We start from the raw sequence: 55,071 nt of genomic DNA on the forward strand, positions 1-55,071 counted from the left end.
GAGGAGCAAGACGCCAGGATCGAGTTCGCGCAGTTCTTCGAGAAATGCATCGCCGGATCGAAAGCTGCGGATCAAGACGTCGCTGCGGATCGAAAGCAGCGTATGCAGCGAGGAGCGAACGGCGTCGTCGTCATCAACGATGTAGACAATCTTCATGCCTCAGCCTCCTCAACCGATGGTATCGTGAAACGGAAAGACGCTCCCCCTGCAGACCTGTTCTCGACCTTTAATTCTCCTCCATGTGCTTCGATGATACGCTTACTGATCGAGAGTCCAATACCCATTCCGCCCTGCTCGCTGTTGGTCGTGGTAAATCGAGAAAATAAACGCTTTCGAATAGATTCGGGAATTCCTGGACCTGTGTCCGCAATCTCTATTTCTACCATGTTTCCAGTTACTTTGCGGGAGCGAAGTAATATCCGGCGTGAATTGGAGCCAGCGTTTCGCAGCGCTTCTACAGAGTTGCGCAATAGATTGACTAACACCTGCTGGACTTGAATCTGGTCTGCGAGCATCAGGTCGGCAGCAGGATCGAAATCGTAATCGACTCGGATGTGGAACTGGCCGGTGCCGACCAGCACCAGCTTGACTGCACTGCGCACGGTCTGCTCGACCGATTCCGGGCAGATCTCGACTTCGCCGCTGGCCATGAAGGCGCGCAGCCGCCGGATGATCTCGCCGGCGCGCAGGGTCTGGTCGTTCGCCAAGCCGAGCAGTTCGGAGACGCGATCCACGTCTTCGCCGCGCTCGATCAGGATCCGCGCGGCGGCAAGGAAATTGGCAGTGGCGCTGAGCGGTTGGTTGAGCTCGTGCGCGAGATCCGCGGCCAGTTCGCTCATTGCGCTCAGCCGCGAGACATGGGCGAGTTCGGTGCTCAATTCGCTCAGGCGCTCCTCGGCCGCGAGCCGCTCGGAGATGTCGCGGGCAAAGATCGTCAGCAGCACCGTGCCGTCGACTCGCGCCATGCCGATGCGAAGCTCGAGCGGGAAGCGCCGCCCGCCTGCGCCTTCGCCTTCGGTCGAGATCATTTCCCCGGTCGCGCCCCGACCGCTGGCAATGAACTCGGCGAGCCTGCCCTCGCGCTCCTCGAATTGATCCTTGGGCAAAAGCAGTCGGTAATCGCGCCCGATCACCGCTGCCGAGTGATAGCCCCACATTGCCTCGGCCGCCGCGCTGAATTCGTAGATCACGCCGGCGTCGTCGATCACCACGATCGCGTCCGGCACGGTATCGAGGATCGAGCGGAGCTGCGCCTCGCGCCCGCGCAGCGCGGCTTCGCGTTCTTCCTGCTCGGTTACGTTGATCAGCACGCCGACGGTGCGAACGACCTCGCCGAATTCGCCGTAGAAGATGCGCGACGAGCCCTGGACGACGCGGGCCTGTCCGTTCTGCTCGCGAAACCGGTAGCGGTAGCTGAAGCGTTCGGCGCCCTGGGCCGCGGCCTGCGCCAGGCCCTTGACTGCGCTGTCTAGATCCTCGGGTTCAATCAGCGCCGCCCACGCATCGAAATCGGGCATTGCGCCAGGCAACAGCCCCATGCGCTCCTCGGTGCCGGGCGACCAGCTCAGCCGCCCGCTCGCCGCATCCCATTCGAACACTGCCAGCTCGGCGGAGGAGGTTGCGGTGCTTAGCCGGGTCTCGCTGGCGCGGAGGGCTTCCATCGATTCGAGCAAGGCGATCTGATCGCGCGAAACCCGCCGCACGGCCCAATAGGCGATCAGGCCCACCAGTCCGATGTTGGAAAGCATCACCGTCAGCCGCGTGCCTAGCCGCGACAGCACGTCCGTCGCTTCCAATATGGCGCCGAGCAGCGCCGGAATCAGCGGGAGCAGCAGCGCTGCCGGCAGAAGCATCTGCAGCCACCGCGATTCGGGACGTTGCGATCCCAGCAGCCGCGCCCAGCCAAAGCCCCTTTGCCACAGCACGAAAGCGGCGAGCAGGCAGAGCGTGATCGACGCCGCGGGCGCGGAGATGCGGTAAAGCTTCGAGATCGGATCGTCCGGGGCCGTGAACAGAATGACCACCGCCGCGGCCGATGCGGCGCCGAGCACGCCGCTGGCAATCACCGCGGCGGTCTCGTCGCGGCGCCAGCGGCGGCTGCTCGATATATAGGCGGCCAGGCCGAGCAGCAGGAAGATCGTGCTGGGCGTGGCATCCGGCCGGCCAGGGCGCTGGAGGTTATATTCGTCGAGCTGAGTGCCGAAGAACATCCGGTCGATGCCCAGATCCACTCCCGCGAAATTCTGAAAGAGCGCGAACCCGGCGATCAGCACCGGCACTGCCCAGAGAAGCCGCGCCGGCACGGGCTGATCGAAGATCGCCGCGACGAACCCGCACGAAAGCGCGAAAAAGCCAAGTGCAGTCAGCGGGAAGATCGGAAGGCCTGCGATCCCGAACGAGCGCAGCATCGGCAGGTGCCAGACCCAGCCGGCAAAAGCGGCCAAGCTGAACAGGCCCCCCAGGCCCGCAAATCCGGCCGCCGCCTTGCGGCTGCTCGGCCAATTGGTCCAACTTTCCATCAACGCGCTACACCTCGCAAGCGCCATGCTAATACCCAGAATGAGAAAGTCTAACCGGTTCGGCGCATCTGCCTCGAACAAATAGCGCCGATATGGCTGCACTTCGCGGGACCTTGCCAAAGCGCACGCCGGAGGCGATCACACCGCCGCGGCGCCGTGACGAGCGCCGGCATCAGGGAAGGAAGCGTCGCGTGATCCGAACGACCCTCATCTTGGGAGCAATGCTCGGGCTTTCGGCCTGTGCCAGCGATGGCGGCAAGGCGAAGACCGCCGCTGCCGATCCGGCGCCCGCCGGCCCGGGCAAGGGCAGGGGCTATAGCCACGATCCCTATCCCTCGACCTATCGCGCCTATCCCGGTGCGCCGACCCTTGTCACGCACGTCACGATCTTCGACGGCGAAGGCGGGCGGATCGATGACGGCTCGGTGCTGTTCCGCGATGGCAAGGTCGTCGCGCTCGGCAAGGATCTGGTCGCCGAGGGCGGCGTCACGGTGATCGATGGCACGGGCAAGTATCTCACGCCCGGCGTGATCGATATCCACAGCCATCTCGGCGACTATCCCTCGCCCGGCGTGCAGGCCAATTCGGACGGCAACGAAGCCACCTCGCCAGTCACCGCCGAAGTCTGGGCCGAGCACAGCGTCTGGCCGCAAGACCCGGGCTTCGGCCGCGCGCTGGCGAACGGCGGGGTGACCACGCTCCAGATCTTGCCGGGCTCGGCGAACCTGTTCGGCGGCCGCTCGGTGGTCGTGAAGAACGTCTATGCACGCACGATGCAGGCGATGAAGTTCCCGCAGGCGCCCTATGGCCTCAAGATGGCGTGCGGCGAGAACCCCAAGCGCGTCTATGGCTCGAAGGGCCGCGCACCTTCCACTCGGATGGGCAATATAGCCGTCGATCGCCAGACCTGGGCGCGCGCGCAGGAATATGACCGGCGCTGGGACAAATATGAGGAAAAGGGCGGCGAGCCCCCTTCGCGCGACATGGCGATGGACACGCTGCGCGGGGTGCTCGACGGCGAAATCCGCGTCCAGAACCATTGTTACCGCGCTGACGAAATGGCCATCGTCATGGATATGGCCAAGGAGTTCGGCTACAAGGTCACCGCGTTCCACCACGCGGTCGAGGCCTATAAGATCGCCGACCTGCTCAAGGCGAACGACACCTGCGCGGCCGTCTGGGCCGATTGGTATGGCTTCAAGATGGAAGCCTATGACGCGGTCAACGAGAACCTCGCCATCCTGGAGAAGGAAGGTGCGTGCGCGATGATCCATTCGGATGACGAGAACGGCATCCAGCGGCTCAACCAGGAAGTCGCCAAGGCGCGCGCTTCGGGGATCAAGGCCGGCTTTGCCGTCTCCGAAGAAGCGGCCTGGCGGTGGCTGGCGATCAATCCGGCCAAGGCGCTGGGGATCGATGACCGGACCGGCAGCCTCAAGCCCGGCAAGATGGCCGATGTCGTGCTGTGGAACGGCAATCCGTTCAGCGTCTACACGCGGCCTCAGATGGTTTGGGTCGACGGCGCCTTGCTCTACGACGCCAATAATCCGCGATTGCGGCCGGTATCCGATTTCGAGCTCGGCCAGCCCGGCGAAGGGGATGTGAAGTGATGAAGCGCAACCTCCTCCTCGCCGCCGCCGCCACGCTCAGCCTGACGGGACCCGCTGCTGCGCAGACCGTGGCGATCACCAACGCCAGGCTCGTCATCGGCGATGGCGGGCAGCCGGTTGACGGCGGCACCGTGGTGATCCGCGATGGCCGCGTTGTCTCTGCGGGCCCGGGCGTGGCGGTGCCTGCGGGCATGCGCGTGATCGATGCGGGCGGCAAATGGGTCACTCCCGGCATCTTCGCGGGCTTCACCCGGATGGGCATCGTCGAAGTCGATGCCGTCAACACCACCAACGATGCATCGGCGGGCAGCTCGCCCTTCCATGCCGCGCTCGATGTGTCGCCCGCAGTCAATTCCAAGACGACATCGATCGCGATCAACCGTGCCGAGGGAGTCACCCGCGCCGTCGTCGCACCCGATGGCAGCACCGGCTCGATCTTCGCGGGGCAGGGCGCAGTGATCGATCTCGGATCGGACATGGGTCCGGTCGCCCGCCCGCGCGCCTTCCAGTTCATGGAATATGGCGAGACCGGCGGGCAGCAGGCGGGGGCAGCCGTCCCGCGGCGATCGCCATGTTCCGCAACGCGCTGTTCGAGGTCCGCGACTATATCCGCGCGCCCGGCAGCTTCGCCGATCGCGGCAAGGATGCTTTGCTCACCCGCGCCGATGCCGATGCGCTGGTGCCGGTGGTGCAGGGGCGCGTGCCGCTGCTCGTCCATGTCGAGCGCGCATCGGACATTCTCGTGATGCTCGATCTCAAGCGCGAATTCCCGACGCTCAAGCTTGTGCTCGTCGGCGCAAGCGAAGGCTGGACGGTCGCGCGCGAGATCGCCGCGGCAGGCGTGCCGGTGATGGCGAGCGCGCTCAGCGACTTGCCGTCGTCCTTCGAAAAGCTCGCGGCGACCCAGTCCAATATCGGCCGGATGCAGGCGGCGGGCGTGCTCGTCGGCATCGGCACGATCGGCCAGGACGAGGCGCGTCAGGCGCGCTGGGAGAAGCAGTATGCGGGCAATCTCGTTGCTCTGAAGAAAATCCCGGGTGCAGCGGGCCTGGAATGGGGCGAGGCTTTCGCCGCGATCAGCTCGAAGCCCGCGGAAGTGATGGGGATGGGCATGGATTATGGCTCGCTCCGCCCGGGGCGCCGCGGCGATGTCGTGATATGGGATGGCGATCCGCTGGAGATCGGCACGACCGCGGTCAATGTGTTCATCGACGGTGTCGAGCAGCCGATGACGAGCCGTCAGTCGCGGCTGCGGGATCGGTATTGGGAGCCCAAGGAAGGGGCGCTGCCCAAGGCCTATCAGCACTGAGGAACGTTCCGGCCCCAGATCGATTGTTTCGCGAAAGGAGACTCCAAATGCGCAAGCTGATGATCGTGCCGGTGTTTGCCGCGCTGGCGCTTGGCGGTTGCGGCGAGCCGGCAACCAACAACGCCGTGGCCGAGAATATCGCGGCGCCGGCCGAGCCGATCAACGCCTTCGGTAACGTCACCACCAATGCGCTGGAAACGGTGCTCGCGCTTAACGACCGCCAGCGCAACGGCGTGTTCAACCGCGCGCTCACCGACGCGGGCATCACCTGCGACGGTGTGGCGTCGTCCGAGAGGCTTCCCGATCAGGATGGCAAGCCGATGTGGCGGGCCAATTGTCGCGGGCTGGGCGGCAACAGCCACATGATCACGATCACGCCGGACGGCACCGCTCAGATCGTGACGCGTACGGACCGGTAGCTAAGTTTACATTTCCTCCCTCGCGGAGCGGGGAGGGCGACCACGAAGTGATGGAGGGGCCTCTCCGCGGACGGCGGCGCTGCGGCTAAGCCCCCTCCGTCAGCCTGCCGCTGCCACCTCCCCGCTGAAGCGAGGGAGGAAAATTCAAACGCCGCTATGGCATTCGCTTATCTCCTGCGCGTAAGCCATCGCCGATGGAGAGCAAGTCCCTCGCCTCGGCCCTGCGCCTCCCCCAGGCTTGGGAAGCCGCCGCCGCTGTCGCAGTGCTGCTCGCGCTCGCCCCCCTTGCCACCATCGCCGGCGTCAAGCTCCTAACGCGCCACGAACGCGCCGAGATCGCGCGGCTGCAAACCGAACTCGCCCCGCGCCTTACCGCCGAGCAGGCCGCCCGCACCGCGCGCCGCGAAATCGCTGCGGCGGTGACCCGGCCTGCGTTGGGGACCTCGCTGGAGGCGCTGGCACGCGCACTGCCTACTGACGACACCCTGTCGCGGGCCGAGCGCACTGCGCAGGGCGCGCTCGAAGTGGATGTGACGACCAGCGATCCGGACCGTCTCCGCGCCGCGATCCGCCGTGCGCCTGAACTCGCCGGGCTGCGCGATAGTGGTCAGCGGCAGGGCGATGGCGCGATGCTCGTTTCGCTGCGGCAGGACACGCAATGAGGCTCTCGCCTATGGCGATCGGTGCAGGCCTTGGCTTGCTCGCTGCACTGGTGCTTGCGCCGGCCACGGGGGCCGCGCTGGGCAAGCTGTCGGCGACCCGCACCGAGCATGCGCGACTGGCCGCGATAGCTGCCGAGCCGCAGTCCGCCGCTCCGCTTCTTGCCCCCGGTCTGGCGATTCCCGCCGCCAATATCGCTGCCGCTCGGGCAGCAATGATGACGCGGCTTCAGGCACTCGCCAAATCGGGCGGCGTGCTCGTCGAGGAAACCAATGCGGCGCCAGCTGCCGAGGGTCTGGCGGCGCTTCGCATCCGCGTTTCGGGTGCCGAGAAAGCGGTGTTTGCGCTTGCCGATGCGCTGGAACGCGCGCAACCTTTGATGCGGCTGCGCAAGTGGCGGATCGAGCCGGTGCAGGGCGGCGGGGTCCGGCTGAGCGGCGATATAGTGGCGGCATGGCAATGACCGAGCGCGCGCCGTTGATCGCATGCGCGTTGGCCGGTGCTGCGGCGATTGCCGTGCCGCTAGTGCTGCTGATGCCGGGAAAGCCCGAACCAAAGTCCGCGCGCGAGCCCGTGTCGGTCCCGCTTTCGGCTCCGGTGGCGGCGCCACTCGCCGCAATCTACGAACGCCCTTTATTCGGCCCACCCGCAGCCGGGGAGAGCGCTCCTGCCGATGCCCCCGCATTGATCGGCATCGTCGGCCGCCTGGGCGAGGACGCCGTCGCGCTGGTCAGGACGGCGGAGGGCTCCACCCGCACGCTGCGGATCGGCGAAAGCGTCGATGGCTGGAACCTCGCCAGCCTCGCGATCGACGCGGCGTTTTTCACGCGTGGGACTGAGCGAGTGCGAGTGCCGCTGCCTGCAGGCTAGTAGATCCCGTCGATTTCGACCGTCAGCCGCGGCGTCGGCGGAGCGAGCAGCAGGCTGCCGCGCTTGGCATTGGCGATCTCCTCGGCGCGCAGCCGGGCATATTTGTCCTTCGCCGCCGCGCTGGCATCCTTGCCGTCGCGCAGGATCGTGGGCTTGAGGAAGATGAATAGCGTCCGCTTCTGACGGCTCTCGCGGCGGCTCTTGAACAGCTCACCGACGATCGGGAGGTCGCCGAGGATCGGCACCTGGCGGCGCACATCCATATAATCGTCGCTAATCAGCCCGCCTAGGACGATGGTCTCGCCATTATCGGCCAGCACCGTGGTGTTGATCGCGCGGCGATTGGTGATGAGGTCGGATGCACCGGTCACGTTCGCGGTGGCGATCGACGAGGCTTCCTGATTGACCTGAAGCCGGATGGTGTCGCCGGCATTGACCCGTGGCAGGATGCGCAGCGTGATGCCGACATCCTTGCGCTCGATAGTGGTATAGGGATTGGCAGTGCCGTTGCCGGTCAGGATCGATCCGGTGACGAACGGTACGTTCTGGCCAACGACGATCTCACCGACGACATTGTCGAGCGTGGTGATCTGCGGAGTCGAAAGCAAATTCGCCTTGCTGGAGACGCCGAGCGCCTGGACGAGCAGCGAGAAATCATTGCCGATCGAGAAGTTTGCGCTCAGCCCGTCGCCGAGCAATGCGCCTGCGGGCACGCCGAGCAAGGCGAGGATGCCATTGGCCCCGCCAAGCGACGGCCCGACCTGGCCGAACGACGTCGCGGCACCTTCGACCTGGTTGAGTGCGAGCCCACTGGTGCCGAGCTGGATCGCCAGCGCTTCGGCATCGTCGCCGGTGATCTCGGCGATCGCGGCTTCGATCAGCACCTGCGGGCGGCGCACGTCGAGATCGGTGATCAGTGGTTCGATCGAGGCGATCGCCTGGGGCTTGCCGCGCACCACGACGGCGTTTAGCTCGGGCGCTGCCTGCACGACGAGATCGGGCGTCGCGAAGCCCGCCGCACCCGTTTGCGATGCCGGTTGACCCACGGTCCCCGTTACCGGGCCGCCGCCCATATTGTTGGCGTTCTGCCCCGAAGTCAGCCCGGCCAGCGCTTCCGAAGCGTTGGTCCGCGATAGCGAGCCGACCGAATTGGGGGAAGCGAGGCTGCGGGCGATTGGATTGTCCGCGGAATCGCCCTGGCCCAAAATGCCGCGCAGCACCTCGGTGACCGACTCGGCATCTGCGTAGTTGAGACGGAACATTCGCGTGATCGGCGTTGCGCCGCCCGGCGTGTCGAGCGCGAGCGCCATCTTGCGCGCCTCCGCCACCGCCGAGGGCGTGCCGCGCACGATCACGGTGTTGCTGCGCGCGTCCGAGGCTACCCGCGCCCCGCCTTCGCCCAGCACCTGCGTCATCGATTGCGCGACATCGGGCGCGTTGCCATTGCGCAGCGCGACCGTCGCGAAGGTTGCGCCGCTGCCGCCGTCGAGCTGCCGGGCAATGCCTTCGACGCGGCTGACATTGTCGGCATAATCGGTGATCACAACGGCGTTCGGACTGGTCAGCGGCTCAACGCTGCCAAAGGTCGCGACCAGCGGGCGCACGACGCGGGCGACATCGGCCGCGGGCACGTTCTGAAGCCGCACCATCCGCGTCACCAGCGCCTGGCCGGCAACGCTGCGCCCGACAGCGCCGCCATCGCGCACTGCGTTGGCGGCCGGCACGACTCGCCATGCCCGGCCCGATCGCACCGCTGCGAAGCCATTCGCGCGCAGCACCGACTGGAACAATTCCCACACGCCGGCAGGTGACAGCGGCGTCGCGGACGTGACCGTCACCACGCCCTTCACCGCAGGATCGAGGATCAGTGTGCGCCCGGTGATCCGCGAAATCTGGTCGGCGACATCGGCAATCTCCACCCCGCGCATATTGACCACGACATCGGCAGGCGCGGCGTCCTGTGCCATCGCCACTCCATCGAGCATAGTTGCGGCGAGCGCGATGGCGGCGAGGGCGGAGCGAATCTTCACGGCGAACCTTCTAGCGCAACGGGACGGTGAGCGTGATACGCTTCCCGTCGCGGAGAATCTGGACTTGGGCGGAGCCGCTCGCCTGCGCCGCGGCAAAGGCGTCCTGGGCGGTCGCGGGGTCGCTGAGCTGCGTACCGTTGACCGACTGGATGACGTCGCCTGGCTGCATGCCCGGCGGACCATTGGTGCCAATCCGATAACCGCCCGAGACGGGGGACGCATCGAGCCGCTGGAGCGCGTCGGCGGGTGCCACGGTCGGGGCGATGGTGGGCGCATTGCCGGGGGCAGGCGCGACTCCGGGGACCAGCGCCGACGGAGCCGCGGGCGCGCCCTTGGCCGCCGCCGCTGCGCGCTCTTCGGGCGAAAGCGTCGGATCAGGGAAGGGCAGGAATTCGCTGCGGCCCGCATTGGAAAGGATCACGCGGTCGCGCAGGATCGCCGTGATCGTGCCGCCGCTCACCATTTCGCCGACGCGGAAGGGCGTCGCCGCCGCCCCGCCCACCGAGATATAGGCGACTGACAATTCCGCCGGCCGCGCCGCGAAGACGCCGCGCAGTTCGAGCGGAAGCGTCGTCGCCAGGCCCGCATCGCTCACCGCAGGCTTGCCGAACGGGGCCAGTGCGAGGGCAGGGGCAATATCGGGCGCCACTGCCGGGCCGCTCCGCCCCGATGGCACGGTCACTGCGCCGGTTCCGGCATGCCCGGCGATCCGCCAGGTCAGCCCGGCGAGCGCAACCGCCACGGAGATCACGACCAGCCCCGTCGCCAGGTCGAGCCCGGTGCGCGCCTGGCGCGGCGTGAGAATGAGGCCGGCAATCATCGCGTCCGTCCGTCCACGAAGCCGTCGAGCGATGCAAGGGCCGCGTTGTCGCGCATGGAGGTCACAGCGATCCGCACGCGCGATATGTCGGGATCGGCGGTGCCCTGCCGCGCCACCGCGATGCGCCATTGCTCGCCCATCATCTCGACGCGCTCTTGCCCGGGGATTCCCGCCTCCAGTTCGGCCAGCCGGTTTTCGGCCACCCACATTGCGGCGGTCCTTCTCTCCAGCCCGCGCGCGGAGTCGATATGCGATTCGACTGCGCGCATCAGGCCTACGCTGGCGATTGCCAGCACCGCGAGCGCAACCAGCGCCTCGATCAGCGAGAAGCCCTCGTCATTCACGCGGCCGGCGCCGGGATTGCGCGCGCCGTCAGCCCGTCGAAGGTCACCAGCCAGCGCTGCCCTTGGCTCTCGACGATGGCCGACATCGGCTGCCCGGCGCCGTCGGCGCCCAGCACCACCGGCGGCCGCACGCTCAGCGTCACCACCATGCCGGATGGCAATTGGTGAAAGCCGAGCGCGTCGTCGGTACGCGGCGTTAGCTTTCCGTCGGCGGCGAAGGTCGCGAAGCCATAGCCGTGCTTCTCGGCCGTGAAAGCGATCAGGCGATCGCCGAGCATGGCATCGTCGGCCGCCACCTGGAGCCGCGTGGCGAGCCGCCGCGCCTCGGTCTCGACCGAAGGCGCGCGAGTGACGCTGCCCATGCCGAGTGTGACTGCGCCTGCCGCGACTCCGATGATCACGAGCACGATGAGGATCTCGATCAGCGTGAATCCGTCCTCGCCGCGCCCCCGCTGCATCGCCTCAGCCCTTGCCCTCTAGATCGGCATCGATCCCTTCGCCGCCAAGCTTGGCGTCCTTGCCGAGCGACCGAATCGTGAAGGCATTGCCGTCGGATGCGTATTCGTACGGCTTGCCCCAGCCGTCCGCGGCGGGCGCGGAGAGATATCCGCCCTGCGCCCAGCTTGCGGGCACGGGGGGCGAGGTCGGGCGCTCGACCAGGGCCTTCAGACCCTGCTCGCTGGTCGGATAGGCGCCATTGTCCAGCCGGTACATCTTGAGCGCGCCCTGGATCGTCGAGATGTTGGTCTTGGTCGCGGTCGCCTTGGCCTCGTCGGGCCGGCCCATGACGTTGACCGCCACCAGTCCCGCCAGAATCGCGACGATGATCAGCACGATCATCACTTCAAGCAGCGTGAAGCCGCCTTCATTACCTGGCACCGGGCGCCGCGAAGCGCCAAAGCCGTCATTGATTTGTCTCGAAATCATGCGCATCCCCGCCTCATGCGTCCTGCCCATGAAGCAAATGTGACAGCCGGATCGAGCGCGATGGGTGCGCCGGACCTCGAAGCGCCGCGCGCCGGAGGGGTCTGGACGCTGGCGGGCGACCGCCTGATCATAAACGAGCCCGGCGGACCCGCAACCATTCTCGTCCCCACGGAGCAGGTGCGGCTGTTGGCAGTGGATCTGCCGCTTCCGAGCCGGGCCAAGCGGCTCGCCGCCTTGCCCTTCGCGATCGAGGACCAGGTCGCCGAGCCGGTCGAGAGCGTCCATATCGCACTGGGCGAGGAGATTGCGCCGAAACGCTATCTGGTCGGCGTAGTTTCGCACGAGGTGATGGCACGCTGGGTCGAGGTCGCGGCGGAGGCCGGTCTCGGCCATGCCGCGATCGTTCCCGATGCGCTCGCGCTGCCGCGACCGGGTGAAGGCAGCTGGGCAGTCGAATTAGCGGGCGATCGTGTCGTCACACGCACCGGCGACGGCACCGGCTTTGCGCTGCCCGCCGCGATGCTGCGCACTGCCTGGGCCTCGGCGGGCAATCCACCCGCCACTGCATATGGCGCGCCGCTGCCGGACGAGATGATGGCGGGGCAGGGCCTGATCGATCCTGCCGTGTTCGCCGTCCCGGCGCTCGATCTGCGCCAAGGCCCCTATGCGCGGCGAGCGACAGGCTCGAATCTGTGGCGCCGCCTCGGCTGGATCGTCGCGCTGGGGGCCGCGGCGCAAATTGTGATCGCCACGGCCGACACGCTGATGCTGCGCGCGATTGCAGACCGCCGCGCCGCCGAGACCCGCGCGCTGGTTGCCACCGCGGCGCCGGGGGTTACGGTCGGGACCGATCTGGTCGGCGAAGTGACCGATATGCTTCCCGCGCCGAGCAGCGCGCGGCCCGATGCGTTCGTCCCGCTGGTGACGCGGGTCTCGGGCGCCCTCGCCCCGGTGGCGGGCTCGCTCAGCGTACGCGCGATGAATTTCCAGGCGAACACGCTGACGATGGATATGGATGGCAGCGATCCCGGTTTGGCTGCGCGCGTGGATGCCGCGCTTAAGGCTTCCCGAGTGACCGGAACCGTCACTGCCGCGCCCGACGGCAGCGTCCGCATCACGGCGAGCGGCGCATGAGAGTGATCCTCGCCCGGCTTCCGGCGCTCGACGCCGCCCTGATTCGCTTCGATGCGTGGTGGGGCGGGCTTTCGCGCCGCGAGCGCATCCTGGTCGCGACGATGAGCACGTTGCTTGGAGCGCTTGTGTTGATCTACGGCATCGTCAAGCCGCTCCAGGCCGCCCGCGCCGATGCCATCGCCGATATCCGAACCCATGAGACGCTCAACGCGCGCATCCTCGCCGCGGGCACGCTGAGCCGCGCACCGGCGCCGCGCCGGCAGGGCGCACCGCTTCAGGTGGCGAGCGCCTCCGCTGCCGCCATCGGCCTGGCCGTTGCGCCCGAGGCGATTCCCGGAGGCGTGCGAGTCACTATCGCCGATGCAAGTTACGATAGCCTGATGGCCTGGCTCGCCGATCTCGCCGCGACGAGCGATCTGCGCGCCACGCGCGTTGCGATCCAGCGCCGCGGGGCGCCCGGCCATGTCTCGGCAGTGGTGGATCTAGGCGCATGAACGAAACGCTGATCCTGGTGCCCGATGCGCCGCCGACCTTGCCCTACAGCTTTGCGCGCAAGCACGGCGTGCTCCTGCGCCTCGGCGCCGATGGCCTCGAATGCGTCCACCGCCCCGGCGCCGCGCTCGACGCTCTGCTCGAAGTCCAGCGGATCGCGCCCGATTCGGCGTTCGTCGCCGTGGCGGACGAACTGTTCGATGCGGCGTTGGGTGCCGCCTATGGCGGGTCCGGCGCTGCTGCCGATATCGATATCGGCGACATCGACTTGGCGGCGCTCGCCGACAGCGCCGCTTCGATCGACGATTTGCTCGACACGCGCGACGATGCGCCGGTGATCCGCCTGATCAATGCCCTGCTGCTCGAAGCGGTCAAGGAAGGCGCGTCGGACGTCCATGTCGAGACGCAGGAAAAGCGCCTCGTCGTGCGCTTCCGCATCGATGGCGTGCTGCGCGACCGGATCGAGCCGCCGCGCGCCTTGGCGCCGCTGCTGGTCAGCCGCATCAAGGTGATGGCCAAGCTCGACATTGCCGAGCGTCGCGTGCCGCAGGATGGCCGCGTCACGCTGCGCATCGGCGGCCACGATGTCGACGCGCGCGTCTCGACGATCCCGACCCAGCATGGCGAGCGCGTGGTGATGCGCCTGCTCGAAAAGGGCTCGCTTCGCCTCGATCTCGAAGCGCTGGGCATGAGCGCTCGCGACCGCGAAGTCTTTAACCGGCTGCTCGAACGGCCCCATGGCATGCTACTCGTCACCGGGCCTACGGGATCGGGCAAGACGACCACGCTCTATGCCGGCCTCAACACGCTGAACGACCGCAAGCGCAATATCATGACGGTCGAAGATCCTATCGAATATGAACTTGCCGGGATCGGCCAGACCCAGGTCAATCCGCGCACCGACCTGACCTTTGCGCGTGGGCTGCGCGCGATCCTGCGCCAGGATCCGGACGTGATCATGGTCGGCGAAATCCGTGACCAGGAGACCGCCCAGGTGGCGGTGCGCTCGTCGATGACCGGCCATTTCGTGCTGTCGACGCTGCACACAAACAGCGCCGTGGGATCGGTGACGCGGTTGATCGACATGGGGGTGGAGCGCTATCTGCTCGCGCCGATGGTCGTTGGCCTCGCGGCGCAGCGACTGGTGCGCAAGCTCTGCCCCGCATGCCGGCGCGAGGATGTGGCAAGCGACGCCGATGCGCTGCTGCTTGCCGGCGGGCTTGCAGCGGGCGAGACGGTATGGCGCGCGCAGGGCTGCGCCGAATGCCATCAGGAGGGTTATCGCGGCCGCGCCGGGCTCTACGAAGTCGTCGCCGTGGACGATTCGTTTCAAAAGCTCATCCATGACGGCGCTTCGGAAGCCGAACTCGAAGCGGCTGCGCGGCGCGACAATCCGAGCCTCTTCGATGACGGCGTTGCGAAGATCCGCGCAGGCCTGACGACAGTCGAAGAAGTCGCCCGCGTCGTCCGCGACGAGATTTGAGAAAATGCTGTCCTACACTGCCTGAAATGTGATTGGGTCAGCCCGTGTCGATCGCCTTCTCCTGTCTGGAATTCGAAAGGCGCCTCCTGTTTGGGGCGCCGGGAGGACCCCCGAAGTTTATAAACTTCATCAAGATATTTCCGAATCAAATGGCTGAGCGCCGCTGATGCCTGCCTATTCCTACCGCGCTGCAGATCGTGCCGGAGTGGCCAGAAAGGGCGTGGTAGAGGCGTCCTCGCCTGCCGCCGCACGGGCGCTCCTTCGCGAGCAGGCCCTGCTGCCGCTGTCCGTCGAGGCGGCGGGCGAGCGCAAGGGCATCTCGCTGCCGGGCTTCCGCCGCGGGGTCTCGTCAAAGGCACTGGCGACGGTCACGCGCCAGATCGCCACGCTGGTCGGCTCGGACATTTCCATCGAGGAGTCGCTTCGCCTCGTCGCTACTCAGTCGGAGAATGCGGCGGTCAGCGCGTTGCTGGTCGAAGTGCGCGGCAGCATCCTCGACGGCCGCAGCTTCGCCGCCGCGCTCGCCGCGCATCCCAAGGCATTTCCCGAATTCTACCGGGCATCGGTGGCAGCGGGGGAGGCTTCGGGTAGGTTGCCCGATGTGCTCAACCACCTCGCCGAGTTCGTCGAGAACCGTCAGACCAATGGCCAGAAGCTCCAGCTCGCCCTCCTCTATCCGGCGCTGCTGGCAATCGTCTCGATCGGGATGATGGCGCTGTTGATGGTCTATGTCGTGCCCGACATCGTCCGCGTCTTCATTTCGCGTGGTGCCGATCTGCCGCTGCTTACCCGGATGCTGATTGCGATCAGCTGGTTCGTCCAGAAGTTCGGGCTCTATCTGCTGCTCGCACTCGCCGTGTTCGGCTTGCTGTTCGCGCGGTGGGCGAGGGTGTCTGCCAATCGGCTAAGGATGGACCGCTTCTTCTCCGAGCGTCGCCCGTTCCGCCGCTTCAGCCGCCAGCTGAGCGCCGCGCGCTTCGCCGGAAGTCTTGCGACCTTGGTCGGCAGCGCGGTGCCCCTGGTCGAGGCGCTGCACGCGGCGGCTGCGGTTACGCCCAATCGTTGGGTGCGCGAGAAGGCACTCGGCGTCGCTGCCCGCGTCCGCGAGGGCAGCAGCCTCCGCGCGGCAATGCAGGAGGCGGGCGTGTTCCCGACGATGCTGGTCGCGATCGTCGCCTCGGGCGAATCCTCGGGCAAGCTGGCCCCCGCGCTCGACCGCGCCTCCACCGAGCTTGAGCGCGAACTCGACGCCTTGGTCTCCGCGCTGGTCGCGCTCGCCGAGCCCTTGGTGCTGCTGGTGATGGGCGGGTTGGTGCTGATGATGGTGCTGGCGATCCTGCTGCCAATCATCAACCTGAACAATCTTGTGACCCTCTAGCTACATCTGCCCCTGGACCTTGATGCCCGCAGGGACACCGAGGAAGGGCAGCATCGCGGAGCCGTCGGGCGTGACGCTGACATCGACAAGTCCGCTTTCAGCCAGGGTGGCTTCGACCAGAACCTTGCGGCGCTGAGTCATCGGTGCGAGGCGGATGCGAGTGGTGTTGCCGATATGCTCGGCGGTGAGGATCAGCGCCGGGACCGACGAGGCTGCCCCGCCACTTTTGGCGTGGCAAGTGCCCGGATCGGTCGTCATCGTCCCATCCATCATCTGGCTGCCGCCGCCGATCGCGATCTGCTTCATCTCGACCTGCATCACCATGTCGCACGTGAAGGGCAAATTGGGCTGGAGCGCCTGGAGCAGGCTCGCATTGGCCGAGCCGCTGACATTGTCGAGCACGACGCGGCCGCCCGCATGCATCAGCATCCGGCCGCCGAGATCGGTGTCTGGCCCGCTGCCCTTGAAATCGGCTGCGAAGGCCAGGCTGGTCAGCGAGCGCAGCGGCGCCATCTGCCATTCGAGCTTGGTGCCGCCGGCTACGCCGACTTCGCCGTTCCACACCGTGCCCGCCACGCCGGTGCGCCAGGGCTGGTTCTTGACGATGACGCTTGCTGGGATCGTCGCGAGCATCGCCAGCACGTAAGCCGCTATGCCGGGCACGACGAAGACGATAATACGGCGCCGTGCCAGAGCTTCCACATCTCGAATCGGCGCTGGATCGCCGAGAGCTGCTGCGCTTGCTGCAATCGGGGCTGGCCGCATCAGTTGCGCTTCCTTCTCTCGCCATTGCCGCAGAGAAGAAGGACAAGCGCCCGATCGCCCTGCTGGTGCCGCTCACGGGGCCGCGAGCGCGGTTGGGGTCTAGCATGCGCCAAGCGGCCTTGCTCGCGGAAAACGGGCAATTCGTGCAGAGTTTCGACACGCTGGGCACGGCCGCAGGCGCCGCCGCCGCGGCCGCCAAGGCGCTCAAGGCCAAGCCTGGCTTAATCCTCGGGCCGCTGTCCGCCGAGGAAGTGCCTGCGGTCTCCTCGACCATCGCCGGCCGGGTGCCGATCATCGCGTTCAGCAACGATTCGGTGCTCCGCGCGCCGAATACGTGGATCTTCGGGATTACCGCGGGGCAAGTAACATCAGCGATCCTGCGCTATGCCCGCACCCGCGGCGTCAGGTCGGTCGCGGTGATCGACGACGGCACGCCGTGGAGCGCTGCGGCGACGCTTGCCGCGGGGCGGATGGAGAGCGAATTGGGCATCGCCGTGCGCGTGCTGCAGGTGAAGGCGGGGCAGGCGCTGCCCGATGCCGGCGAGGCGCCCGATGCCGTGCTGTTGCCCGGAAGCGGCGAGGCTGTGCTCGCGGCGGCGCGCAATCTCAAGGACAGCGGCATCCAGTTGCTCGGCACGCTGCAAGGGCTGGATCACCGCCCGCAGGCGCTGGAAGCATTGACCGGTGCCTGGATCGCCAGCCCCGATCCGGCAGCGTTCGGCACGTTCGCCGCCGAGTTCGAAGCGCGCAACGGCGGCGGTGCGGGGACGATCACGGCGCTGGCTTATGATGCGGCGGGGATCGCCAATGCGCTGCGCAAGGCTGGGAAGCTGGGTGCCCCGGGCCTGCTCGACAGCAAGGGCTTCAATTGCGTGACCGGGCCGGTCCGTTTCCGCACCGATGGCTCCGTGGCGCGGGACTTTGCGATCCTGGTGGCGCGGGCCGATGGATATGAGCCGGTGGCGGTGAGCTCCGGTTCATGAACGCGCGCCGCGGGGAGGCGGGGTTCACGCTTCTCGAACTGATGATCTCACTAGGGCTGTTCGCACTGATCGCCGTGGCCGGGCTCGCTCTGGTCGACGGGATCATCAAGGTGCAGGACCGCACCGAAGGCCGTTTCGATCGGCTTGCCGACCTGCAGCGCGCGATGTTCGTGGTGTCGGGCGATCTCGAGCAGATCGCGCGCGGGACGGTTTCGGGCGGGGCAGCCAATCTCTCGTTCAGCCGCGCGGCGCCGGCGGTGGGCGGGTCGGCAGTTCCGGTCCGCTACTCGATCGCCAACGGCAATCTGGTTCGCCAGATCGGCCCGGCGCTGCAGCCCCTGCTCGGCGGCGTGGCGACGGCGCGCTGGCGGTTCTGGGACGGCGGATGGTCCGATCGGTGGCCGATCGATGATGAAAGCCGCGAACGCTGGCCGCGCGCGATCGAGATCGAGATGCAGGTCGCGGGGCCCGGCGGGACGCCGGCCACGCTGCGCCGCGTCGTGACCCTGCCGATCCGCGCCGAGGAAGCCAAGTGAGCCGGCGCGATGAGGAGGGCATGATCCTCGTCAACGTGCTGATGTTCGTCGCCATCGCCAGCGGGCTGGTGTTACTGATGATCAACCGCGAAGAGCTGGCGCTCGACCGCGGCCTTCGCACCCGCGAAGCTGCGCGGGCACTGGCAGTGGTGCGCGGCGGCGAGCTCTCGGCGCTAGCGGCGCTGCGGCGCGATGCCGAAAATGCGCCTGGTGAAGATCATGTCGGCGAACCTTGGGCCAAGCTGTCCGAGCGCGCCGCGCCGATCGAGGGCGGCAGCTTTTCGCTCGCGATTTCGGACGCCGAGGGACGGTTCAACGTCAACTCGCTGCGCGCGGGCGAGGCTGCCTCGGTGGTGCTGTTCCAGACCATCGCCAGCCAGGTTGGCTTGCCGCCCGAGCAGGCGCTTGCCGCTGCCGAATATGTCCGCCGCGAAGGCCCGCTCGCCGATCTCCGCCCCCTCCGCCTCGCCGGCGTAGATCCCAATGTCGCCGACCGGCTCGAACGGCTGGTGACCGCGCTGCCGGGCAAGACCGCGCTCAATCTCAATGCCGCCGACCCCGAAATGCTCCAGATCCTGTTCCGCGATCCACTGGTCGCCGCGCGGCTGGCGGAAGTGCGGGCGCGGCAGGGGTTCCTAACCCTCAAGGACCTGTCCGACCAGCGCGTGGCACTGCCCTGGGGCGCGTCGTTCCGCTCCAACACCTTCTGGGTGCGTATCCGCGCGACGATCGGCGGCACCAGCCAGCAAGGCGCGACATTGATCCAGCGGCGGCTCGATGCAGAGGGCAAGATGGAAGTGGTGCCCGTCGAGCGCTGGCGCGGCGCGGCAGTCCCACCGGGTGCACCGCCATTGCCGTGACAGGCTAATTGCAACGGGTCTGGGCGCGAATGTTCCCAATCTTCGCAGTGACCATGGGGCTCCACGACACGCGATGGCGGGCAGGACAGGCGCGTTCCAATTCCAACGGTTCAAAGAGCCGCGGCTGTAGCGGCAGGCCTGCTGAAGCAAACGAAATCCTACATTGCAAGACTTCTATCAAAGCTTCTCCCAGCCCCGTCCGAGAGGGAGTGAAAGAGGCTAGAGCAAGATCCGGAATAGCGCGCCGCCACCCGGGGCGTCGGTAACGTCGATTGCGCCGCCATGGGCGACGACGATCTGGCGGGCGAGGTTGAGGCCGACGCCGGTGCCGGTCGCGCGGGTGGTGAAGAAAGGGAGGAAGACGTCCTGGCGGAGCTGGGCAGGGACGCCGGGGCCGTTGTCCTCGACTTCGATCGCGACGCCCTCAGTGGTAGTCAGCAGGCGGAGTGCCAGGCGCGGGGATTCTACTTTCGCCATCGCCTGCGCGGCATTGTGCATCAGATTGATCAGCACCTGCGCGAGCAGATCGGGATCGGCATCGAGCGCGAGGCCCGCTGGCACGATTTCGAGGGCGAGGGGGACCGCCGGGGCCTTGGCCGCGAATATGCGCGCCAGCTCGCCCGCCCATGGCTCTGCTGCAAAACGCTGGCGCTTGATCTCGGGCGTACGCGCGACTTCGCGATAAGCCTCGATGAAATTGCCGAGGCCCTGCGCGCGGCGGGCGAGGGTGGTGACTGCCGAGCGGGCATCGCCGATGCGCGGATCGGCGGCGAGATCGGGATCAGCGAGCAGATCGGCGGCGGTCGCGGCGAGCGACGTGACGGGAGTAAGCGAGTTGAGGATTTCGTGCGTCAGTACGCGGACGAGATCGGTCTGCGCGGCCATCTCGACGGCGTCGAGCGTGCCCTGGATCGGCTGGACGCCGAGCGCGCGGGTACGCTGGCCGAGCCGGTCAAGCGTGGCGGTGCTGACCAGCACGCGCTGCGGGCGGCCGCCGAGATTGAGGATCAGCAGTTCCTCGCCCGGCGCACTGTCCGCCAGCCGTCGCGCGAAGGTCGCGCCATATTGCGCGAAATCCTCAGGCCGGGTGCCATTTTCGCCCTTGAACAAGCGGCGCGCAGCCTTGTTGGCGAGGGTGATCTGGTCTTCGGCGCTGACGGTCAGCACCGCTACGGGAATGTCATCCACCAGTGCGTCGAGATAGCGCAGTTCGCCTGCGGCGCGGTCCTGTTCTGTACGGAAACGGCCTAGAATTTCGTTGAGCGACTCCGCGAGTTCACCGAACCCGGCGCCGCCGTGCCCGTCGAAGCGGATTGCGGTGTCGCCGAACTTCACGGCCTCGAGGAAGCGCGCCAGCGTGCGGTTGGTGCGGGTGACATGGCGCCAGAGGCCTGCGAACATCGCCGCCGTCAGCGCGAGCGCCACCAATCGCGCCGCGCCGAGCCCCGGATTGGCGAAGGCGGCGAAACAGGCCAGCAGCGCAACGCCCAGCAATGCGATCCAGGCGAGCAGCCCGATCGTGAAGCGCTGGTCAAAGCCCATGCTTCTCCATCCGGCGATAAAGAGCCGCGCGCGACAGGCCGAGTTCGGCGGCGGCGAGCGAGATATTGTAGCCGTGCTTCTTGAGCGCTTCCTCGACCAGCCTGCGCTCGACCCGCTCGAGGTTGAGATCGTCGTCGGCGCGCGGCGCGATCACGGCGCCGGGCGCGATCCGCGGCGCACTGGAGACCAATGCGAAGTCGCTAGGCTCGAGCGCAGCATCGCGCGCCAGGATAACGGCGCGTTCGAGCGCGTGGCGCAGCGCGCGGACATTGCCCGGCCAATCGTGGCGCAGCAATGCAGTGTGCGCGGCGGCGCTTAGCTTGGGAATTTCGCGGCCATAGCGGCGGGCATAATGACCGAGATAATGGTCGATCAGCTCGGGCAAGTCCTCCGGACGCTCGCGCAGCGGCGGCAGATCGATCTCGACGGTGTTGAGGCGAAAGAGAAGATCCTGACGAAAATGGCTTTCGTCGCGCAGCTTTTCGGGCGTCATGTTGGTGGCGGCGATCACCCGGATATCGATCGGCACAGGCTTGTTCGCGCCCACGGGGGTAACTTTTCGCTGTTCCAATGCCGTCAGCAATTTGGGCTGCAAGCGCAAGGGAAGATTGCCGATTTCGTCGAGGAATAGCGTGCCGCCATCGGCGGCCTGAAGCCGTCCGACCCGATCCGAGCGGGCGTCAGTGAAGGCGCCCTTCACATGGCCGAACAATTCGCTGTCGATCAGGTCTTCGGAGACCGCGCCAAGATCGACGGTGAGCATCACCTTGTCCGCGCGGAGCGACTGGCGGTGCAACTCGCGCGCGGCCAGCTCCTTGCCGGTGCCGTTCTCGCCGAGGACCAGCACATTGGCCTCGGTCGGGGCCGCGCGCGAGATCAGCGAATGGACGCGCGCCATCGATGGCGACTGGCCGAGCAAAAGCGAGCCACCGGCAGCCGCCGGGGCCGGGGCGGGGGCCGCGACCATCGTCCGGCGCGAGCGGCGCAAGGCTGCGGCAGTGCGGACCGTGGCGAGCAGGCGATCGTTCGACCAGGGCTTCGAGACGAAATCGGTCGCGCCGCGCTTCATCGCCGCGACTGCGACCTGGACGCCGGCATGCGCGGTGATCATCACCACCACCAGTTCGGGATCGATTGCGAGCAATTTGTCGAGCCAGGCCAGGCCCTCGGCGGCGTCGGTAGCACCGCGGGCGAAATTGGCGTCGAGCAACACGACATCGGGCGGGCGCGCCGAGATTGCGGGAAGCGCCTCCTCGGGTGAATTGGCGATCGCCACATCCTTGAACAGCCGGCGCAGCAATAGCCGCGACGCCATCAGGATGTCGTCGTCGTCATCGATGATGACGCAAAAATCGAATTCCGGCCCGCTCCCCATCCCGCCACTCCCGTACAGCCACTGTGCGAAATCGGACATATCAATTTGCGTGCCAATGTTCGGGCTTGCTTAAAATCGCCCATCATCACGGCCTTTCACCGGTGGCAGAGGTAAAAATGCCGGTTGGCACGGCTCCTGCTTTTGTTTCGGCAGGGAGACTGATGGTGCCTACGCCAAACAAGAAAACGCCTGTTTATATGCTGCTCGCCCTGGCGCTTGCCGGAGCCGTCGCCACGCCGCGACCGCGTCTCGATCTGGGATATCAGAAGGGGCAAAGCGGGCATGCCGAGCTCGGTCTCGGCTTCGCATCGGTGAAGATAGCGTTCGATTCCGGACACAAGTGTTCGAATTCGAACGGTTGCGAAGGTGCGATGCTGTGATCACGCTGGCGCGCGCTGCCGCAGCGCGCTTGGCACGGCGGTTGCTAGATCAATGAACATGGGTGTTGTTCGGATGCAGAAGAATATGGGCGACCGCCCGATCACCGGGAGCGGGATGGACGAAGTCGTCGAGACGCGGAAGCTGTCGATGCGGACCAAGGCGATCCTCGGCGGAGTGGCGGTGCTGATCGCGGCGCTCGCCTTCTGGTGGTTTGCGCCATCCGGATCGAGCCAGACGGTGGGCGCGGATCATGTCACGGTATCGAGCGTCACCAAGGGCACGTTCGACGATTTCATTCCGCTGCGCGCGCGGGTCACGCCGCTGCTGACGGTCTATATCGACGCGGTCGAGGGCGGACGGGTCGAGAAGATGCTGGTCGAGGACGGCGCCAATGTCGCCGCGGGCCAGCCGATCGCCTTGCTTTCCAATGCCGAGCTCCAGCTTTCAACGCTCGCGCGGCAGACCGAAGTCGAGCAGCAGATCAACAATATGCGCAGCCAGGAGCTTGCGCTGGCACAGACGCGGCTCGCCAATGAGCGCTCGGTGCTCGAAGCGGGGCTCGCGGTGGAGAAGGCGCGCCGCCAATATGAGCGCGAGCGCCCGCTGGCCGACAAGGGCTTCGTGCCCGCCAAACAATATGCCGACACGCGCGATCAGTACGAATACGAGCGCCGCCGCTACGAAGTGCTCAAGCGCACCCAGGCGACCGACGCGCGGCTCCAGGGCAGTCAGCTCTCGCAGCAGCAGGCTGCGGCCAAATCGATGCAATCGGGGCTGGGGATCGCCCGCGCCAATCTCGACGCGCTCCAGCTGCGCGCGCCCGTCGCTGGGCAGCTTTCGGGCTTCTCGGTGCAGGTCGGCCAGTCGCTCCAGCGCGGCGAGCGCGTCGGACAGATAGACAGCCCCGGCCGCAACAAGCTGATCGCCGGGGTCGACGAATTCTATCTCGGCCGCGTCCAACTCCAGCAAAAGGCGATGCTCGATTTCGGGGGCAAGCGCTTCGCGGCGCGCGTTACCAAAATCTATCCGCAGGTGCAGAACGGCCAGTTCCAGGTCGATCTGCAGTTCCTCGGCGATGAGCCCGCCAACATCCAGCGCGGCCAGACGATGCAGGCGCGGCTGACGCTGGGCGATCCGGCCCCGGCGCTGCTCGTGCCCAACGGCGCCTTCTATAACGAGACCGGCGGCAATTGGATCTTCGTGGTGACCCCCGACGGGCGCAGCGCAGTCAAGCGCACCGTTCGCCTGGGCCGCCGCAATGCCGAGTTCATCGAAGTGCTCGAAGGCCTCGAGGCTGGCGAGAAAGTGCTGACCTCTCCGTACACCGGCTTCACCGACAAGGACCGTCTGGACCTCACCAAATGACGAGCGAGAAAGGGAATTCCATGCTGACGATGCGCGAGCTTTCCAAGGTCTACCGCACCGATACCGTGCAGACGACTGCGCTGGACGCGATCGACCTCGACATCGCCGATGGCGAGTTCGTCGCGATCATGGGGCCTTCGGGCTGCGGCAAATCGACACTGCTCAACATGATCGGGATGCTCGATAGTCCTTCCTCCGGCTCGTATGTGTTCAACGGCAAGGAAGTTGCCGGGCTGAGCGAGAGCAAGCTCGCCGACGTCCGCAAAGAGAATATCGGCTTCATCTTCCAGAGCTTCAATCTGGTCGACGAACTGAGCGTGCGCGACAATGTCGAGCTGGCATTGCTCTATCACAATGTGCCCAATTCGGAGCGCAAGCGCCGCGTCGATGAAGTGATGGACAAGGTCGGCATCGCCCACCGCGCCAAGCATCGGCCGAGCCAGCTTTCGGGCGGCCAACAGCAGCGCGTCGCGGTGGCGCGCGCGCTGGTCGCATCGCCAAAGCTGATCCTAGCCGACGAGCCGACCGGCAATCTCGACACGCACCACGGCGAGGAAGTGATGCGGATGCTCCAGACGCTCAACGGCGAAGGCTCGACCATCGTCATGGTCACGCACTCGCCCGCGCATGCCGATTATGCCGGCCGCATCGTCAACATGCTCGACGGCCGCATCCTGCAAGAACGCCGCCGCGCCGCTTGAGGCACTCGGAAGAATTCGAGGCCAGGGTTCAGGGAGGACCGCAAGATGTGGCGTAACTATCTGCTGATCGCGTTGCGGATGCTGGCGCGGAATCGCGTTTATGCCGCGATCAATATGGGCGGGCTGGCGCTGGGGCTGGCGGGTTGCCTGCTGATCCTCGCTTATATCCAATATGAGCGCCGCTACGATGCGTGGCTGCCGGATAGCGAGCGCATCATGCAGGTGCAGGCGACCTGGCATGAGCCGGGCCAGCCGGTGACCCGCTCGCAATCCAGCCCGTTCGCGGTGCGCGACACGCTGCGCGGCGGTTTCCCGCAGATCGAGGCGCTGACCGTGCTGAGCGACGGGCGCACCGTGACGATGCGCGACAATCAGCCGCTTTTCATCGACGCGCAGACTGTGGACCCCGCATTCTTCGATATCTTCAAGCTGCCGTTCGTGGACGGATCGGAGGCGACTGCGCTGCCCAACACCAATTCGATCGTGCTCACGGAAGCCGAGGCGATCAAGCAGTTCGGTACCACCAAGGCAGTCGGCAAGACGATGAGCTTGGGCGCGGGCGAGGGCAAGCGCGACTATATGGTCAGCGGCGTGCTCAAGGACTTGCCGCGCGATTCGAGCCTGAGGCTGTCGCTGCTCTTTCGCTTCGATCCCGCCGATTACGATGCGGTGCCCGCGGCCTACAAAGGCTGGGGCAATATGAACCAGCAGCATTATGTGCGGCTGCGCGCGCCCTCGGATGCGGCGGCGATCAATGCCGCGCTACCGGTTTGGGAGAAGCGCACGATCGTGCCGCAAGTGATCGACGGCAAGGCATCGTCGCAGGCGGACATCATGGATCTGACGCTGGTGCCGATCTCGGAAGTGCATCTGGGCGACGCGCAAGCGGGCTCGATGGCGCCTGGCGGCGACGCCCGCGCGCTGGCCACTTTCGCGATCGTGGCGTTGCTTACTCTCGGCATGGCGATGATGAACTTCGTCAATCTCTCCACCGCGCGCGCCACCCAGCGCGCCCGCGAAGTCGCGTTGCGCAAGGTGCTGGGCGCAACCCGCGGGCAATTGATCGTCCAATTGCTCGGCGAGTCCGTGCTAATGGCGGGCGTGGCGATGGTGCTGGCGCTTGCCATGGCCGAGCTTGCCACGCCGTGGATCGCCGGCTGGATCGATGCGGATATCGCGCTGACCTATTTGGGCGAGGGGGGCATGCTGTGGCCCGCGCTGGGTCTGTTCGCGGTTACCGGGCTGCTCGGCGGCATCTATCCTGCGCTCTATCTCAGCCGCTTCCAGCCCGCCCAGGTGCTGCGCGCCAACAAATCCTCCGCGGAAACGCCGGGCAGCGGGCGTCTGCGCACCGGGCTGGTGCTCGTTCAGTTCGCCATCGCGATCGGCCTGATCGCCTCTACTTGGGTGATCTATTCGCAGACGCGCTACGTCGAGACGGTCGACCCCGGCTATCGCCGCGACGGGCTGGTCCAGATCGACGCTGCGTGGCGGTTCGCGGGCAGCGAGCGCTACGACGCCGCGCGCCGCGAATTGCTGGCGGTGCCCGGCGTAGTCGCGGCGGGACGTACCAATCTCGGCGTCGCGGCGACCAACAAGAGCATCATGGCGGTTCGTGCGCCCGGCGGTCCCGAAGACCTTTCGATCGGCATGTATGCAGTCGATCCGGACTTCTTCGCGACGATGAACATGCGGCTGCTCGCTGGCCGGCTGCTCGGTGATGCCCAGGCCAACGACCGCGTGCTGCGTTCCGGCGAAGACGCCGCCGATGCGGTGCTCGCGGCAGAGCGTGTGGCGCGCGGAATCAATATCGTGATCAACCGCAATGCCGCGCGATTGCTCGGATACGGGTCCCCCCAGGCCGCGATCGGTCAAACGATTAAAGCCGGTCTCGACGGCGCCGATCTGGTTCCCTCGACCATCGTCGGCGTCGTCGAGGATACCCGCATTCGCACCGCGCGCGATCCGGTCGAGCCGATTATCTACACCTATGATCCGGGCCGGACGAGCCAAGTGGTGGTCCGCTATGCCGCCGCCAGACCGGGCGACGTGATGGCGGGCATCAACAAGGTGTGGCGCCAGTTCGAGCCCGAAATCCCCTATCAGGGCCGTTTCGCCGAAGCGATCATCGCCGAGGTCTATGCCGCCGAGCGGGCACGCGGCGCCTTGTTCGCGGCGTTTTCGGGGCTTGCGGTGCTGATCGCCTGCCTGGGCCTCTACAGCCTGGCGTCGTTCACCACCGAGCGGCGGACCAAGGAGATTGGCATCCGCAAGGTGCTTGGCGCCAAGGTGCGGCACATCGTGCAACTGCTGGTGTGGCAGTTCTCCAAGCCGGTGGTGCTGGCCAATCTTCTCGCCTGGCCCGCCGCCTGGTGGGCGATGCGCGAGTGGCTCAACGGCTTCGACGTCCGCGTTCCGCTGACGCCCGGGCCCTTCGTGATCGCGGGCCTGCTAGCGCTCGGCATCGCGATCGTGACGGTCGCCGGGCAATCGATGCGCGTTGCGCGCACCAATCCCATCCACGCCCTCCGCTACGAGTAGGAGCAGACCCCATGTGGCGCAATTATCTGACCGTCGGTCTCCGGGCACTGGCCAAGAACAAGGTCTATGCCTTCATCAACATCTTCGGCCTCTCGCTCGGCATCGCCGCGTGCCTGCTGATCCTGACCTTCGTGCGCTACGAGTTCAGCTATGATAGCTGGCTGCCCGGGGCGGACCAGGCCTACCAGGTGCAGGATTTCTACAAGCCGACCGAGCAGGGCGGGGAGGAGATGAAGCTCCAGGTGACGAGCTTCGTCACCGGCCCGATGCTCGAGAAGGATTTCCCGCAGATCGAGAAGCGGGTCTATATTTCGGGGCAGGGGATCGTCTTCCTGCTGAACGGCGAGGCAGTGCGCCCGCGCAACGCCTATTTCGCCGACGGCAATCTGTTCGACATCATCCAGGCGCCGTTCGTGAAGGGTGACCGCGCGCATGCGCTCGACGATCCGCGGGCGCTGGTGCTGAGCGAATCCGAAGCCAAGGCGCGCTTCGGCAAGGAAGACCCGATGGGCAAAACCATCACGGTCATGACCGATGAAATCCGCGAGGATTATCGCGTCACCGGCGTGTTCAAGGATTTCCCGCTCAACAGCCATTTGCGCCCCGACGCAGTCGCGCGCTTCAATCCGCAAACCTATTTCGCAAAGAGTCCCAATTTCCTGACTTCGTGGAATTCGCAGGGCGGCTATGTCTATGTGAAGTTGAAGCCGGGCACCGATGCGGCCGCGATCAACGCGCAACTGCCGGCCTGGGAAAAGCGCAACATTCCCAACGAGCCGAGCGACGGCGGGCCGGTCAACAATCCGGGCGACTATCAGGACTTCCGCCTGACCAACATCCAGGACGTGCATCTGGGTGAAGCGCAGAATGCGAGTGCATCGGTGGGTTCCGACAAGCAGACGATCGTCACCTTCGCGGTGGTGGCGTTGATGATCCTGGGCATGGCCTGCATCAACTTCACGAACCTCGCCACGGCCCGTGCGTCGCAGCGGGCCCGCGAAGTAGCGCTGCGCAAGGTGCTGGGCGCGACGCGGCGGCAACTGATCATCCAGTTCATCGGCGAGTCGATCTTGGTCTCGGCGATTGCGACGCTGGTGGCGCTGGCGCTGGCCGAAATAGCGCTGCCATTGCTCAACAACTTCCTCGATGCGAGCATGGAGATCCATTATCTCGGCAGCCAGGGCATATTGTTGCCGATGATCGCGCTGGCGATCCTCGTCGGGCTGGCGGGTGGCGTCTATCCAGCGCTCTATCTCAGCCGCTTCCAGCCCGCGCGGGTGCTCAAGGCTAACAAGTCGGGCGCGGATGCAGAGGGCAGTGGGCGTCTGCGCAATCTGCTCGTCGTTACGCAGTTCGCGGTCTCGATCGGGCTGATCATCTGCACCGCGATCGTCTATTCGCAGACGATCTACGCGCGGACGATGGACGCGGGCTACAAGCGCGAGGGGCTGATCCAGCTCAACGGCGTGGCGGCGCCGCAAGTCGAAGCGGTCGCGGCGACGCTGCGCGACGAGATTCGCAAGATACCCGGCGTCACGCATGTCGCGCGTACGTCGATCGGCGTGAATCCGGGCAATAATTCGATCACGAATGTGCGGCTTGCGGGGCAGGTCAATCCCGTCAATCTGGGTGTGTACGGCATTGAGCCCGGCGCAGTCGACGCGCTGGGGATGCGGCTGCTGGCGGGCCGCAACTTCTCCGAATCGAACGGTATGGACGATTCCACCACGCCGCATCCGGTCAATATCGAAGCCGAAAAGGCGATGGTCTCGCGGGGCACCAATGTGATCCTGTCCGAAATGGGCGCCGCGCGGCTTGGCTTCAAAACCCCGCAAGAGGCGATCGGGAAGCAGGTCCAGGTCGGCTTTACCGTGCCGGAGGCGGGCGGGTATGTGCCCGCCACGGTGGTAGGGGTGGTGGCAGACGTGCGCTACCGCACCGTCCGCCAGCCGCTCCAGCCGATCGTCTATTACTACCAGACCCGCGGCTATAACCGCATCCTCATCCGGGCCACGGGCGATCTCAAGGTGGTGCGCGACAAGATCGAGGCAATCTGGAAGCGGATGGTCCCCGAGCTGCCGTTCGGTGCGCAAAATGTCGAGGAGATCGTCCATAACCTCTACAATCGCGACGAAACCCGTGCGCAATTGTTCGGGATGTTCGCGCTCCTGTCGGCGGTCATCGGATGCCTTGGGTTGTTTGGGCTTGCGGCATTCACGGCCGAGCGGCGCACCAAGGAAATCGGCATCCGCAAGGTGTTGGGTGCGCGTACGCGGGACATTGTCCGGCTGCTCGTCTGGCAGTTCAGCCGCCCCGTGCTGATCGCGAATATCATCGCCTGGCCGGTGGCGTGGTGGGTGATGCGTGACTGGCTCAACCAGTTCGACATTCGCATGACGCTCACCCCGCTGCCCTTCGTCGTGGCCGGGCTGGTGGCGCTGATCATCGCCGTCGTCACCATCGGCGCACACGCCTTCCGCGTGGCGCGCACCAATCCGGTATATGCCTTGCGCTACGAGTAGGCGCGTCGCGTAAAGGCATGACCGGGCGGGCGGGAGGGCAACTTCCCGCCCGCTTTTCCTTACAATCGGCGGGAATATCCGATCAAAATGGGTAGAGCGCGGCTTGGCTGCATTAAACGGTAGATGCAGAACGGTGCCGATGCCTGCCTTTCCGAAAACAATTGGATCGCAAGACGATATCGGGTCTAGCTCGATCGCCGTGAGACGGCGCGCCTCCGCTGCCGGCCGAGTTTCCGCATAGACCATGGCCGAAGCTTCACTGCCGCCCATCCGCCTGCTCACGCGGCTGCTTGCCGAGATGCAGACTACCATCACCAGCGCCGGGATCCGTGCGTTCGACGGCAATCTCGATCGTTTCACCATCTATACGCTGATCGTTCGCCAGGGCCCGATGCGCCAGCTTGGCGAGGGCGGGCCGGGCGCGGGCGACGACAATGGCGCGATCTCGGTCTCGTCGCTGTCGGACTCGCTTTCCAAGCCGTTCGAGACGGTGCGCCGCCACGTCAATGCGATGATCGCCGCGGGGATCTGCGTCCGCACGCCGCGTGGGGTCGCGGCTTCACCAGCAGCGCTGGCTGCGCCTCCGCTTTCGGACGTTTTGCGGATCGGACATGACGGCTTCGTCCGGCTGGTCGAGGATTTGAAAGCGCTCGGCTTCGAAATGCCCCCGCAGCGCCGCGAGCCGGCTTATCATCCAAGCGTCGGCGTGCGCGCTGCCGCGGACATGATGCTGACGGTGATGGACGCCAATCTCGGCGTGCATCGCGAATGGGTGAACCTCGTCCTCTATTCGACCGTGCTGTGCGCCAATGCCCGGCGCTACACCCACGATCACGAGCTGGCGCGGCGCTTTGCGGATCAGAGCGGGATCGTGCCCGAGCGCTTGCGCGAACCGGTGCGCCCCGCAGTGATCGCGCGCACGCTGGGCCTGGCGCCGGCGACGGTGCAGCGCCGGCTCAAGCCGCTGCTGAAGGACGGACGGCTGGTTCGCACCCAGCGGGGCCTGCTGGTTTCCGAAGACTGGCTCAACACGCCCGACGCCGTCGCGATCAGCACGGCGAGCTATCACAATGTAAGGCGGATATTGGGCGGGGCGGCAGCGGCGGGATTTCCGTTCGATGATCCGGCAAGCGCCTATCTCGACGCCCGGCCGCACCCGGCACGGTTCGATTAGCGGCTGATTGCGGAAGATCGGGGCTGGCTGCGCTGCGTCCTGTTCAGCAGAACGCTGCAATGGTCGGGGCGATAGGATTCGAACCTACGACCCCTGGACCCCGAGACCAGTGCGCTACCAGACTGCGCCACGCCCCGACACATTGCAGGGTGCTGCGCCTAGCGGGCGGGCAGGAGGCGATCAAGGCAAAAATGGCGGGGCGAGAAATCGCGCAAGATTCTCTTTCCTCCCTCGCAGCGGGGGAGGGGGACCACGAAGTGGTGGAGGGGGCGTCTCCGCGAGCGATGTGGTTCGTGGCGACGCCCCCTCCGTCAGCCTGCGGCTGCCACCTTCCCCGCTGGGCGAGGGAGGAAAAGGTGTGTCACTGCCCCCGCGCGCCGAGCATCGCGTCGACGCTGGTGAATTTCTCGCGCGGCGATCCATCGCGCGCGGCGGCGATTTCGGCGGTGTCAATCTTCTGCCAATCGCGGAACGTGACCACATCCACGCCGCGCGATGCGAGCAGCGCGTCGAGCGCGGGGCGGCCGGGTTTGCCTGCGCCGTCGCCCAGATCTGCCGCGATCTTCTCGGCGATGGCGAAGCCGTCAGGGCGATTAGTGCCGATCGTACCGGTCGGGCCGCGGCGCGCCCAGCCGACCGCGTAGAGGCCGGGCATGATGCGGCCTTCTTCGTTGGCAAAGCGGCCGGCGCGATCGTCATAGGGAATGCCGGGGATCGGCGGCGTACGATAACCGATGCAGCTGACCACCAGCGCGGCGGGGATCGCATAGGTTTCGCCCGTGCCGTGCGCGGTGCCGCTTTCGTCCAGCGCGGTGCGCTCGACGATGACGCGCTCGACCTTGCCATCGCCTTCGATTTTGACGGGCATGGCGAAGAAATCGAAGACGATGCGGATCGGCTTGTCGCTATCGCCATGCGCAGCGAAATTGCGAAGGTGGGTGACCGATTTGCGCTGGCCGGGATCGAGCGCGGCATCGTCTTCCAACGGCGGCAGGTCGGCGGGATCGACGACCGGCGTGGCGCGCTCCAGCTCGCCCAGTTCGCCCAGCTCCTTGGGAGTCATGGCAATCTGGTGCGGGCCGCGGCGGCCGAGCAGGGTGATGGCGCCAAGCTGGGCCTCGCCCAATGCCGAAAGCGCGTGGTTGACGATGTCCGATCCGCCAAATTCGGCTTCGGTCTTGGCGAGGATGCGCGCCACGTCGAGCGCGACATTGCCGTTGCCGATGACGACTGCGCCGTCTCCGTCCAGCGCGGGGGCCAACGCGGCGTGATCGGGATGGCCGTTATACCAGCCGACGAACGCCGCCGATCCGACGACGCCGGGCAAGTCCGCGCCGGGAATTTCGAGCGGACGGTCGTTGGGGGCCCCAGTGGCGAGTACGACTGCGTCGTAAAGCCCGAGCAGTTCCTCTACCGATACGTCCTGCCCGAGCGTGACATTGCCGACGAAGCGGACATTGTCGGTAAGCGCCACGGCTTCATAACGCCGCGAGACGCCCTTGATCGACTGGTGATCGGGCGCAACGCCGGTGCGGATCAGGCCGAAGGGGACCGGCAGGCGATCGATGATATCGATGCGGACTTCGCCGCCGAAAGTCTTCTGGCAGGCCTCTGCCGTGTAATAGCCAGCCGGGCCCGAGCCGATGATTGCGATATGCCGCATTGCCGGTCCTCTTAGCGCTTAAGGGCGGGTGCGAGGGCCAGTCCGTCGCCATTCTTGCCCGCGGCGAGCCGCCGCACGACCTTGCCCGAGGCCACGTCGATCTCGGCAACCTGATCGCGTCCGGTCTCGGCCGCATACAGCCGCTTGCCGTCGCCGGAGAAGAGCAGGGTGACTTGTCCCGCCTCGGCGCTGCCGGATACCGCGACGGTCCGCGTCACTTTCCGCGAGGCGACATCGATAAAGCTGATCGAGCCCGATGCGACGTTCGAGGTGACGACAGTCTTGCCGTCAGGGCTGGTCGCGACGCGGATCGCGACGGGGTCGATCGCCAGCTCGGCGAGCTTGGCGCCGGTGGCGGTGTCATAGGCCTGGAGACGTGGGGCAGCGAGATCGCCGACCCACAATTCCTTTCCGCCGCGTGCCAACGCCAGCCCCTCGGGCTTGCCGCCGACGGCAATGTCGCGAAGCTTGGTCCCCGAAGCCAGATCGAGCACGCCGACCGTGCCAGAATTGATATTGGTGACGAAGGCGTGGCGCAGGTCGGGTGCGACCGCGACCATGTGCGAACCCTGGGCCCCAGTCGGGATCGCGCGGATCGCGCCGTCGGGGGCGATCACCACCACGGTCTGGCTCTTCTCCGCGGTCGCGACCAGCCGTCCGTCGCGCAGCCAGACCAGCCCGTGCGGGCGCTGGTTAGGGGCGAGCTCGATCGTGCGCAACTTGGTGCGGGCGGCGAGATCGAACACGTCGATCGTCGAGCCGCCATAAGCGACCACTGCGGCCTGCTTGCCGTCGGGCGAGACGGCGATCTCGTGCGGCATGTCGCCGGTGGGCAAGCGCGCGATCTCGGCGCCGGTCTTCAAGTCGATCATGCTCAGCGTGTCCTCGCCCTTATTGCCGACGAGCAAGGTGCCCGCCGGCGGATCGGCGAGCGCCGGGGAGGAACAGGCAGCGGCAAGCGCCGCGGCGAGAGTCAGAAATGCGCGCAACGGCCTCTCCTCGCTAAGTGAAGCGATGGTAGCGTGCGCGAAGGCGGTAGCAAGAGGCTTGCCCCGGCGGCCGCATCGCTTCATCGCTGCGCGTCGTGACCTGGATAGAAGCCGTCGCGTCGATCCTGACGCTGATCAACGTTGCGCTCGTCGCCCGGCGGAGCATCTGGAATTATCCCTTTGCGCTCGTGGCGGTTACCATGTCCGCGTGGGTATTCTTCCACGAGCGGCTCTACAGCGACACTTTGCTCCAGGGCTTTTTCGTTGCGATCAATCTCTATGGCTGGTGGAACTGGTCGCGCTCGCGTGCCGAGACCGGCGAAGTCCGCGTAGAGGCGCTGAGCAACGCGGCGCGTCTCGCCTGGGCGGCCGGCTGCGCGCTCGCGATCGCCGGCTGGGGCTGGCTGATGCACCGGCACACGGACGCGGCGCTCCCCTGGTGGGACGGCGCGATCCTGATCCTCAGCGTTGCCGCGCAGACGCTCCAGTCGCGCCGGGCCTGGGAGAGCTGGGTGCTGTGGGTACTGGTCAATCTGATCTCGATCCCGCTTTATGCGGTCCGCGGCCTGTGGATCTTCGCGGCACTCTATCTCGTCCTGCTGGCGCTGAGCCTGTGGGGCTTGCGCGACTGGATCGCCGCGCGGAAAGCTGCCCGCGCATGAACCCGCGGACGATCTGCCTTCACGGTCCTGAAAGCACCGGCAAATCGACGCTCGCGCCGCTTCTGGCTGCGCATTTCGGCGGCGAAGTGCTGGACGAATATGGCCGCGATTATGCCGAGGCCAAGGGCACCGACTTCACGATGGAAGACCTGCTGCGCATCGCCAAGACGCACGATGCGTGGACGCAAGTTATGATCGGGCAGGGGGCGGACCCGCTGATCCTCGACACTGATCCGCTGATGACAGCGGTGTGGGCGGACATGCTGTTCGGCACGCGCGATCCGTGGTTCGATGCTTGGACGGGTACCGCGGACCTGTACCTGTTGTTCGACGTGGACTTGCCCTGGATCGAGGACGGCACGCGGATGTTCGGCACGCCCGCGCTGCGCCGCAAATTCCTCGATCTGTCAAAGGCCGAATTGGAGCGCCGCGGGGTCCGCTGGGCGCTGATCGGCGGGGAGGGCGAGGCCCGCTTCGAGAAAGCCGTTGCCGCGATCGAGGCGGCTAACTCTTAAAGCCCCTCCCCCGAAGGGGAGGGGCTAGAATCAGATCAATAATCGCCCTGCGGAAGCCCGCCGAGCTGCTGGACCATCTTGATATAGGCATCGAGATAAGCGAGCACGATCACCTGGCCGATCTCGGTGTTCTGATAGCCACCGCCGCCGGCACCGGCGAGACCGCCCCACCAGCCCGCGCCGCCACCGGCACCGAAGCCGATATCGGTCTTGCGCGAATAGCCTTCGCTGACGATTTCCTCGGTGCTGCGCGTGTCGACCATCGACAGCGTCACATTGGCTTCCTTCTTCTTGATACTGATCGCGCCGCCGATCGCCGCACCCATGCGGCCGCCGAGCATGCCGCCGACGAACCCGCCGACGCCGCCGCCGCCCGAATTGCTGTTCGAGCTGACGATGTCTGGCTCGAGCAGATAGTCGGCGGTGCGGACCTGGCCCGCGCCCATGTTCGAATTGGCGCGAAGCTCGCCATTGTCGGCCATTGCCCGCTCCATCGCGCGGCTCTGCATCGCGCGGCCGCGATTGACGAGCGTGAAGCAGCCGGACTGCTGGACGAAGACCTTGAGGATCGCCTCGGGGCTGCCCAGGTTCAATTCACGCCACCATTGGTTTTCGGGCGGGACCATGCCGATCGTGCCGAGCGGTTTGGCACATTTGGGAATGTCGCGCGTCCCGCGTTCCTGCGCCTTGCGGCCCGACGAGGCGCCCTTGGTGTCGCCGCGCTTGTCCTTCTTGCCCGAAGACATGGAAGTCTGCGCCTGGGCCGCGTTGGCAGCCGCCAACGAAAGCCCGGCAGTCGCCAGCGCTGTCGCGATCATCAATTTCCGCATTCTCATTCCCCTCTGTTGTACCTGACGCATCACTTCGGTGACGGCGCGACTGCGCGCCGTCTGCCATATGTGCGAAGGCTAGCAACGTGACGGGGGCATAACAATGCGAACATGCAGGTTTCGTCGCTCGCTGGTCGCGCGGCGGTCGCAACCGTCTCAGGCGGCGACGGCAGCCTCTTCCTTGGGGCGACGGACGCGGGTCTCGCGGACAACGGCGTCGGCGCCGCCGCGGGTTTCCTGGAACAGTCCCAGGCTTTCGAGCTCGCCGGAATTGGGCGGGCTGATCGCCACGTCCATATAATCCCAGCGATCGGCGGCGGCGAGCACGCGCTTGAGCACACGCTTTTCCTCGCGGAAGCCCTTTAGGTATTTCAGGATCTTGACGACGCTGCCTACCCAATAGCGTGGATAGAAAGCCAGCCGGCTCTCGATCGGCATGCCCGGGCGGCGCGAGCGGCGGCGCTTGCGGCGGATCACGCCGCCTTCCAGCGTGTGCACCTTCTCATGGCTGTAGAGCATCCGGAATTCGTTCATGTACTGGAGCGCACGGCGCGGGCTGCCATTCTCGCGACGGGCGTGGCGCTTGGCGACCCTCTCCATGTGATCCCAGGTGAAATAGGCATCCCAGGCCGCCTGATAGGCATCTTCCCACTCGGCATCGGACATCACCGGATGATGCGAAACGCGGTGGTGGAGATCGTATTTGTTGAGGTCGGGGTCCATCCACTCGCCCTTCTTGAGCTTGACGAGATGGTCTTCGGAGCCCGGAAGCGGCGTCAGGATGAAGAACTCCAGAATATCGACCGGCAGCTCCTTCTTGATGATCTCGATATCGCGGAGGATCGATTCCTTGGTGTCGCCGGGGAAGCCGAGGATATAGCCCGCGAGCAGAAAGCAGCCGCGCTCGTGCCACATCTGCATCATGTGGCGATATTCGGTGATCTTGTTCTGGCGCTTGTTGGCGGCGATCAGATTGTCCGGGTTGATGTTCTCCAGCCCCAGGAACACGCGCCATGCGCCGGCCCTGGCCGCTTTGTCGATGAAGCCCGGGATGCGGTGGCACATCGTATCGACCTGGATCGTCAAATGGACCGCCATGCCTTCTTCCTCCTTGAGGCGGATAAGCGTGTCGAAAAAGGCTTCCCAATCCTTGTTACGGGCGAGATTGTCGTCGGTGACGAAATAGGCCTTGATCCCCTGCGCATAATTCTCGCGGATCATGATCTCGAGATCTTCGGGTGAGCGGAAGCGGCTCTTGCGCCCCTGGACGTTGATGATCGTGCAGAAGCTGCACTGGAACGGGCAGCCCCGCCCGAGATCGAAGCTCGACCAGGGCGCCGAGGTCTTGATCGATTCGCGCGGCAGCCAGGGTGTCGGCGCGCCGGCGATGCTCGGCAGGTCATTGATGAAATTATAGACCGGCTTGAGTTCGCCGTTCCACGCATCGACGAACACTTGATCGAGCCGGCCTTCCTCGGCCTCTCCCGCGAAGATCGAGCAGCCCAGATCGAGGGCTTCCTGAATCTCGCTCGGCAGTTCCTTGAGCATCGACAGACAGCCCGAGACATGAAAGCCGCCGATGATCACCGGCAGTCCCTCGGCGCGGAACTCGCGCGCGAGATCAAGGGCGTGGGGATATTGGTTGGACTGGACGCCGACCAAGCCGATTAGTGCTTTGGAGCCGCGCCTGCGGATGTCGCGCGCCATCTTCTTCACGTCGATATGCGTGTTGCACTCGTCGATCGGCGTCAGGTTGATTTTGACGTTGGCGCCGAGGACATGGCGCCTAGTTGCATCCCGGCCTAGACCATTTAGCGCTGCAAGCGAGTTTGAGGGGAGGACTGTGCGGAACCAGACGATCGGATAACCATCATCATCGTAATGCGATGGCTTGATCATGATGAAGTCGAATTCGGATTCCTTGCTCATAGTAAGTCCCCCATCCGGATCTGGACACAAGCTTGAAACGAAAGCAAGAATTGTCGCTCATGCTTGGGCTGTAAGGTTACGCCGTCCAGCCATTTCGTGGATTGCAATTGGGGGATTGGATAAATCCGCCATGTTCAGGCGGTGCGGCGCAAGGACACAGCGCGCGGGAGCGACGTCACCCCCTTCGCATCCCCCTTTCACCCTGCTAAGCGCGCGCCAATATGGCGACCGAACTTTCCCGCATCCGCAATTTCAGCATCATCGCGCACATCGACCACGGCAAGTCGACGCTCGCCGATCGGCTGATCCAGACCACCGGCGGCCTGCAGGCGCGCGAGATGAGCGCGCAGCTTCTCGATAATATGGATATCGAGAAAGAGCGCGGCATCACCATCAAGGCGCAAACCGTGCGCCTTGATTGGAAGGGCCATGTCCTCAATCTGATGGACACGCCCGGCCATGTCGATTTCGCCTACGAAGTCTCGCGCTCGCTGGCCGCGTGCGAGGGCGCGTTGCTGGTGGTTGACGCAGCGCAGGGCGTCGAGGCGCAGACGCTGGCCAATGTCTATCAGTCGATCGAGCATGATCACGAGATCATCTCGGTGATCAACAAGATCGATTTGCCCTCGGCCGAGCCGGAGAAGGTCAAGGCCGAGATCGAGGAGATTATCGGGCTAGATGCTTCCAATGCCGTGCTGGCCAGCGCCAAATCGGGCATCGGCATCGAAGAGATACTCGACGCCATCGTCGAGCGGATTCCGGCGCCCAAGGGCGATCCCGATGCGCCGCTAAAGGCGATGCTGGTCGATAGCTGGTACGATCCGTATCTCGGCGTCGTCATTCTGCTCCGCGTCATCGATGGGGTGATCAGGAAGGGCCAGCAGGTCAAGTTCATGGCCGCGGGCACGACCCATCTGGTCGATCGGGTCGGCGCGTTCCGCCCGAAGATCGAGCAACTGGCCGACCTTGGTCCCGGCGAGATCGGCTTCATTACCGCCCAGATCAAGGAAGTGGCGCAGGCCCGCGTCGGCGATACGCTGACCGATGCCAAGCGCCCCGCGGCGCAGGCACTGGAAGGGTTCAAGGAAGTCCAGCCAGTGGTGTTCTGCGGGCTGTTCCCCGTCGATGCCGCGGACTTCGAGAAGCTTCGCGAGAGCATCTCCAAGCTGCGCCTCAACGACGCGAGCTTCTCCTTCGAGATGGAGACCAGCGCGGCGCTTGGCTTCGGTTTCCGCTGCGGTTTTCTCGGGCTGCTCCATCTCGAGATCATTCAGGAGCGGCTGACGCGCGAATATGATCTCGACCTGATCACGACTGCGCCGAGCGTCGTCTATCAGATCGAACTGACGCATGGCGGCGGGCATATCGAACTGCACAACCCTGCCGACATGCCCGACCCGAGCAAGATCGAGTCGATCAGCGAACCATGGATCCAGGCAGTGATCTACGTTCCCGACGAATATCTCGGCTCGATCCTCAAGCTCTGCCAGGAACGCCGCGGCATCCAGAAGAACCTGACCTATGTCGGCGGCCGCGCACAGGTGACCTATGAGCTGCCGCTCAACGAAGTCGTGTTCGATTTCTACGACCGGCTCAAGTCGCTGTCCAAGGGCTATGCCAGCTTCGATTACGAGCAGATCGGCCACCGCCCCGGCGACCTCGTCAAGATGGGTATCCTCGTTAACGAGGAGCCGGTCGATGCACTGAGCATGATCGTCCACCGCGCCACCGCCGAAGTGCGCGGGCGCGGCATGGTCGAGCGGCTCAAGGAGCTGATCCCGCGCCATTTGTTCAAAATCCCGATCCAGGCGGCGATCGGCGGCAAGGTCATCGCCCGCGAGACGATCAGCGCGATGCGCAAGGACGTGACTGCGAAATGCTATGGCGGCGACGCCACCCGCAAGAAGAAGCTGTTGGAGAAGCAGCGCAAGGGCAAGGCCAAGATGCGCGAATATGGCTCGGTGAGCATTCCGCAGGAGGCATTTATTGCGGCGTTGCGGATGGGCGAGGAATAATCTGTCGCTTCGTCCCGGCTGCTGCCCGCTCCATCGTGTCTGCACGAGAACGGAAATGCTGAGCGATTACATGCTGTTCTCCATATCAGGAGACGCATGAATGAAGAAGTTCGCATGGATTGCCGCCGCCTCGCTTAGCGCCGTCGCTCCGCTGGCCGCGCAGGCGCAGACCGCACCGGCCCCCGCCGCGCAGCCCGCGACCGCCGCCAAGGTCGGCGACACTATTTTTGACGATGCCGGCGCAGAAGTCGGCACGATCGAGAGCATCAATGCCGGCGTGGCAGTGGTCTTTACCGGCACCAATCGCGCCAGCGTTCCGCTGACCAGCTTCGGCACCAGCCCCAAGGGTCCGACCTTCGGCATGACCAAGGCTCAGCTCGACGAAGCCGCGTCCAAGGCCGCCGCTTCGTCGCAGCAGGAGCTCCGCGCCAAACTGACTGCCGGTGCGCAGGTCTATGGCAAGAACGGCGCCGTCATCGCCACGGTCAAATCGGTCGATGGCGACAATGTCGCGCTGACTTCGGCGAAGGGCGATGTCAGCGTGCCGATCACCGGGCTCGGTACTAATCCCCAAGGCCTTTATCTGGGCATGACCCAGGCCGAATTCGACGCTGCGGTCGTCGCCAGCCAAGCCAAGTAAGCCGTGGGGCGGGGCGGTTCATTCCGCCCCGTCCGCGGACCCGTAGCTTGATGCAGATCAGCCGCAACATATTGGGATTGCAGTCTATCTTATTCCGTTTATGCACGACCGGTGAGTAATCGTGCACGATATTGCAGGAACGCATACGCCGCATGCTGACCGTGCGCGCGGCCCTGCGCCAGGGCACCCGTCCGGAACACGAACGTGTGGACGCCGCCTTTTCCCGATACGATCTGTCGAGCCTTGACGGTTATCGCGGCTTCCTGCGGCGCCAGGCCGCGGCGCATCTCCCCGTCGAGCGTGCGCTCGATGCCGCAGGGGCCGCGCAAGCCATTCCGGACTGGAGCGATCGCAGGCGTGCCGATGCGCTCCGCGCCGATCTTGCCGATCTCGGCTGCACCGATATCCCCGAATTGCACTTCGCAGGGTTCGAAACCACCGCGGCGATGCTCGGTGGTGCTTATGTCCTCGAGGGCTCGCGGCTCGGCGGGGCGGTGCTTCGCAACCAGGTAAGTAACGGATTTCCAAAGCGATTTCTCGCCCAGGGATCATCTGGCGCATGGCGCGCGTTACTAGCCGTTCTGGAGGCGAAACTATCGTCTCCCGAAACGATCGACGAGGCCGTGAAGGGTGCCCGCTCGGTCTTCGCATGTTTCGAAGCGGCGGCAGGCCGTGAAGTGGAGAAGAACTGAGTGGCGACCGTATCTGAGCCTGTCGACCTTACCAATTGTGACCGCGAGCCGATCCATCTGCTGGGAGCCATCCAGCCGATCGGCTTTCTGCTGGTCGTTTCCGACAAATGGGTGATCGAGCGCACCTCGGCGAACCTTGCCGATTTCGTCGGTGTCACACCCGCCCAGGCTATCGGCAAGCCGCTAGAAGAGCTGATCGGCGGGCGAGCGGTCCATAATTTCCGCAATCGCATCTCGATGCTGCGCGGCGACGATGCCGTGGAGCGCATCTTCGGCTGCCGCGTGCGCGACGATCTCGGCGAATTCGATATCGCGCTGCACGTCTCGGACGGTCAGATCGTCATCGAGGCCGAGCCGGCGTCCGACGAGCATGGCGATGCGACCAACACCGTTCGCTCGATGATCGCCCGGCTCGATCAGGCCAACACGCTGGAGAATTTCCTCAACGATGGCGCGCGGCTGATCCGGGGGCTCGCCGGGTTCGACCGCGTCATGGTCTATCGCTTCGCCGAGGATGGCTCTGGCGAAGTCGCGGCCGAAGCCGTCAAGCCCGGCATCGGCCGGTTCAAGGGCCTGCATTACCCCGCCACCGATATCCCGGCCCAGGCGCGCGCGCTCTACAAGCGCAATCTGTTGCGCGTGATCACCGATGTCGAGGCGGAGCCCGTGGGCATCGTCTCGGCGCCGCACCGCCAGCGCCAGCCGCTCGATCTCTCGCTGTCGATCCTGCGCTCGGTCTCGCGCATCCATGTCGAGTATCTCAAGAACATGGGTGTCCAGGCGTCGATGTCGATTTCGATCATCGTCGACGATCAGCTCTGGGGCCTGTTTGCCTGCCACCATTATGCGCCGCTTTCGCCAAGCTTCGAGCGGCGCTCGGTGTGCGAACTGTTCGCCCAGATGTTCGCGATGCGGCTCGAGAGCCGGTTGCGCAAGGAGCTGATGGAATTCGAGCGCCGCGCGCGCGACATTTCGGATCAGCTGCTCGGCGCCGTCGCTTCGGACGAGACCCTGCTCAATGATCCCGATTGGCTCGGCGATATTCTGATGACTGCGATTCCCGCCGACGGCGTCGGCGTATGGATCAACGGCAGCCTCGCGCTTTCGGGCAAGACGCCGCCCGCGGCCGGGTTTCGCAAGATCGTCGCGCAGCTCCACGACACCGATACCGGGCAGGTCTACGCCACCGATCAGATCTCGTCGGTGGTGGAGGGCGCGGGGCAATATGCGTCGACCGCAGCGGGGATGCTGGCCATTCCCCTGTCGCGGACGGCGCGCGACTATGTGGTGCTGTTCCGCTCGGAAATGATCCATTCGGTGCGCTGGGGCGGCGATCCGCACAAGCCGGTCGAATATGGGCCGAACGGGCCGCGCCTGACGCCGCGCGAGAGCTTCGCCGAATGGAAGGAACTGGTCGAGGGGCGCGCCAAAGCATTCACCCAGTCCGAGCTGCGCGTCGCCGAGACCCTGCGGGCGACACTGATCGAAGTCGTGCTGCGGCTGGCCGAGGAGGCGACCACCCAGCGCCAGCAGGCGCATGCTCGGCAGGAATTGTTGATCGCGGAGCTTAACCACCGCGTCCGCAACATCCTGGGGGTGATCCGCGGGCTGATCCGCCAGTCCAAGCCGCATGACGATAGCATCGACAGCTTCGTCAAACTGGTCGACGGCCGCATCCATGCACTGGCCCGCGCGCATAATCAGATTACCGACGATCATTGGGGTCCGGCACCGATCCAGGCGCTGATCGATGCGGAAGCCGCCGCTTTCCTCGCAGATGGCGGCGAGCGTATCCGCACTGATGGCGAGTTCGTCCTGCTCAATCCACAGGCTTATTCGACCATGGCCTTGGTGATCCACGAGCTGGTCACCAATTCCGCCAAATATGGCAGCCTGTCGGCCGAGGGGTCGGTGGATATCGGCTGGTCGCGCGACGAGGCTGGAGACTTGCTGCTCGATTGGCGTGAGCAGGGCGGGCCCAAGGTCAGCGCGCCGACCCGCAAGGGCTTCGGCACCACGATCATCGGGCGATCGGTGCCCTATGATCTCGGCGGTGAAGCCAAGATCGATTTCGCCCCTGACGGTGTGCACGCGCAATTCCGCATCCCGGCGCGCCACGTCAGCGATGCGCCGCAGGATCGTACGCCGGTGATCAAATATCCGCGCCCGGCGGTAGGCCACCCAACGCCGCCTCCGCAGCAGGTGCTGGCCGATCAGCGCGCGCTGCTGGTCGAAGACAGCCTGATCATCGCGCTCGACGCCGAAGACGTGCTTTCGCGCCTGGGCGCCGACGACATCGTCACCGCGGCGACGCTCGACGGCGGCCTGGATGCGATCGAGAATTTCGGCCCCAGCGTCGCGATGCTCGATATCAATCTCGGCGACCGCACGAGCTATCCGATTGCGGATCGGCTCGCGGAACTGGGCATCCCGTTCCTGTTCGCATCCGGCTATGGCGAGCAGGCGCAATTGCCGGAAAAGCATGCGCACCGGGTGATCCTGCAAAAGCCGTACACGCTCGAAAACGTCGCCAGGGCGCTGGATGCGCTGCTGCGCTAGGGCCTGGTTTGCTTAATCCCGCATCATCGCCGCGCGCAGCTGGGTCATCCGGGCATCGAGCGGCGCGATCATCGCCTGGTCCTCGGGTGAGAAAAGCGGGAGGACTTCGACCCCAGGATACCAATATTTGTCGGTGATGTCGGTGCGCCGGCGGACGAGTTCGATATATTCGGCCGCCAATGGATTGCCGGCATCGGCCCCCATCACGTTGCGGCGGTAGGTCGACGGATCATAGACCGCGTCGGGATCGGGCAGGAACAGGATGCGCTCCGGATCGCCAAGCTGGGGCGTGACGTCGAGCAGGCTGCCGTCGGGCCGCCGCCATACCGCATGGTGCTCGGCTTCGAACCAGCGGCCTGGCCAGCGCCAGATCGCCCAGCCATAAGCAGCTTCGCCGCCCTGGGCCTCTGCCTGCGCCACCGAATTGTCGAAACAATAAGCGACCTTGGAATGCGCCGCGGGAGAGACGGGGACATAGAAGGGCGCATGCGGCGAAATCTTGGCGCAGAAAGCGAGCGTCTCCACATCGATTTCCTCGGGCGCGCCCAGGATCACCAGGGGCGGGGTTTGCTGGATGGTGTCGTGCATGATTAGCGCCCTGATAGAACGGGTTTTTCCCGAGAGATAGCGCCGTCCGCGAATGGGGCGAATGCCGCGGCGCTGCTTGCTTGCCCTTTTCGGGGAAACTACGTCATACCAGCGCCGGGGCGGACCCGATTCCGCGAGTGGAGGGGCGAGTGAATTTGATCCCGGACGTGGCGCTTGCCGAGAATACAAGTCAGCGCCTGCCGTGCGTAGTGGTGCTCGATGGATCGACTTCGATGGGCAACCATAATGCCATTGGCTCGCTCAACGACGGGCTCAAGCTGCTCGAAAGCGATCTGAAGGCCGACGATGTCGCCCGTCAGCGCGTGCGCATCCTGGTGCTGCGTGTCGGCGCCCCGCACGAAGTCGAAATAGTGACCGACTGGGTCGACGCGATCGAATTCGAGGCCCCCGAGATCGAAGCCAACGGGACGACGCCGCTGGGCGCGGGCGTGCGCCGCGCGCTCGACGAGATCGAGGCCGAGAAGGCCCGTTATCGCGATCACGGCATTCCCTATAACCGGCCCTGGCTGTTCATCCTCACCGATGGTGAGCCGACCGATCCCGATTGGGAAAGCGCCGCCGATGAATGCCGCGCGGCCGAGGAATTGGGGCACGTCTCGGTATTCTGTGTCGGCGTGGGTGAGGCGAACATGGGCAAGCTGGCTCGGTTCAGCCCGCGCCAGCCGCTGGCGCTCAAGGGCTTGGCGTTCCGCGAATTCTTCCTTTGGCTCAGCCGCAGCGCGCGTGCCGGATCGCAGTCTGCCCCGTCTGAAAACATCCAGATGGCCGCGCCCAGCGATTGGGCCGTGATCCCGGGGCGGAGCTGAGGCGATGGAAGCTCCCGCCTGGCGCATCGCGGGAAGCTCGGTAACGGGCTCGGCGCATGCGTCTGCGGGGCGGAAATGCCAGGACCGCCACCGCGTCGAAGTGACGCGCAAGGGGCTGTTGATCGCCGTGGTTTCGGATGGCGCGGGTTCGGCGCAGTTTGGCGGCGAGGGGGCCGCATTGCTGTGCGATCACGTCGCGACGGCATTGGCGGCGCTGCCTGCTGGGGAGCCGAAGGCGGGCCGTGCGGCGCTGTTGGCTGCGTGCCGGGCAGTGTGCCGGGGCGTCGCCTCGGCGCGGGCGGTTGCCGCCACCCTCGCGGCCGAATGCGATTGCGGGATCGAGGCGTTTCACGCGACTCTGGTCGGCGCCGTAATGCTGCCGGGGGAAGGGGGGCTGTTCTTCCATATCGGCGACGGCGCTGCGCTGGCCCTTGGTAAGCAGGGCTGGACGCTCTCCGCTCCGCGCAACGGCGAATATGCCGATACGACTTGGTTCTTCACCGACGCTGCCTGGCGCAAGCGGCTGCGCTTCACGCGGATCGGCGCCGATGCCGAGACGGTCTTCGTGATGAGCGATGGCGTGACCGAACTCGGCCTCAAGCATAATGGTGCCGGCGCGGAGCCGTTCATGCCCTTTTTCGAGCCGATCGGGCGCTTCCTGGCGCAGGCCAGCCGCGAGGAAGGCGAGCAGGCGCTGACGGCGACGCTCGACAGCGAGGCGGTGCGCGCGCGTACTGGTGACGACAAGACCTTGATCTGGGCGCAGGCGCAGTGAGCGAGGTCTATCTCGGTCGCGGCAGCGGGAGGCGGATGCTGCGGCTCGGCAAGCTGCTCGGCGAAGGCGCTTCGGGCAAGGTCTATGCAGTCGAGCAGCAGCCCGGGATTGCTGCGAAGCTGTATCACACGCCCGAAGAGGCGCGGCGCTACGAGGATAAGATCGAGGCGATGCTCGCCCAGCCGCCCGATTTGCTGCCGGCCGCGCGAGGTGGCGTGCATTATCCGCAGATCGCCTGGCCCCGAGCCAAGCTCCACAATCGCAGCGGCGATTTCATCGGCTTTCTGATGCCCGAGATCGATTTCGCGCGATCGACCAGCCTGGTGAATTTGCTCCAGAAAAACAGCCGCAAGCTGGAGAAGATCAGCGAATATTACGGCTACCGCGTGCTCGTCGCGCGCAATCTCGCCGCAGTGTTCGCCGAATTGCACCGCGCCGGGCACCATATGGTCGATCTCAAGCCCGCCAATCTGCGCTTCTATCCCGAAGTGAGCTGGATGGCGGTGGTCGATGCCGATGGCTTTAGCATCGCCGGGAGCAATGGCCGGCTGGGGGCGCTCCAACTCAGCGACGAATATATCGCGCCCGAGAGCTGGAACCGGCAGCCGGGCGAGTTGGGGCTCGATCAGGACCTGTTCGCGCTGGCGGCCATCATCTTCCAATTGCTCAACAACGGCGTGCATCCCTTTGCCGGCACGATGGCGGGGAGCAAAGCGACCGACCTGCAAACGCGGATCATGGAGGGGCTCTACCCATATGCGATCGCCCCACGGCCCGGCCTGACGGCCAGCACGGCGAGCATCCACCGCATGTTCCGCCGGGCGACGCGGGCGATGTTCGACGCGGCATTCCTCACCCAGAAGCGGCCGAGCGCTGCGCAGTGGCGCGACCATCTCGACGAACTGGTCGCGCGCCTGACTCCCTGCGCGGCGCGCCCCGGCGAGCATGTCCATTTCGGCGCGGGCTGCGGGTTTTGCGGGCATGAGGCACGGATCGACGTGGTGCGCGCCGCGCCGCGCCGGGCGGTCCAGCCGCGCCGAAAACTGCCCCCGCCACCAGTGGCGCGTCCGGCGCGCATGGTCTCCCACGCTGGCAGCTATCCTTATCGTGCACGAACGCCGGGGATGGGCAGGTCGCTAGCGAAGCTCGCCTTTCACGGCTCGATGGCGCTCGCGCTGTTCGCCGGGTTCGCATTCGTCTCCGATCAGATCTGGCAACAGATGACGGCGCGCGAGGCCCATGCTGCTCCTGCCATGGCGCAGGCAAATTTCGGCGGTGCAGTCACGCCTCTCGACCAGCCACGCGACTATCTGATCCTGCCGCCGGCGGGCGGCCAAAGTACGGCATTGCGCGAGGGCCCGGGCGAGAAATACATGCCGATGGCAAGCCTGGGCCGGGACGAAGAGCTGTTGGGGACTGGGTCGGCTATCTCTGCGGGCGGCGTTCGCTGGCTCCTCGTAACCGGCGCCCAGGGCATGTCCGGCTTTGTCGAGGAGAGTGCGTTGATCGAACGGGACGCGGTGGTAGCGCCCATCGAATGCCGCGATGGCAAGATCTGCACCGAAACGATGGTCGAGGTGAGCGAACGCCAGATAAACGCGCGGTATCGTGAGCTGCTCGGACGGTCGGGTCCGGCTGCTCGCAGGCATTTGAAATCCGGGCATCGTGCGTGGGAGGCGCGGCGTCTCGCCTGCATCGGTGAAGTGCTGCCAGCGCCTTGCCGCCGACGGGCGGCCATCGAGCGCCTCTCGACACTCGACGATTTCGCGATTGGCGGCCGCGGCGCGTGATCACGCGGCGTTTGATGCTGGGCGGTCTCGGCGCGACAGCCGTCGCCGGGAGGGCGGTGGCCGCCGCGCGCGCGCCGCTGGTGCTGGCGGCCGCGAGCCTGCAGGAAGCGATGAGCGCCGCCGCCCACGCCTGGGCTGCGAAGGGGAATGCGCGCCCGGTCTGTTCCTTCGCAGCATCCTCGGCACTGGCGCGCCAGATCGCGGCGGGCGCCAAGGCCGATCTGTTCATCTCCGCCGATGAGGCCTGGATGGACCATGTCGAGCGGCGCGGACGGATCGTGCCGGGCAGCCGCGTGGCGTTCCTTGGCAACCGGCTGGTGATCGTCGAGACGAAGGGCCTGCGCGGCCGTTATGCGTTTCCGCCAAATCCGACCCTCGCCGATCTGCTTTCCCAGGGCCGCATCGCCATCGCCGATCCAGATTCCGTGCCGGCGGGGCGCTATGCCCGGGCCGCCATCGAGCGCGCGGGGGCATGGCGTTCGGTCGAGCCGCGGCTGGTGCGCGCCGAAAGCGTACGGGCGGCGCTGGCGCTGGTCGAGCGCGGCGCCGCGCATCACGGCATCGTCTACGCGACCGATGCGCGCGCTGCCAAGCGCACCCAATTGATCGGCACCATCCCAGCCAACGCCCATCCCCCGATCCGTTACCCGCTCGCCCGGCTGAAAGCCTCGACGAGCCCCGACGCGGAACCATTCCGCCGCTTCCTGATAAGCGCCGCCGGCAAGGCGATCTTCCAGCGCTTCGGCTTCATCGCGCTGTGATGCCGACGCCGGAGGAATGGGGCATTGTCGCGCTGTCGCTCAAGGTCGGCGGCGTGGCGGTATTGGCGTGTCTGCCGCTGGCATTCGCGCTGGCCTATCTCCTCGCCCGCGTCCGCTTTCCGGGCAAGGTCCTTGTCGATGGGCTGATCCATTTGCCGCTCGTCGTTCCCCCTGTGGTGACCGGCTGGCTGTTGCTTCTAGCCTTCGCGCCCGATGGGCCGGTCGGCGCGTGGCTGGAGGCCTGGTTCGGGGTGAGCGTGCTCTTCCGCTGGACCGGTGCCGCGCTTGCCGCCGGAGTGATGGCGCTGCCGCTGATGGTCCGCGCAATGCGGCTGTCGATCGAGGCCGTCGACCAAAGGCTCGAACAGGCCGGGCGCACGCTCGGGGCGAGCAAATGGCGCGTGTTCCGCACGATCACGCTGCCGCTTGCCATGCCAGGCGTGATCGCAGGCGTGGTGCTCGGCTTCGCGCGCGGATTGGGTGAATTCGGCGCGACGATCACCTTCGTCTCGAACGTCCCCGGCGAAACCGAGACGCTGCCGCTCGCCATCTACGCCGCGCTCCAGACGCCTGATGGCGAGGCGATGGTGCTGCGGCTTGCGGCGATCTCGGTGCTGCTGTCGCTCGCTGCCCTGATCATTTCCGAACTTGTCGCGCGCCGCGCGGGCAGGGGGCTGCATGTCCTTTGACGTGGACATCATCAAGATGCTCGGCGACGTCGAACTCCGCTGCCGCATCGAACCGGTCGAGGGTATCACCGTGCTGTTCGGGCCTTCGGGTGCGGGCAAGACCAGCGTGCTGAATATGGTCGCAGGCCTAATGGAGCCAGACTACGGCCATATCCGCGTCGCCGGAGTGACGCTGTTCGATGAAGACTCGGAGCCGTGGAATTACGGTAGTCTTCCTGTCGAGCGGCGGCGCGCAGGCTATGTATTCCAGGAGCCGCGGCTGTTCCCACATCTGCGCGTCCGCGCCAATCTGCTCTACGGGCGCAAGGATGCGGGCCTCGACGTGGACGATACGATCGCCTTGCTGGGTATCGCGCACCTGCTCGATCGCTGGCCGCGCACGCTTTCGGGCGGCGAGGCCCGGCGCGTGGCGATCGGCCGCGCCTTGCTGTCGGACCCGGCGTTCCTGTTGCTCGACGAGCCGCTCTCCTCGCTGGATCGCGCCCGACGCGAGGAAATCATGGCGTTGCTGGAGCGGCTGCGGGATTCGCTAAGCCTGCCGATCCTGATGGTGACACACGACCGCGAGGAGGCGGCGCGGCTGGGGACGCGGATTGTCGAGATCTAGGCGGAAGCCGCCAGGATCGCCGCCAACGCCTTGTTGAGCGGCGTGGCGATCCCGTGTTTCTCGCCAAGCCGCACGATCACGCCATTGCGCGCTTCCAGCTCCATCCGGCGGCCTGCCATCCGGTCAGCCTGGAGCGAATTGATCGAATCCGGATGCGCCATCCGCGTCCATTTGACGACCTGGTCGGCGAGCTTGTCGGGCAAGTCGGCCCCCTCCATGCGGCCGACGGCGATGCATTCGCGAACGAGCCCGCGCATCACCTCTGCCACGCCCTCGTCATTGGCAACTTCGGCCGCACGCAGCGTCAGCGCACTGACGATTCCCGAGCAATTGATCGCCAGCTTGCGCCACGCCGCCGTCGTGAAATCGGGCGTGGTCTGAGCGTCGATCACCGTCCCCGCAAACAGGGCGACAAGCGCCTCGCCATTGGCATCGTCAGGCACCAGGATCGTGCCGTCGCGGCGCTGGACCAGCCGGCCCGGCGCAGTCCGCTCGGCGGGAAGATCGATGATCACCGGAACGGTGCGCTCTCGGGCGACCATCGGAAAGCGCTCGCGTTGCTCGACACCATTCTGGATCACCGCCAGCCGCGTCTCCGTGCCCATCAGCCCAGGCAGCCACACCGCCGCGGAATCGCAATCATAAGTCTTGGTCGTGCACAGCACCCAATCGACTGGCCTCGCATCCGCCGGATCGGTCAACACCAGCGGCGTGGCGCGGATCGTCCCGTCTTCGCGCTCGACCTCCAAGTCGCTGAGCGGCGTCCGTGCGCAGACCGTCACGTCATGTGCCTGCGCCAGCCAGGCCGCCAGCGTGCCGCCGATCGCGCCGGCGCCGATAACTGCTATCCGCGCCATCAAATCCCGCCCAGATAATCCCGCTTGCCTACCGGCACACCCTTCATCCGCAGCAGCGCGTAAGCCGTGGTTACGTGGAAATAGAAGTTGGGCAGCGCGAAGCCGGTAACATAGCTGCGCCCGGTAAAGCGCAGTTCGTTGCTGGGCAGCTTGAGCACGATCTCGGCATCCTCGCGCCCATCGATCTGCTCGCGCGGAACCGATTTGAGAAACGTGACCGTCGCCGCGATGCGCGCCTGAAGCTCGGCAAAGCTTGTTTCCGTGTCCGGCATCGCCGGCCCTTCGATCCCAGCCAGCCGCGCCGTGGCAAGCTTGGCGCCGTCGCTGACGCGCTGAACCTGGCCAGTCAGCGGCGCCATGTCTGCATAGAGGCGCGCATTCAGCAACTCTTCGTGCGGCATGCCGTGCTCGTCCGCCCAGGCGCGGCCCTTGTCGAGAAAAGCCGCCATTGCCGCGAAGCCGCGCAGGAAGACGGGGACGGAGATGTCATAGAGTTCTGTGGTCATGCCGCAGGAGGTACGGGCATAGGCGCGGCAAGTCGAGGGCAGGCCGAGAAGTCCCTTGTCTCGGATATTTGGATGCGTGACACTTCACGCCACGGGGAGGGCGTGACACCTCACGCCACGGGGAGGGGTTCCTATGACCTGGTTGATTCGCGCGCTTGCCGGCGCTGCGGTTGTGCTCGCCACGCCTGCGGGCGAGGCATGGGCACAAAGCGCGCCTTGCGCTGGCACCGTCGCGTCCGTCGGGCAGGCGCATTCGGTGCTCCCGGCCGGGACGGCGGTCGAGTTCGAATTCGTGGCACCGCTCAGCTCGAAGACCAGCAAAATCGATGAATTCTTCGCCATTCGTGTGACCGTGCCAGTTATGATTGATGGGCAGACCGTCGTGCCCGCGGGCACGCAGGGCTTCGGCCAGATCGTCCATGCCGCAAAGGCGGGCGGGGCGGGCAAGGCAGGCGAGCTGATCGTCGCCGCGCGCTGCCTCGAATTGAACGGCGCGCGGATACCGCTGCGCCGTTTTCGCGACCGGGGCATCGGCACCGATGCGCGCGAGGGCGCGCTGGGCGTAAGCATGGTCGTGCCCTTTGCCGGCTTTTTGGTGAAGGGCGGGGAAAAGATCATCGCCGCCGGATATCGTGGCAATGCGATCGTCGCGGCGGACACGCCGATTGCCCAGGCGAACTAGTTCGAACCATTTTCAGGAGGGGGAAACCATGAGGAAGACAATCGCAATCGCCACCGCTCTTATGGCTGTCGGCATCGCCGGGCCTGCGTTGGCGCAGGAGGCGACCACTGCCGAGGCACCGCTGGTCACCAAATCAGGTGCGATCGGCGAGGCCCCGGCGGACAAGGCACAGGTGATCTTCTGGCGGCCCGGCACGCTGATGGGCGCCGCGCTCGGTTGCACCGTCCGCGAAGGCGAAGGCATTGCCGAGGCCGAAGTGGCTCGCCTCGGCTCGGGCAAATATTGGGTGCATCTCGCCGAGCCCGGCAAGCATCTCTATTACACGACCGGCGAGGCAACCGACCGGCTGAACATGGAGCTCGAAGCCGGCGAAACCTATTTCGTGCGCTGTGCGATCGGGATGGGTGTCATGTCCGGCAGGGCGCAGGTCTCGCCATCGGACCGTGCTGCTTTCGCCAAGAAGGCCAAGGGCATGAAGCTGTGGGATGGCGGCGACAAGGCCAGCGGCAAGAAGTAATCGCGTCATGACGATCAGCGCCGCCCGCCGATCCGCCGCCGGGCGGCGTTTCGTGCCCGAACAAGATGCCCCTTTCGGAAATTGTGACGGCAGGCCAAAAGCCCGCATGGATTTCGACGCGCTCCTCCACCATTATTTCGGCACCGCTGATCTCGAGCAGGTCACGGAGGGCGCGCTGGAGGACGGCCGGCATCGCCTCGAAATCGACTTCCGTACCGAACGCGATTCCGGCCGAAAATTCGCCTTGTGGACGCTGATGGACGCGCTGGGCTTCGCGCCGTTGCCGGCCGAAGCATTCGAGAAAGACGCAGCGCTGCGGCGGGCCGCGGAGGATTATCTCAGCGCGGTGTGGAAGATGGGCGAAGACTGAAGCAATTGCCCTCCTGGATTTTCCGGCTAGTCTGCCGGGCAGGGGGATTGAGAATGCAGCGGTTTCTCAAGCGGTTGGCGGCGCTAGCTCTGTCGGTGTCGGCGCCCGCGCATGCCGAGTGGTTCGAAGCGCGCACCAATCACTTTCAGATCTATGTCGATGAGAATGAGGCGGGGGCGCGGGACTTTGCGACCCGGCTTGAGCGGTTCGATATGGCGTTGCGCCTGCTTTACAATGTCGCGGACGATCCCGACCGCCACGCAGTGCCGGTCCGCATCTTTGCGCTTCCCGTCGAACGGTTCGGCACCGTCGTGGGATATTATCAGTCGCAGATCGCCGGTCCGGTGATCTTCACGGCGCACATGCCCGATGTCGATCGCAAGGCAAAGCCGGGCTCGTGGAGTTCGCAGACCGTGCTGCTCCACGAATATGGCCATCATTTCATGTTCTCGAATTATCCGCTGGCTTACCCCTATTGGTTTGGCGATTACGTATTTGACAAACCCAATAGGAAAGCGTAGATATTACGGCATAGGAGCAATGCCGTTATGTCCGTTCTTTCCCAGCCCCGCTTTCACGACGAAGCCGCAGCCTTCGCGTATCTCGAAGGCCTGATCTGGGCGGACGGCAAGGTCTGCCCGCACTGTGGCGTTGTGGACGGTCGCATGTACGATCTGGCGGGCGTTCGCGGTAAGCCGAGCAAGAAGAACCCGGAAGGCGCTATCCGCCACGGCCTCAAGAAGTGTGGCGAGTGCCGCAAGCAGTTCACGGTCAAGGTTGGCACCGTATTTGAGGACGCGAAGCTCCCGCTCCACAAGATGCTCCAGGCCGTTCACCTCGTGATGTCGAGCAAGAAGGGCATCAGCTCGCACCAGCTCAGCCGCATCCTCGAAATCCAGTACAATTCGGCGTGGTTCCTCTCGCACCGTATTCGTGAAGCTATGCGCTCTGGCGACCTTGCTCCGTTTGGTGGCAACGGCGGCGTTGTCGAAGTGGACGAAACCTTCATCGGTCGCCTCAAGGGCACTGAGAAGAAGCGCGCGTTCCACCACAAGATGAAGGTTCTGGCGCTCGTGGACCGCGAGACGGGCCGCGCTCGCACGATGGTAGTGGACAACGTTAACGCCGCGACCCTCATGCCGATTGTGCTTGAGAACGTGGCTCGCGAAGCGCGCATCATGACCGACGAACACAGCGGCTATCGCTTCCTCAAGGATCATTTCGCGGGCCACGGCACGACCAGCCACGGTCGCGGTGAGTATGTGAACCTCACTGACCGCACGATCCACAGCAACACCGTGGAAGGCTATTTCAGCATCTTCAAGCGCGGCATGAAGGGCGTTTACCAGCATTGCGGCGAGCAGCATCTGCACCGCTATCTGAGCGAGTTCGAGTTCCGCTACAACAACCGCACCGCGCACGGCGTTGATGATCGCCAGCGCGCCAACAACGCGCTTATGGGCATCGTCGGCAAGCGGCTCACGTACAAAACAACTGACGGCCAAAGCGCCTGATTTCGGTGTGCCTCGAAAGGGGCGGCAATACCTATTCGCATTCATGCGGAAGGGTTGATTCCGCAGGCGATCTATGCTAGCAGAGGGTGCCAGTCTGATCCGGTGAAGGCCGGGGTAGGTCTGGCACCTTTTTTATCGGATGATGCCCATTCCACGCGGGTCCGCAACATTAGTGACGCGGCGGCTGCAAGGCTTCAATTCCTCGTACATGGTGTCGTATCCAAGGACGGTTCTGCTGGCGATTGGTCGCTCCATGCGAAGCAAGGCGTAGGCACAAAAATCAGCGAGCTGAATAAAGAACGACGCCTTGGAATCCTTGAAAATTGGATCCTCCACGCAGTTCGACAGGGGGATACTTTTCATGGCCTTGTTCGTCCCTATCCATCTGCCAAAGCGGCTGGGGATCGGATTGTGAACGCGCATCCGGCGAATTCGCCGGGTCATTTCCGCCTCTTCGCCTTGATCGAAGAAAAGCAGCACATTTTCCTTCTTCGCCTGCGCGGTGCGGTTCAGGCGATTCATAAGGCGCTCGAAGGCGTAATGCTCGTTTGTGTTGCAGCTGCTCATCACATTGAAGCGCTTGCTGTTCGCTATGAAGCGGAGCACCTTGCGGAAAATTTCCGCTCTCTCTGGTTTCAAGATCGGATGATCCGCGATCTGGCCTTTCCCCGCCGCGAACTTCCAAGCATGAAGTTCCTGGGCTATATAGATGCCGTGTTCGTCGCGAAGCTGGCGGCGGAAATCCTTAACCTTGCCAAAGGTGTCGGTCCACAAATCGCCCTTAATGATCAGGGCGGTGTAGATGTAGAATTTTCCGCTGTCTTTCGACTCATCAATGTAGGCGAACCACATGACCGCAACATCTGACAACTGCGCGCAGAGTCAACTCGACAAGTTCAAGCAAGCCGCGCGCGAGCTTGAGACGGACGACGACGAGGCTCGCTTTGACGAGCGGATGAAGAAGCTGGTGAGGCATAAGCCGGTGGAGAAGCCGGAGTGATGTTCCTGCTTTGGAGCGTCGCCGCGTTTGTCGCCGCCATTTACTGCATCGCGCGCGCGGTGGTGGATATCCGCCAGCGTAAGTACGTGTGGGGCGCGCTCGGTATCGCGAGTGCCGCCACCTTCCTGCTCACCCCGATCCAAACACATGCCGTTAAAGTGGACCTGCCGATGTCAAGTACGCGCTAGGTTTGTCAAATACGTAATCGCCATTGGTTTGCCGAGGGTTTTGCCGAGTTCAACGCCAACGTCACCTTCAATCCCGATTCCTCGCTGACGCTGGGGCTGCCGGCCAATTATCGCGGCGAGGCTCTGAAGAGCGGCGGCACCCTGTCATTCCGGCAATTCTTCGAGC

Annotated in this window: 55 protein-coding genes, 1 tRNA gene and 1 pseudogene (1 of these 57 cut by a window edge); 38 read left to right on the forward strand and 19 right to left on the reverse strand. The window is 65.5% G+C overall.

The window, feature by feature from the left end; genetic code table 11:
* Both ACZZZM_RS09345 and ACZZZM_RS09350 read right to left on the reverse strand, forming a co-directional pair.
* On the reverse strand, positions 1-156 hold the 5' portion of the coding sequence (locus tag ACZZZM_RS09345; RefSeq protein WP_463594832.1) for a response regulator transcription factor. Its footprint begins 456 nt before the window's first position; only the first 156 of its 612 coding nucleotides appear in the window; it begins with the start codon at positions 154-156; its stop codon lies beyond the left edge, outside the window.
* Complete coding sequence (locus ACZZZM_RS09350; protein WP_463594833.1) at positions 153-2,519, reverse strand: PAS domain-containing sensor histidine kinase; 2,367 nt, start codon at positions 2,517-2,519, stop codon at positions 153-155. Before ACZZZM_RS09350 ends, ACZZZM_RS09345 begins: the two co-directional genes overlap by 4 nt.
* Positions 2,520-2,740: 221 nt before the next feature.
* Between ACZZZM_RS09350 and ACZZZM_RS09355 the strand changes: the two genes are divergently transcribed.
* The 6 genes and pseudogenes from ACZZZM_RS09355 (at position 2,741) to ACZZZM_RS09380 (ending at position 7,387) form a co-directional block, all read left to right on the forward strand.
* The gene (locus tag ACZZZM_RS09355; protein WP_463596414.1) at positions 2,741-4,129 is read left to right on the forward strand and encodes an amidohydrolase; all 1,389 of its coding nucleotides are present in this window, start codon (positions 2,741-2,743) and stop codon (positions 4,127-4,129) included.
* A pseudogene (locus ACZZZM_RS09360) lies at positions 4,129-5,438 on the forward strand (amidohydrolase family protein). Before ACZZZM_RS09355 ends, ACZZZM_RS09360 begins: the two are co-directional and overlap by 1 nt.
* A 47-nt stretch (positions 5,439-5,485) precedes the next feature.
* Complete coding sequence (locus tag ACZZZM_RS09365) at positions 5,486-5,857, forward strand: hypothetical protein (RefSeq protein WP_463594834.1); 372 nt, start codon at positions 5,486-5,488, stop codon at positions 5,855-5,857.
* A gap of 194 nt (positions 5,858-6,051) precedes the next feature.
* Entirely contained in the window at positions 6,052-6,519 is a 468-nt protein-coding gene (locus ACZZZM_RS09370) for a hypothetical protein (protein ID WP_463594835.1), read from the forward strand.
* Entirely contained in the window at positions 6,516-6,980 is a 465-nt protein-coding gene (locus tag ACZZZM_RS09375; RefSeq protein WP_463594836.1) for a GspMb/PilO family protein, read from the forward strand. Before ACZZZM_RS09370 ends, ACZZZM_RS09375 begins: the two co-directional genes overlap by 4 nt.
* Complete coding sequence (locus ACZZZM_RS09380) at positions 6,977-7,387, forward strand: hypothetical protein (RefSeq protein ID WP_463594837.1); 411 nt, start codon at positions 6,977-6,979, stop codon at positions 7,385-7,387. Before ACZZZM_RS09375 ends, ACZZZM_RS09380 begins: the two co-directional genes overlap by 4 nt.
* Here the strand turns inward: ACZZZM_RS09380 and gspD are convergent.
* From gspD to gspG, 5 genes are read right to left on the reverse strand one after another with little or no spacing between them, the layout of a single operon-like run.
* Positions 7,384-9,417 carry a type II secretion system secretin GspD gene (gspD, locus tag ACZZZM_RS09385; protein WP_463594838.1) on the reverse strand — a complete coding sequence of 678 codons (2,034 nt, stop codon included), beginning with the start codon at positions 9,415-9,417 and terminating at the stop codon, positions 7,384-7,386. The two genes, ACZZZM_RS09380 and gspD, sit on opposite strands and share 4 nt — an antisense overlap.
* Positions 9,418-9,427: 10 nt before the next feature.
* Positions 9,428-10,237 (reverse strand): type II secretion system protein N, encoded by an 810-nt coding sequence (locus ACZZZM_RS09390; protein ID WP_463594839.1) that lies wholly within the window; start codon positions 10,235-10,237, stop codon positions 9,428-9,430.
* Positions 10,234-10,581, reverse strand: a complete 348-nt coding sequence (gene gspI, locus ACZZZM_RS09395) for a type II secretion system minor pseudopilin GspI (protein WP_463594840.1) — start codon at positions 10,579-10,581, stop codon at positions 10,234-10,236. The genes ACZZZM_RS09390 and gspI overlap by 4 nt, the downstream gene beginning before the upstream one ends.
* On the reverse strand, positions 10,578-11,039 hold the full coding sequence (locus ACZZZM_RS09400) for a GspH/FimT family pseudopilin (protein WP_463594841.1): 462 nt from the start codon (positions 11,037-11,039) through the stop codon (positions 10,578-10,580). Before ACZZZM_RS09400 ends, gspI begins: the two co-directional genes overlap by 4 nt.
* Before the next feature lie 4 nt (positions 11,040-11,043).
* On the reverse strand, positions 11,044-11,508 hold the full coding sequence (gene gspG / locus ACZZZM_RS09405) for a type II secretion system major pseudopilin GspG (protein WP_463594842.1): 465 nt from the start codon (positions 11,506-11,508) through the stop codon (positions 11,044-11,046).
* 15 nt (positions 11,509-11,523) lie between these two features.
* Between gspG and gspL the strand changes: the two genes are divergently transcribed.
* The 4 genes from gspL to ACZZZM_RS09425 all read left to right on the forward strand — a co-directional run bounded on the left by gspL (position 11,524) and on the right by ACZZZM_RS09425 (position 15,995).
* Positions 11,524-12,642 carry a type II secretion system protein GspL gene (gspL, locus tag ACZZZM_RS09410; RefSeq protein ID WP_463594843.1) on the forward strand — a complete coding sequence of 373 codons (1,119 nt, stop codon included), beginning with the start codon at positions 11,524-11,526 and terminating at the stop codon, positions 12,640-12,642.
* Positions 12,639-13,136: a type II secretion system protein GspM gene (gene gspM, locus ACZZZM_RS09415; RefSeq protein WP_463594844.1), complete on the forward strand. Its 498-nt coding sequence runs from the start codon at positions 12,639-12,641 to the stop codon at positions 13,134-13,136. The genes gspL and gspM overlap by 4 nt, the downstream gene beginning before the upstream one ends.
* Positions 13,133-14,617 carry a type II secretion system ATPase GspE gene (gene gspE, locus ACZZZM_RS09420; protein ID WP_463594845.1) on the forward strand — a complete coding sequence of 495 codons (1,485 nt, stop codon included), beginning with the start codon at positions 13,133-13,135 and terminating at the stop codon, positions 14,615-14,617. The genes gspM and gspE overlap by 4 nt, the downstream gene beginning before the upstream one ends.
* A gap of 166 nt (positions 14,618-14,783) precedes the next feature.
* Positions 14,784-15,995, forward strand: coding sequence for a type II secretion system F family protein (locus ACZZZM_RS09425; protein WP_463594846.1), 1,212 nt, complete (start codon positions 14,784-14,786; stop codon positions 15,993-15,995).
* On the opposite strand, the gene gspN is transcribed toward ACZZZM_RS09425, so the two are convergent.
* Positions 15,996-16,697 (reverse strand): type II secretion system protein N, encoded by a 702-nt coding sequence (gene gspN / locus ACZZZM_RS09430; RefSeq protein ID WP_463594847.1) that lies wholly within the window; start codon positions 16,695-16,697, stop codon positions 15,996-15,998.
* Here gspN and ACZZZM_RS09435 point away from each other — a divergent pair.
* The 3 genes from ACZZZM_RS09435 to ACZZZM_RS09445 are packed head-to-tail and all read left to right on the forward strand — an operon-like array spanning position 16,682 to position 19,139.
* Positions 16,682-17,743 (forward strand): ABC transporter substrate-binding protein, encoded by a 1,062-nt coding sequence (locus tag ACZZZM_RS09435; RefSeq protein ID WP_463594848.1) that lies wholly within the window; start codon positions 16,682-16,684, stop codon positions 17,741-17,743. The genes gspN and ACZZZM_RS09435 overlap by 16 nt on opposite strands.
* A complete protein-coding gene (locus ACZZZM_RS09440; protein ID WP_463594849.1) occupies positions 17,740-18,279 on the forward strand; it encodes a type II secretion system protein GspJ in 540 nt (179 codons plus the stop codon). The genes ACZZZM_RS09435 and ACZZZM_RS09440 overlap by 4 nt, the downstream gene beginning before the upstream one ends.
* Positions 18,276-19,139 carry a type II secretion system minor pseudopilin gene (locus tag ACZZZM_RS09445; protein WP_463594850.1) on the forward strand — a complete coding sequence of 288 codons (864 nt, stop codon included), beginning with the start codon at positions 18,276-18,278 and terminating at the stop codon, positions 19,137-19,139. Before ACZZZM_RS09440 ends, ACZZZM_RS09445 begins: the two co-directional genes overlap by 4 nt.
* A gap of 219 nt (positions 19,140-19,358) precedes the next feature.
* Here the strand turns inward: ACZZZM_RS09445 and ACZZZM_RS09450 are convergent, their stop codons facing one another.
* Positions 19,359-20,681, reverse strand: a complete 1,323-nt coding sequence (locus tag ACZZZM_RS09450) for a sensor histidine kinase (protein WP_463594851.1) — start codon at positions 20,679-20,681, stop codon at positions 19,359-19,361.
* Entirely contained in the window at positions 20,671-22,095 is a 1,425-nt protein-coding gene (locus ACZZZM_RS09455) for a sigma-54-dependent transcriptional regulator (RefSeq protein ID WP_463594852.1), read from the reverse strand. Before ACZZZM_RS09455 ends, ACZZZM_RS09450 begins: the two co-directional genes overlap by 11 nt.
* Positions 22,096-22,157: 62 nt before the next feature.
* Between ACZZZM_RS09455 and ACZZZM_RS09460 the strand changes: the two genes are divergently transcribed.
* The 6 genes from ACZZZM_RS09460 to ACZZZM_RS09485 all read left to right on the forward strand — a co-directional run bounded on the left by ACZZZM_RS09460 (position 22,158) and on the right by ACZZZM_RS09485 (position 30,740).
* Positions 22,158-22,436, forward strand: a complete 279-nt coding sequence (locus tag ACZZZM_RS09460; protein ID WP_463594853.1) for a hypothetical protein — start codon at positions 22,158-22,160, stop codon at positions 22,434-22,436.
* A gap of 52 nt (positions 22,437-22,488) precedes the next feature.
* Entirely contained in the window at positions 22,489-23,802 is a 1,314-nt protein-coding gene (locus tag ACZZZM_RS09465; RefSeq protein WP_463594854.1) for an efflux RND transporter periplasmic adaptor subunit, read from the forward strand.
* A gap of 20 nt (positions 23,803-23,822) precedes the next feature.
* Positions 23,823-24,503, forward strand: a complete 681-nt coding sequence (locus tag ACZZZM_RS09470; RefSeq protein WP_463596415.1) for an ABC transporter ATP-binding protein — start codon at positions 23,823-23,825, stop codon at positions 24,501-24,503.
* Between the two features lie 45 nt (positions 24,504-24,548).
* On the forward strand, positions 24,549-27,044 hold the full coding sequence (locus tag ACZZZM_RS09475; protein WP_463594855.1) for an ABC transporter permease: 2,496 nt from the start codon (positions 24,549-24,551) through the stop codon (positions 27,042-27,044).
* Positions 27,045-27,055: 11 nt separating this feature from the next.
* The gene (locus tag ACZZZM_RS09480) at positions 27,056-29,566 is read left to right on the forward strand and encodes an ABC transporter permease (RefSeq protein WP_463594856.1); all 2,511 of its coding nucleotides are present in this window, start codon (positions 27,056-27,058) and stop codon (positions 29,564-29,566) included.
* A gap of 244 nt (positions 29,567-29,810) precedes the next feature.
* Positions 29,811-30,740, forward strand: a complete 930-nt coding sequence (locus ACZZZM_RS09485; protein WP_463594857.1) for a hypothetical protein — start codon at positions 29,811-29,813, stop codon at positions 30,738-30,740.
* Positions 30,741-30,800: 60 nt separating this feature from the next.
* Here the strand turns inward: ACZZZM_RS09485 and ACZZZM_RS09490 are convergent.
* The 3 genes from ACZZZM_RS09490 to ACZZZM_RS09500 all read right to left on the reverse strand — a co-directional run bounded on the left by ACZZZM_RS09490 (position 30,801) and on the right by ACZZZM_RS09500 (position 33,392).
* Positions 30,801-30,877 (reverse strand) — tRNA-Pro (locus ACZZZM_RS09490).
* A gap of 224 nt (positions 30,878-31,101) precedes the next feature.
* Positions 31,102-32,403: an FAD-dependent oxidoreductase gene (locus ACZZZM_RS09495; protein ID WP_463594858.1), complete on the reverse strand. Its 1,302-nt coding sequence runs from the start codon at positions 32,401-32,403 to the stop codon at positions 31,102-31,104.
* Between the two features lie 11 nt (positions 32,404-32,414).
* Entirely contained in the window at positions 32,415-33,392 is a 978-nt protein-coding gene (locus ACZZZM_RS09500; protein ID WP_463594859.1) for a beta-propeller fold lactonase family protein, read from the reverse strand.
* A 95-nt stretch (positions 33,393-33,487) separates the two neighbouring features.
* Here ACZZZM_RS09500 and pnuC point away from each other — a divergent pair, with 95 nt between their 5' ends.
* Both pnuC and ACZZZM_RS09510 read left to right on the forward strand, forming a co-directional pair.
* Positions 33,488-34,054, forward strand: coding sequence for a nicotinamide riboside transporter PnuC (pnuC, locus tag ACZZZM_RS09505; protein ID WP_463594860.1), 567 nt, complete (start codon positions 33,488-33,490; stop codon positions 34,052-34,054).
* Positions 34,051-34,569 (forward strand): AAA family ATPase, encoded by a 519-nt coding sequence (locus tag ACZZZM_RS09510; RefSeq protein WP_463594861.1) that lies wholly within the window; start codon positions 34,051-34,053, stop codon positions 34,567-34,569. The genes pnuC and ACZZZM_RS09510 overlap by 4 nt, the downstream gene beginning before the upstream one ends.
* 35 nt (positions 34,570-34,604) lie before the next feature.
* Here the strand turns inward: ACZZZM_RS09510 and ACZZZM_RS09515 are convergent, their stop codons facing one another.
* Positions 34,605-35,399, reverse strand: a complete 795-nt coding sequence (locus ACZZZM_RS09515; RefSeq protein ID WP_463594862.1) for a CsgG/HfaB family protein — start codon at positions 35,397-35,399, stop codon at positions 34,605-34,607.
* A 156-nt stretch (positions 35,400-35,555) separates the two neighbouring features.
* Positions 35,556-37,328 (reverse strand): B12-binding domain-containing radical SAM protein, encoded by a 1,773-nt coding sequence (locus ACZZZM_RS09520; RefSeq protein WP_463594863.1) that lies wholly within the window; start codon positions 37,326-37,328, stop codon positions 35,556-35,558.
* Between the two features lie 221 nt (positions 37,329-37,549).
* On the opposite strand from ACZZZM_RS09520, the gene lepA reads away from it, so the two are divergent.
* The 4 genes from lepA (at position 37,550) to ACZZZM_RS09540 (ending at position 43,234) form a co-directional block, all read left to right on the forward strand.
* Positions 37,550-39,343: a translation elongation factor 4 gene (lepA, locus tag ACZZZM_RS09525; protein ID WP_463594864.1), complete on the forward strand. Its 1,794-nt coding sequence runs from the start codon at positions 37,550-37,552 to the stop codon at positions 39,341-39,343.
* A 100-nt stretch (positions 39,344-39,443) separates the two neighbouring features.
* Entirely contained in the window at positions 39,444-39,983 is a 540-nt protein-coding gene (locus tag ACZZZM_RS09530; RefSeq protein WP_463594865.1) for a hypothetical protein, read from the forward strand.
* 152 nt (positions 39,984-40,135) lie between these two features.
* A complete protein-coding gene (locus ACZZZM_RS09535) occupies positions 40,136-40,675 on the forward strand; it encodes a biliverdin-producing heme oxygenase (protein ID WP_463594866.1) in 540 nt (179 codons plus the stop codon).
* Entirely contained in the window at positions 40,676-43,234 is a 2,559-nt protein-coding gene (locus ACZZZM_RS09540) for an HWE histidine kinase domain-containing protein (RefSeq protein ID WP_463594867.1), read from the forward strand. It abuts the gene before it with no gap.
* Between the two features lie 12 nt (positions 43,235-43,246).
* On the opposite strand, the gene ACZZZM_RS09545 is transcribed toward ACZZZM_RS09540, so the two are convergent.
* The gene (locus ACZZZM_RS09545) at positions 43,247-43,822 is read right to left on the reverse strand and encodes a hypothetical protein (protein WP_463594868.1); all 576 of its coding nucleotides are present in this window, start codon (positions 43,820-43,822) and stop codon (positions 43,247-43,249) included.
* 149 nt (positions 43,823-43,971) lie between these two features.
* On the opposite strand from ACZZZM_RS09545, the gene ACZZZM_RS09550 reads away from it, so the two are divergent.
* The 6 genes from ACZZZM_RS09550 to ACZZZM_RS09575 are packed head-to-tail and all read left to right on the forward strand — an operon-like array spanning position 43,972 to position 49,271.
* Positions 43,972-44,649 (forward strand): vWA domain-containing protein, encoded by a 678-nt coding sequence (locus ACZZZM_RS09550; RefSeq protein ID WP_463594869.1) that lies wholly within the window; start codon positions 43,972-43,974, stop codon positions 44,647-44,649.
* A gap of 4 nt (positions 44,650-44,653) precedes the next feature.
* Positions 44,654-45,424: a PP2C family serine/threonine-protein phosphatase gene (locus tag ACZZZM_RS09555; protein WP_463594870.1), complete on the forward strand. Its 771-nt coding sequence runs from the start codon at positions 44,654-44,656 to the stop codon at positions 45,422-45,424.
* Positions 45,421-47,214, forward strand: coding sequence for a hypothetical protein (locus ACZZZM_RS09560; protein ID WP_463594871.1), 1,794 nt, complete (start codon positions 45,421-45,423; stop codon positions 47,212-47,214). Before ACZZZM_RS09555 ends, ACZZZM_RS09560 begins: the two co-directional genes overlap by 4 nt.
* Before the next feature lie 14 nt (positions 47,215-47,228).
* A complete protein-coding gene (modA, locus tag ACZZZM_RS09565) occupies positions 47,229-47,975 on the forward strand; it encodes a molybdate ABC transporter substrate-binding protein (protein ID WP_463596416.1) in 747 nt (248 codons plus the stop codon).
* Positions 47,975-48,664, forward strand: a complete 690-nt coding sequence (gene modB / locus ACZZZM_RS09570; protein WP_463594872.1) for a molybdate ABC transporter permease subunit — start codon at positions 47,975-47,977, stop codon at positions 48,662-48,664. The genes modA and modB overlap by 1 nt, the downstream gene beginning before the upstream one ends.
* The gene (locus tag ACZZZM_RS09575; protein WP_463594873.1) at positions 48,654-49,271 is read left to right on the forward strand and encodes an ATP-binding cassette domain-containing protein; all 618 of its coding nucleotides are present in this window, start codon (positions 48,654-48,656) and stop codon (positions 49,269-49,271) included. The genes modB and ACZZZM_RS09575 overlap by 11 nt, the downstream gene beginning before the upstream one ends.
* On the opposite strand, the gene ACZZZM_RS09580 is transcribed toward ACZZZM_RS09575, so the two are convergent.
* Both ACZZZM_RS09580 and ACZZZM_RS09585 read right to left on the reverse strand, forming a co-directional pair.
* Positions 49,268-50,128, reverse strand: coding sequence for a 2-dehydropantoate 2-reductase (locus tag ACZZZM_RS09580; protein WP_463594874.1), 861 nt, complete (start codon positions 50,126-50,128; stop codon positions 49,268-49,270). The two genes, ACZZZM_RS09575 and ACZZZM_RS09580, sit on opposite strands and share 4 nt — an antisense overlap.
* Entirely contained in the window at positions 50,128-50,634 is a 507-nt protein-coding gene (locus tag ACZZZM_RS09585; protein ID WP_463594875.1) for a DUF1993 domain-containing protein, read from the reverse strand. The genes ACZZZM_RS09580 and ACZZZM_RS09585 overlap by 1 nt, the downstream gene beginning before the upstream one ends.
* A 133-nt stretch (positions 50,635-50,767) precedes the next feature.
* Here ACZZZM_RS09585 and ACZZZM_RS09590 point away from each other — a divergent pair, with 133 nt between their 5' ends.
* The 5 genes from ACZZZM_RS09590 to ACZZZM_RS09610 all read left to right on the forward strand — a co-directional run bounded on the left by ACZZZM_RS09590 (position 50,768) and on the right by ACZZZM_RS09610 (position 53,717).
* A complete protein-coding gene (locus tag ACZZZM_RS09590; RefSeq protein WP_463594876.1) occupies positions 50,768-51,316 on the forward strand; it encodes a hypothetical protein in 549 nt (182 codons plus the stop codon).
* A 28-nt stretch (positions 51,317-51,344) separates the two neighbouring features.
* Positions 51,345-51,833, forward strand: coding sequence for a hypothetical protein (locus ACZZZM_RS09595; protein WP_463594877.1), 489 nt, complete (start codon positions 51,345-51,347; stop codon positions 51,831-51,833).
* Between the two features lie 106 nt (positions 51,834-51,939).
* Positions 51,940-52,203 (forward strand): hypothetical protein, encoded by a 264-nt coding sequence (locus ACZZZM_RS09600; RefSeq protein ID WP_463594878.1) that lies wholly within the window; start codon positions 51,940-51,942, stop codon positions 52,201-52,203.
* Positions 52,204-52,256: 53 nt separating this feature from the next.
* Entirely contained in the window at positions 52,257-52,724 is a 468-nt protein-coding gene (locus tag ACZZZM_RS09605) for a hypothetical protein (protein WP_463594879.1), read from the forward strand.
* A 27-nt stretch (positions 52,725-52,751) separates the two neighbouring features.
* On the forward strand, positions 52,752-53,717 hold the full coding sequence (locus tag ACZZZM_RS09610; RefSeq protein ID WP_463594880.1) for an IS1595 family transposase: 966 nt from the start codon (positions 52,752-52,754) through the stop codon (positions 53,715-53,717).
* A 132-nt stretch (positions 53,718-53,849) separates the two neighbouring features.
* Here the strand turns inward: ACZZZM_RS09610 and ACZZZM_RS09615 are convergent, their stop codons facing one another.
* Positions 53,850-54,569 (reverse strand): DUF3800 domain-containing protein, encoded by a 720-nt coding sequence (locus tag ACZZZM_RS09615; protein WP_463594881.1) that lies wholly within the window; start codon positions 54,567-54,569, stop codon positions 53,850-53,852.
* Between ACZZZM_RS09615 and ACZZZM_RS09620 the strand changes: the two genes are divergently transcribed.
* On the forward strand, positions 54,568-54,717 hold the full coding sequence (locus tag ACZZZM_RS09620; protein WP_463594882.1) for a hypothetical protein: 150 nt from the start codon (positions 54,568-54,570) through the stop codon (positions 54,715-54,717). The genes ACZZZM_RS09615 and ACZZZM_RS09620 overlap by 2 nt on opposite strands.
* Positions 54,717-54,905: a hypothetical protein gene (locus ACZZZM_RS09625; RefSeq protein WP_463596417.1), complete on the forward strand. Its 189-nt coding sequence runs from the start codon at positions 54,717-54,719 to the stop codon at positions 54,903-54,905. The genes ACZZZM_RS09620 and ACZZZM_RS09625 overlap by 1 nt, the downstream gene beginning before the upstream one ends.
* Positions 54,906-55,071: the final 166 nt, after the last annotated feature.

The organism is Sphingomonas sp. AC522, assembly GCF_979258125.1.

Excerpts from the sequence above, each read along its gene's own strand:
- ACZZZM_RS09470 (WP_463596415.1), top strand. The coding sequence starts at position 23,823 with ATGCTGACGATGCGCGAGCTTTCCAAGGTCTACCGCACCGATACCGTG.
- ACZZZM_RS09515 (WP_463594862.1), bottom strand. The coding sequence starts at position 35,399 with ATGCGGAAATTGATGATCGCGACAGCGCTGGCGACTGCCGGGCTTTCG.
- modA (WP_463596416.1), top strand. The coding sequence starts at position 47,229 with ATGCTGGGCGGTCTCGGCGCGACAGCCGTCGCCGGGAGGGCGGTGGCC.
- lepA (WP_463594864.1), top strand. The coding sequence starts at position 37,550 with ATGGCGACCGAACTTTCCCGCATCCGCAATTTCAGCATCATCGCGCAC.
- ACZZZM_RS09425 (WP_463594846.1), top strand. The coding sequence starts at position 14,784 with ATGCCTGCCTATTCCTACCGCGCTGCAGATCGTGCCGGAGTGGCCAGA.
- ACZZZM_RS09520 (WP_463594863.1), bottom strand. The coding sequence starts at position 37,328 with ATGAGCAAGGAATCCGAATTCGACTTCATCATGATCAAGCCATCGCAT.
- ACZZZM_RS09365 (WP_463594834.1), top strand. The coding sequence starts at position 5,486 with ATGCGCAAGCTGATGATCGTGCCGGTGTTTGCCGCGCTGGCGCTTGGC.
- ACZZZM_RS09485 (WP_463594857.1), top strand. The coding sequence starts at position 29,811 with ATGGCCGAAGCTTCACTGCCGCCCATCCGCCTGCTCACGCGGCTGCTT.
- ACZZZM_RS09595 (WP_463594877.1), top strand. The coding sequence starts at position 51,345 with ATGAGGAAGACAATCGCAATCGCCACCGCTCTTATGGCTGTCGGCATC.
- ACZZZM_RS09610 (WP_463594880.1), top strand. The coding sequence starts at position 52,752 with ATGTCCGTTCTTTCCCAGCCCCGCTTTCACGACGAAGCCGCAGCCTTC.
- ACZZZM_RS09455 (WP_463594852.1), bottom strand. The coding sequence starts at position 22,095 with ATGTCCGATTTCGCACAGTGGCTGTACGGGAGTGGCGGGATGGGGAGC.
- ACZZZM_RS09585 (WP_463594875.1), bottom strand. The coding sequence starts at position 50,634 with ATGACCACAGAACTCTATGACATCTCCGTCCCCGTCTTCCTGCGCGGC.
- ACZZZM_RS09620 (WP_463594882.1), top strand. The coding sequence starts at position 54,568 with ATGACCGCAACATCTGACAACTGCGCGCAGAGTCAACTCGACAAGTTC.
- ACZZZM_RS09480 (WP_463594856.1), top strand. The coding sequence starts at position 27,056 with ATGTGGCGCAATTATCTGACCGTCGGTCTCCGGGCACTGGCCAAGAAC.
- gspG (WP_463594842.1), bottom strand. The coding sequence starts at position 11,508 with ATGATTTCGAGACAAATCAATGACGGCTTTGGCGCTTCGCGGCGCCCG.
- ACZZZM_RS09580 (WP_463594874.1), bottom strand. The coding sequence starts at position 50,128 with ATGGCGCGGATAGCAGTTATCGGCGCCGGCGCGATCGGCGGCACGCTG.
- ACZZZM_RS09495 (WP_463594858.1), bottom strand. The coding sequence starts at position 32,403 with ATGCGGCATATCGCAATCATCGGCTCGGGCCCGGCTGGCTATTACACG.
- ACZZZM_RS09590 (WP_463594876.1), top strand. The coding sequence starts at position 50,768 with ATGACCTGGTTGATTCGCGCGCTTGCCGGCGCTGCGGTTGTGCTCGCC.
- ACZZZM_RS09355 (WP_463596414.1), top strand. The coding sequence starts at position 2,741 with ATGCTCGGGCTTTCGGCCTGTGCCAGCGATGGCGGCAAGGCGAAGACC.
- ACZZZM_RS09625 (WP_463596417.1), top strand. The coding sequence starts at position 54,717 with ATGTTCCTGCTTTGGAGCGTCGCCGCGTTTGTCGCCGCCATTTACTGC.
- ACZZZM_RS09530 (WP_463594865.1), top strand. The coding sequence starts at position 39,444 with ATGAAGAAGTTCGCATGGATTGCCGCCGCCTCGCTTAGCGCCGTCGCT.
- ACZZZM_RS09545 (WP_463594868.1), bottom strand. The coding sequence starts at position 43,822 with ATGCACGACACCATCCAGCAAACCCCGCCCCTGGTGATCCTGGGCGCG.
- ACZZZM_RS09510 (WP_463594861.1), top strand. The coding sequence starts at position 34,051 with ATGAACCCGCGGACGATCTGCCTTCACGGTCCTGAAAGCACCGGCAAA.
- ACZZZM_RS09450 (WP_463594851.1), bottom strand. The coding sequence starts at position 20,681 with ATGGGCTTTGACCAGCGCTTCACGATCGGGCTGCTCGCCTGGATCGCA.
- ACZZZM_RS09440 (WP_463594849.1), top strand. The coding sequence starts at position 17,740 with ATGAACGCGCGCCGCGGGGAGGCGGGGTTCACGCTTCTCGAACTGATG.
- ACZZZM_RS09380 (WP_463594837.1), top strand. The coding sequence starts at position 6,977 with ATGACCGAGCGCGCGCCGTTGATCGCATGCGCGTTGGCCGGTGCTGCG.
- ACZZZM_RS09465 (WP_463594854.1), top strand. The coding sequence starts at position 22,489 with ATGAACATGGGTGTTGTTCGGATGCAGAAGAATATGGGCGACCGCCCG.
- ACZZZM_RS09615 (WP_463594881.1), bottom strand. The coding sequence starts at position 54,569 with ATGTGGTTCGCCTACATTGATGAGTCGAAAGACAGCGGAAAATTCTAC.
- ACZZZM_RS09600 (WP_463594878.1), top strand. The coding sequence starts at position 51,940 with ATGGATTTCGACGCGCTCCTCCACCATTATTTCGGCACCGCTGATCTC.
- ACZZZM_RS09390 (WP_463594839.1), bottom strand. The coding sequence starts at position 10,237 with ATGATTGCCGGCCTCATTCTCACGCCGCGCCAGGCGCGCACCGGGCTC.
- ACZZZM_RS09475 (WP_463594855.1), top strand. The coding sequence starts at position 24,549 with ATGTGGCGTAACTATCTGCTGATCGCGTTGCGGATGCTGGCGCGGAAT.
- modB (WP_463594872.1), top strand. The coding sequence starts at position 47,975 with ATGCCGACGCCGGAGGAATGGGGCATTGTCGCGCTGTCGCTCAAGGTC.
- gspM (WP_463594844.1), top strand. The coding sequence starts at position 12,639 with ATGAGAGTGATCCTCGCCCGGCTTCCGGCGCTCGACGCCGCCCTGATT.
- ACZZZM_RS09375 (WP_463594836.1), top strand. The coding sequence starts at position 6,516 with ATGAGGCTCTCGCCTATGGCGATCGGTGCAGGCCTTGGCTTGCTCGCT.
- ACZZZM_RS09350 (WP_463594833.1), bottom strand. The coding sequence starts at position 2,519 with ATGGAAAGTTGGACCAATTGGCCGAGCAGCCGCAAGGCGGCGGCCGGA.
- ACZZZM_RS09605 (WP_463594879.1), top strand. The coding sequence starts at position 52,257 with ATGCAGCGGTTTCTCAAGCGGTTGGCGGCGCTAGCTCTGTCGGTGTCG.
- ACZZZM_RS09370 (WP_463594835.1), top strand. The coding sequence starts at position 6,052 with ATGGAGAGCAAGTCCCTCGCCTCGGCCCTGCGCCTCCCCCAGGCTTGG.
- gspL (WP_463594843.1), top strand. The coding sequence starts at position 11,524 with ATGCGTCCTGCCCATGAAGCAAATGTGACAGCCGGATCGAGCGCGATG.
- gspE (WP_463594845.1), top strand. The coding sequence starts at position 13,133 with ATGAACGAAACGCTGATCCTGGTGCCCGATGCGCCGCCGACCTTGCCC.
- ACZZZM_RS09400 (WP_463594841.1), bottom strand. The coding sequence starts at position 11,039 with ATGCAGCGGGGGCGCGGCGAGGACGGATTCACGCTGATCGAGATCCTC.
- ACZZZM_RS09555 (WP_463594870.1), top strand. The coding sequence starts at position 44,654 with ATGGAAGCTCCCGCCTGGCGCATCGCGGGAAGCTCGGTAACGGGCTCG.
- ACZZZM_RS09575 (WP_463594873.1), top strand. The coding sequence starts at position 48,654 with ATGTCCTTTGACGTGGACATCATCAAGATGCTCGGCGACGTCGAACTC.
- ACZZZM_RS09535 (WP_463594866.1), top strand. The coding sequence starts at position 40,136 with ATGCTGACCGTGCGCGCGGCCCTGCGCCAGGGCACCCGTCCGGAACAC.